Below are 46,374 nucleotides of genomic sequence, written 5' to 3'. Positions count from 1 at the left end.
GCCGCTCTGATGGTCGATCAAAAGCATAACGGCATCGTTGGGATCAATAACCGGACGCTGGCCATTAAAGTTAGCTGAACTGCTCATTTTAAGTCTCCTGTCAGTCTTGTCTAACAGAAGCCCTCCACTTTTGACGGGGAAGTCCGGAGTTCATCGCCAAGGCGGTGCGGGAGTGGATCAGGGCCGTCGGCGCAAAGACCGCATTCATCGAACCGGGAAGCCCATGGGAGAACGGCTACTGCGAGAGCTTCAACTCGAAGCTGCGTGACGAACTGCTCAACGGGGAGATCTTCTATAGCCTCGCCGAGGCAAAGGTCATCATCGAGGCATGGCGGCGCTACTATAATACCGAGCGGCCACACTCATCGCTCGGATACCCCCCCGGCACCGGAGGCCATCATCTGGCCTGCGCCGCCGCGTGGATCGGCACCGTCATCCGCACAGCCCATGGCAGAAAAGCCGATCATGCATTAAAACTGAAACCGGACCACCCTATGGGGCAGGCCACGACGGCCGCTTCGTCCGCTCCAACCCAGTTGGAAATTCGACTCCAAACCGGTCCGACGTTAAGGCGGCTGCTCTCCAGATTCTCCCATATCTCCTTGCGGAGCAGGTCTTTATCCACATTGCGACCGGCCCGTCGGCCTGCTCGTTCCTGTTCTGTCGATTCCAGCGCCGAATTTAACGTTGAATGCATTTTTGAGGCGTCTTTATCTCACTAGCGTCACTTGTTCGATCTGCTTCCGATCGGAACAGCGTAAGTTTTCTCTACGCAACGGAGAGTAAGGTGGAACCTATATTATGAATAGTTGAGCGCTGTATATGGACTCTATATCGAATTGCTTATAACCTACTTGTGGTCTGGAGCCGTTTTCCGACTTCGAGAATCTGATTTCGAAGCTAAACATTCCTGCCTGCGGCATGAGCTTGTTCATGCCAAAGCAAGTGGAAGCTCAACTCGCCGCACTGGGCGGGTGCTGGCACTCTTTTCAACATTTGCACAGTTGTATGCTCCTCGTCAGAAGCTCTCTCTGGCCAAATCGTTCCGGTCGGCGACTTGAATGCGAGCCGCACTACAAAGTAGCAGGGAAAGGAAGCCAATTCCGTCAGGTGGAGCTTAACAAAAAGCCGCCGCCAATATCTGGCGGCAGCTCTATTCAACAAACACTTACCACTTCACGCGGAAGCCAAGTGTGCCTTTGTAGCTATAGCTATCGGCGAAGTTTTTGAGACTGGTATTGACTGATCCTTCGCCATAAATCGAGTATTTGTCACCGTTCCAGTTATAGCTGCCACCCAGACCAATACCGCCCCAGAGACGTTCGTTCTTGCTAGCAAAACTCGTGCCTGAAACATCGACCTTGGTTCCATCGAGGAACTCGTAATAAACGTTCGCGATACCATAGAGATAGGTTCTGTCGATAAGGCCGCTGGCGTTATACCAGGAGTTCTGGTGCTCAACAGCCAATCCGATGCGGCCCTGCAGGCTCTCTCCACGATCAAGGCTGATCCGCGCACCGAAAGCATCGTTGAAGTTGTCAAAATCGACATTCGAGTAAGTCAACTGTGCCTGTGGCGTAACCGACCAGCTCTGATCGATTGCAATCCGCTTGCCACTTTCCCCAGAGAAGGCATAACCGAAACCGTTATTCCCGTCAGCCAGTCCCATATTGGCTAGATCAGACATAAGATCGCTGTCATACCAAGTGACCTGCGCCTGACCATCGAGGAAGAAACCGTTGTCGCCATACCAGGTCAGTGTACCGCCAAAACCGTAGCCATCGGTCGAAATTTCGCCGTCACCATAGAGAGAACGTGTTTTGGCCTTGCCGTGGGCATAATGGACCGTGACCCCGCCGATCAGCTTGCCATTTTCCGTTTCAGCCAACATGCCATCAAGCCCGGCCTGCAATTTGAGCGTGTTGAAGCTGTAATCCGTCCCAGACGTAGAGAAGCGTGGATCGGCCTTTGTGCGCGCGCCTTCAATACGCCCCCATACACCGTTGCCCTCGATCAGATTGCCAGCTTCTTCTGCTGGAGCATATGGAGAGCCGACTGGATCGGCGCCTTCTGCGAGCATGATATTACCTGCATTGCTCCAGTAGCGATTGCCGACACGCTGTTGCAACGTCGGCAAGCCGTTCAGCCCCAGCAGAAGCTGCGGATAGGCCTCGTAACCAGGAACACCCGGCTGGTAGAGGGGCACTTCCTCGCCGCCATCACCGCCACCATTTGTTCCGCCGCCATCGACGGGGTCCTTGATGGTCGAACGCAGATACCAGTCACCATCGTTCGGATTGGCCTTGCCATTTTTGTAGAGTTGATAAGCATAGGCACCGCCGACGACAGCTGGAGCGTCCTGAAATTCATAGTCACCAAGCAGCGTAAAAGTTGCATTGGACGCTCCTCCAATGTCGACAATCTTGATGCCTTCATTCGTCTGGGCGCCGCTGCCACCGACATTCCTGACCGCCAGAATGCCAGTTCCACTCGTGTTTCCATTGACGACCAGCCTATCCGTTACGGAACTGTCGTTGCCAAGCACAGTTCCGATCTGGACGGTCCCACCATTGCCGATATAGTCGCTGGTCACGGTCAGCGTCGTTCCTGCTTCCGGCCCAAGATCGACAATTCCTGAATTGTTCAATGATTTCAGCGACTGGTTGAAATCATTGAGCGCCAGAGTGCCGGCCTGGGCAACAGCGAAATCAGAATTGGAGCTGAAATAGTTTACACCGCCTGCCGCGAGCGTTCCAGCCTCGACGGATGTCATGCCCGTGTAGGCACTCTGCTTGTTGAGAACAGTGATGCCGGTTCCGATCTGACGAACATTTCCTGTTCCGGAGATCACGCCATCGAACACGAGTGCGTCAGACCTGTTGAATGCCAGAGTACCGTTGTTGGCGACATCGCCGACAATTGATCCCGATGTCCCGCCATCGCCAAGCTGAAGCAGCCCCGAGGCAATGGCGGTGCCGCCGGTGTAGGTTCCCGTACCCGTGAGGACCAATGCACCGTCACCGGTTTTGGTCAGTGCTCCGGCTCCGGCGATATTTCCCTGCTGGGCGAGGGTTGTTCCCGCATCTGTTTCAATAGTTGCATTGCCAGCTCCGATGGTCGTCACCCGATTCATCACGATATTACTGGTCGAGTGCAATGTGCCCCCGTCGACGCCAAGAGGCCCGGAAGCTGCCCCCAGATTAGCGTCAGAACTGATCTGGACAGTTCCACCATTGATCGCGATTCCGCCGGTATAGGTATTGACGCCATTCAGGACAAGCGTGCCTGTACCGATTTTCGTCAGTCCGCCATCGCCGTTCATCACACCGTCGTAACCGAGCGTCGTCGCGCCAACCGTCTCGATTGTACCACCCCCAGCCTCAAGCACCGTAGCGCGATCGATGGTAAAGTCGGCTGCCGTTCTCAGCGTGCCACCATTAAAAGACATGCCGCCCGTTGCATCACCGAGGTTCGCATTGCTTGTGACCTGAAGCACGCCGCCATTGATCGCCGTGCCGCCTGTATAGCTATTGTTCCCTTGGAGAACGAGCGTGCCGAGATCTGTCTTGATCAGCTGGGTGTTGCCGGTAAGTACCGAATTGATCGTCGCGGTATAACCCGCACCTGCAGCCGTACCATCACCCACACGGATAATCGACGACGGTGCGCCTACCAAGGTGATCGCATCCCCGGTGATGACATAACCATCGCTCGCAAACTGCATGCCTGCTGCACGAACAGCACCGACGTTATTGTCGACCGTTACAGTTCCGGCTGTAGCCATGAATATGGCGAAAGCATCGTCCTGATACGGCGCGTTGATAGCTCCCGTTGGTTCGGTCCAGTTGATGTTGGTACCACCTGAACCTGAGCTCTGCCAGGTACCGGTTCCACCATTGACCGCGCCGTTGCCAATAGCACCGTTTGATGCGGGCCAGACGTCCCAATAGTTCAAATTCAATCCGCTTGTATTGACCAGATTGACCTGATTGGCCACCGCCGTCTGAACGTAGTAACCGCTCGCGGGAATAGTTCCAACCGTCAAACCGTTATCGGTCAACGTGCCATCATAGCTGATGACACGGTAAACACCGGGATCAAACGATCCACCGGGCGTAGCGGTAACGTTGATTGTGCCGTCGAGGGTCAGATTTCCGTGAACCGTTGTCAGATCGTTGAGTGCCCCCCCAACGACATTGGCCTGTCCGAAACTGTATTCGAGTGTGGAGCCACCACTTAGGGCGAGATCTCCGTTGATTGTCAGCGCTCCGGGAACAGCTCCCGCGCGACCGGGCGCAAGCGTGCCGCCATCCTGTATCGTGACGTTGCCACCGATTGTGCCAACGCCGCCTATTGTTGCACCGGTTCCTACGCTTGTTGCACCTGTCGCAGCGCTTTGATCGCCATTCACATAAAGCGCTCCGCCCGTTACCGTCGTCGCACCGCCATACGCATTGGAGCCCTCAAGATTCAGCACACCACCACCTGCCTTGGTGAGGCCGCCCGATCCCGTGATTGCCTGCGTTACATTGGTTGTATTGCCATTCGTATCGAACGTGCCCCCACCGGCATCCAAAGTGATGGCGCGACTATTCGCGAGATCGAACGCGGTGTCGAAACGTAGCGCGCCACCATCGAAGGTAAGGCCGCCGCTCGCATTGCCGAGGGCCTTGTCGGCCGCGACAGCAATTGTACCTTCATTTATTCTCGTGCCACCGGAATATGTGTTTCCAGCTGGGGCATCTGGCGTCAAAGTCAGGATCCCAGCCCCTGTCTTCTCAACAGCGCCGATACCGACGATCTGGCCGGTATAACCGCCGTCATCGGGTTGGGTGAAGCGAACAAGACCATCGTTAAGAACATTGTTGATATTGTTGGTTGCGACGGTTTTAACCGGAAGACTTTGCGCACGTGCTTCGAGAGTGCCGTCGGGGCGAACGATCACATTGCCGGTGTAATCTTTATTATTACCCGTAAGGGCCAGCGTTCCATCATTCACTGTAACAGTAGTGAACCCCGTGAGGCTACCGCTCACCGTCCACAAACCGTCGCCGTTCTTCGTTAGGGTGGTGAAGTTTCTGAGCGCACCTGCGAGGGTATCCCTGGAACCCAGAATACCTTGCAGAACGAGGTCATTAACGCCGCCGCCACCGTTAATGTTACCCGTTACGACAGAATTTGGCTCAAAGGTGAGTGTATCGTTACCACCTGCAAAGCCCAGATCGCCGACGACCTGACCGCCAGTACGGTTGATGAAGTTGATACCGGCGCCGCCATTGGTACCGATGACGCTGCCGCCACCGAGCTTCTGGATGGTTCCGAAGTTGTCTACCGTATTCTTGGCGCCAGTTGCTTGGTCTTCGAACCAGATTGCGGCGCTGCTTTGTCCCTGAATAAGGCCATGATTGATAATCGTATTACCGAATCCATGGACGTTGACGGCCTCGGCACGCGTGTTGGTGCCGTTCGCAACAACCTGTCCGCCTTGTTCGATAGTCAGCCGTCCGTTGCTGCCGAACTCGATGGTATTCGGACCGGTCCCGAACGGGCCTGAACCGGATGGGGTGGAGTTGTTTGTGACGCTTGCGCCGTTACGAACATTGATCGTACCGCCATCACCAATGCTGATGGCAGGAACGTTATTCGTGTTGATCCCCGCTCCCGACTGCACATCGACGGACCGATTGTTATCCGTACGCCCCGTACCAACAGTCGTCGTCCACACTGCCGGCCCTGTTGTCGACGTACAAACGGTTGAACTGCCCGTTGTCGTGCAGGCGGCCAGCGCTTGTGACGGGACGAGATAAATAGCAGCCGGGACAAAAACAGTGAACGCAAACACTGAACATGTCGAAAGAAGGGCGAATTTTCGGTGCAGCATACGGTACTCCTGAGCTAACTAATTTAGTTTTAGCTAACATACCGGAGTGCAATTTATGATAGCATATTTGCAACTGCAGATAATTTTTGTTAATCATGCACACGGACGCGTGTCGTAGCCTGAGAAACATTCAAGATGTCTTCCAGCGCCATAGGGACGTTGAGATGGCTGATTTTCAAATGGTCCCGAATAAATTTTTAGCGATTGGCGCCATCTAAGCGGCTAATATATAACGATATAATTATAATATATTCGAACAAAATTATTATTTTTCATACGGGTAATCGCATTACGATATCGTCGGTCGGTGCCTTTCTTCTGGGTGGATTCTGGAAATGACCGCTACCGCCACATCGGACGTTCTGCAGGCTTTTGCCCTGCTTTGCATTTTCCTGCTCACTGATGTGTTACTGCCCGACTGTTAACGAGATGATTCCGGTTGCGATGCAGAAAAACGGCAACGTAATGAACAATGCCCTTTAAGCGAATACAGTCGCGCAAACTATTTTCCTTAGCAGAAAGCGGGCCAAGCCAAGAGCGAGATCGATAAATTCTGGGGGTGATACTTGTAAGGCTGCTCCACAGCGTCGATCCCCGATTGCACCTCAGGTGATTTCCTTTGCCGCCTTTGTACGTATCGTTCGCACATCTTGCATAAAGCCTTACACCGCTGCGTGGGCGGCGAGCAGTTTCTTCTGCGGCCCGGCCTGCAGGGTACCGGCGCACTTGATGACGGTATCGGCCGCGTTCAGTTCGGTTTGGGAACGAGCCACCTTCATCCATCATCAACACGCTCTTCCGCAGTTCTTACGCAGGAGCATCGGACGAATGCTCCTGCAGGTAATGTCTGACTGGTCTACCAAGACTTAACGATTGAAGTGCGTTTCCCTCAATGGGCTATCTGGAGGAGATCACAGCCGAACTCAGTTTCCTGATCTATCAGTTTACCAACGAATCTCCTCGCCGTTATAGGACATAAATACCCCACTCTGAGGAGCGCCGGCGATTACCTCCCTCAATCCACGGGCGCTGTCTTTTGCATTCACGACTGCCCCTTCCCCACCCATATCGGTCTTTACCCAGCCAGGGTGAAGTGCAATCACCTTTATGCAGTCGGCCTTAAGATCGGAGGCCAGCTGAGTGGTCGCCATGTTCAATCCAGCTTTGGAGCACCGATATGCATAATCGTCGTCGTCATCATCGAGCAGCCCCTCGGAGATCGAACCAGCACGACTGCTGATATTGGCAATCATTGGCTCCTTACCGCGCGCCAGATTTTTTCGTAATGCACGCGCTACCAGAACAGGGCCGAGCATATTTGTCTGGACGACTGCCATAAAATCATCCGGATTGAGCGGCGCAAGGCCAGCAATGCGACTGCGAACAGCCGCATTATTAATGACGAGGTCCAGAGGCCGCATGTTCAGACGATCCGCTAGCGCTGCCACGGAAGCCGGATCAGCCGTATCAAGTGTCTCAAACTCGACGCGATCGACGTATGGCGCGTTAGGCTGGCAGCGACCACAAGCGATTACATTCCAGCCCTCCACCGCATATTGCAGTGCCAGTTCGCGGCCAAGGCCACGCGTGGCTCCGGTAATCAGGACAGTCTTTTGCCCGCATTCAGCCAATCGCCGCGCTCCTCGTTTCAATGTTTCCGTCCTGTCGTGCGATGAGGGCATAGACTTCGCCGGAATATTTCACGCGCCGCTCCTGGGTTTTGAAATCGATATGTGTGATGCCGAACGGTGTCGTGTAACCAAAGGCCCATTCAAAATTGTCTGTCAGTGTCCAGGCGAAATAGCCCCTCACCGGCACGCCCTCATCAATGGCTTTGGCGACCTGCTCCAAATGATCGACATAATATTTTGCACGCAGATCGTCCCAGACATGCCCGTCCGGCCCCACATCTTCCGGCTGCGTTGCCACGCCGCTTTCGGAAATGTAGATTTCCTTTGGCGCATATCCGTCATTTACGTAATGCAGAATGTCATAGATGCAGCGCGGCCAGATTTCATAACCAACTGCAGAATAGATGCCTTCCGGCTGAACACGGCGATAGTTGAGTGGCGGCAATTCGTCACCTTCAGCGATCACAGACCGGCGATAGATGTTGATGCCCAGATAGTCGAGCGGCTCCGCAATCGTCTTGTTGTCTTCCGGATGGATGGGCGGCAGGAGATCGCCGTAAAGCTCCAGCATGTCCTGCGGATAAGCTCCCTTGAATACGGCATCAAGGAACCAGCGATTCTGTGCGCCATCGAAACGTTTCGCTGCCGCGACGTCACGCGGATCGCCGGTGGCCGGTTCCGCCACGTTGAGATCGAACACAATGCCCACCGATACATCCGCGCGTTCTGCACGAATGGCCTGAACAGCCTTGCCGTGGCCAAGCAGTGCATGATGGCTTGACGTGACCCCACCCTTCACACCATCAGCCAACCCCGGCGCATCTTCGGCGCTGGCATGGCCTGACCAGCAGAAGGTCCATGGTTCATTGAGAGTCGTCCATTTCTTGACACGATCACCGAAACTGCGAACGGCAACCGCGGCATATTCGGCCAGGGCATCCGCAGTCTCCCGGACATACCAGCCGCCCTTGTCCTGCAAAACCTGCGGCAGATCCCAATGATAAAGCGTCGCATAGGGTTCGATACCCACCTCCAACAGATCGTCTATGAGGCGGTCGTAAAAGCTTATCCCCTTGGTATTGACTGCACCGTACCCCCCCGGCAAAATCCGAGTCCAAGCGAGGGAAAAGCGATAGGCTTTGAGGTCCATCGCTTTCAGCACCGCAATGTCCTCGAGCCAGCGATGGTAATGGTCGCAAGCAACGTCGCCGCTGGACTGGTCTATGATGGCACCCGGCTTTTTGCAGAAACGGTCCCATATGCTCTCACTCTTGCCGTCTTCATAAGGGGCGCCTTCGATCTGATAGGCCGAGGTCGCGGCACCAAAGGCAAATTCGTGTGGAAAGACCAGTCCGGAGGCGCGCTTCTGTAGGTCTTGGCGGGCTTTAACGATGTTTGGCATCATATTTTCTCTCGATTGTGCTGACGAGACTGGCCGCAGCCAGCGTGAGGAGGATGTAGAAGATCGCAGCCGAATTATACGGCGCAAACGGCAGGAAACTTGCTGACTGGAACTCGCGCATGCGCTGCGTGATATCCCGAATGGACAGGATTGACAGAAGCGATGTGTCCTTGAGAATAGCGATCAGCTCGTTGCCGAGCGGCGGAATGATGATACGAAAAGCCTGCGGCAGGATCACCAGACGGGCGGTCTGCCAGCCGTTGAGACCAAGGCTGCGTGCCGCCTCGATTTGTCCCCTCGGAATGGCGTTGATGCCGGATCGGAAAATTTCTGCCAGATAGGCCGAGTAGGCCAACGCCATCGCCGCCACACCGCGAGCCATGTTCGGCGGATCGATCACGCCCTGCGTGGCGTCCTTCAGCGCGCCACTCAAGGGCAGACCGACATAGAGCACGATGACAAGCATGGGAATGCCCCGGATCGTATCCACGATGAATTCAGCGCCGATGGAAAGGGGATGACGGCGATGGATATGACCGCAAGCCGTCAGCAATCCGAGCGCAATGGCCAAAACGACGAAGGCAATGCCCGTCGACTTGTCGCGGTCGTTCAACGCTTCCGTCTGCCACAGGACAGGCATGTTCGCCGGGACTGAAGCCGCCGGAAGCAGAACCGCGCTGACATCGGCCTTTTTGCCAAGGGCGGCGAGCGCTTCAGGCGGACCGCGAAATGTGCGCAATGGCACTTCGTTTTCGGGACCACCGGGAAACTGGCCGTATCGCACCGTGCCGATCATGCTTGATGGAGTGCCGGTCACCACGCCGATCTTGCCATCGAGCGTGCCTGCGAGCGTATAGGCCTGACGCGGCTGAAACAGAAACCAGGCCGCCATGCAGGCCATCAGCAACGTCAGGCCGATGAAGGTGAAGTCTCCCCGGCTGCTATATTGAAGCTTTTGCAGGCCAACCCAAAGCAGAGCCAGAAGCGCCGCAATGATATAAGCCGAAATGGCAGCCCGAATGGTTGTTGCAACCCCGGCGGCAAATGCCACATGCGCTGCAAAGAGGACGAGAAATAATCCAAGCCCGTTGATCGCTGCAAGCAGGATGAAACCCACCTTGCGCGATCGCGACAACCCGTTCCCGGATCTGCCCGCCAGGCACAGGAGCAGGCCCAGAACGGTCGCACCGAGATAGCTCAACAGGATGATGAACCCGTACCGATCAGTCGCCAGTGCCGCGGCCTCGGTAAGTCGCCGTGGTGTGACGCCTTTCATCACGAGATCGGACGTGAACGGATCGACCCCATTCGCCACAACCGAGTGCAGGTAGGGGTACACGACAGGTGTTGCCACGAGTGCGGCAGCCGACAGGAGATTGAGCGCCGAACAAGGAACTACCCAGCGAATATAGTTCCTGCGCATGAACAGAATCGTGGCGGGACCGGAAACAAAGGCTACGCAAAGCAGCACAAAACCCGGCACGAAAGCTGATGATCCCGGCTCGACTCCCAGGATCGCCAGAAGCGAACGTTGGTAATCGTTCGAACTGGCGAAGAGATAGACGACAAATGGCAGTGCGGCGAGCACGATCATGTTGCTCGGACGCAAGCGCATCAAAAAATACATTTGAATCGTCTCCCGACCCTCTGGACACGACGTTCCAGAGGCGTTGCGTGTGGGCCAAGGCCAACGGAGTTAGAGTCGTTGGAACTGCTCTATCTATTTTGGCTATCCCGAAAACCGCTCTGCGTTCTTCGGGATAAGCTCTCTTCTTGGTTTTGCGCATCATCTCGGCAGCACGTGCTTCACTTTCGCAGGTTCGCCGCCAGAAATGTTCCAGTCTATTTTGCGCCCCAATATTTGCTGATGAGAGCATCGAGCGTGCCATCTTCCTTGATAGCCCTGATACCTTCATTGAAGGCGGCAGCCGTTTCGTCGCCCTTGCGGAAAACCAACCCCAGCGGATCGGATTGCAGGTCGCGAATTGGAACAACGAGTTCGCCTGCGAATTCCTTTTCATAGGCGGGTGCATTGGCACCGTTGATCACCACGCCGTCGACATCCTTATTCTTAAGCGCGATGACAGAGGCGCTGAAACTGTCGTAGGCAACAACATTATCCTTGCCGACAATGCCTTCGGCCACCTGAGCGTCGGTCGTATTCGCCTGGGCCGACAGCTTTTTGCCTTTCGACTTGAAGTCATCAAGTGTCAGACCATCATCTTCGGCGCGCATCAAAACGGCCTGACTGTTGATGATGTAAGGCTCGGAGAAATCCATCGCCTTCTTGCGTTCATCGGTAATCGAAACTCCAGATGCAACGAGATCGAAGTTTCCCTGCTCCAGAGCTGCGAAAATGCCATCCCAGCCCGTAGTCACGAATTCCGCCTTGCAATTGATCTTGGCGCAGATTGCGTTCACCACGTCAACATCGAAGCCGACGATCTGCCCGGTGGCGGGATCGACGCTTTCCATCGGCGGCGAGGTCGTGTCGGAACCGACCTTGAGCATTTTTCCCTCAAGATCGGCCGCTTGGGCAGCGACAGTGGACACCAGCGCGAGCGCCAAAGTCAGAATTGTCTTTTTCATGTGTACTCCTCCCATTAGAACACTTTCAGCGAATGCATGAAGCGGCTGTGTCTCTGAAACAGCATTGAGAGCTGCTCGCCGGAGCGGTTCCCGCCACTCCGGAAAAAAGGCCAAACCGCTCTAGGAATTAAACTTCCCGCCCATATCGTCGGGCTGACGCGCAACGAGCTCCGGACGAAAAACCTCCCTCAATTGCGCAGGGGCTTCCCCTCCCATACGCCGCAACAGAAATTCCCCCAGCCGTTGCCCCAACACTTCGATCGGCTGGTAGAGAGTCGTGACCGGCGGAGTGAAATAGGCACTGACATTGATGTCGTCATAGGCGATGACATCAATGTCCTGCCCCACTTCCAGCCCCAGCGACCGCAATGCGGACAACACACCGAGCGTTGTCGATTCATTGACACAGACCAACGCAGTCGGTGGATCGCGCTCTTCCCGGAGAGCCAGCGCAGAATCGCGTCCGAAGCGTGTGGACAAGTCGCCGCCGATAACCAGATCGGCACATGGCGCAGCACCTGCCTCTGTGAAGGCACGCGTAAAACCATCGATCCTGTCGAGAGCATAGGAAAAACGCACATCCGCATTCACCAGACCGATGCGCCGGTGCCCGCCAGCGATCAGTCGTGCAGTTGCGGCATGTGCAGCCCATTCATTATCCACATCGACATGGGCATAAACGAGCGATTTGCGACACCTCCCCAGCGACACGAAAGGGAAGTCAGCCTCTACCAGCATGTCGATGCGCGCATCATCAGCCAGAACGCCTGAAAAAATCAGACCGTCGGCGAGGCTTTGATCGACAATACGGCGCGTGATGGCACAGGCATCGTCAAAACTGCGATAGCCATAGACGGAAAGCTGATAATCGCTATCATCAAGGACTTGGCTAAGGCCGCTGAGAATCTGCGTATATTCGACGCCGTCCCATTCATAACCTGCCACCGAATTCATCGGCATTAATACGGCGGCTTGATAGGTCTTGCCCGTACGCAACGCCATGCCACGAGCATTGGCCTGATAGCCAAGTTCGTCCGCAGCAGAAAGAATAATCTTGCGCGTCTCTTCCGTTACGACCGGTGAACCGCGCAACGCCTTCGAAATCGTTGCAATCGAATACCCCGTGTATTCCGCGAGCGTTTTGATCGTCGGTCGCACGTTCGTTTTCATTTAGTGGATCAACCTCGACATCTCCAGCTCCCACGACCATGATGACAAAACGATAGCAGCCAATAAAAACGTTTTCAAGAAAAATAAAAACGTTTTTATTGGCGCGTCTTAACAAACATCTTCGAGGCGGACCAAAGTGCATGGTTGTTTCGAGGAGGGAATTATCTGGCGCTTACATTTCAAGCGCGAGGCATAGGTGCTTTCGCCTGATCAAGATCTTTTTCAGCCATATCTAGCACCATTTCAATGGCTTCGATTGCCTTGGCTTCATCTCTTATGCGTAACGCTTCCACGAGATTGCCGTGAGCGGTTATGGCATCATCTCGTGTATCTGCAATTTCATTGGATGTTTGCAATGAATATTTGAGAGCTGCACTGATCGTGTGGGAGAGCTGACGGAAAATCTGGTTGTGGCTGGCCTTGAGCAAACAGGAGTGAAAAAGCACGTCGGCTTCCGTGAAGCTCACAATATCATTCTCAGCATCCCTCATCATTTGCCAGGCCTTTTCGATATCCGCAATTTCCTGCGTGGTGGCCTTTCTTGCAGCGAGAACGACGGCGGCCGGTTCTATGGAGCGCCTTGCTTCCAGCACACAATCAAGCAGGTTGAACTCTACAACCCGATCACCGAGCCATTCGATGACCTGCGGGTCCAGAATATTCCATTCATCATGTTCGCACACGACGGTACCGACGCGGGAACGCCCGCGAACCAGCCCTTTAGATTCCAACACTTTAAGCGCTTCGCGAATGACTGTCCGGCTTACATTGTAGCGTGCACAAAGATCATTTTCGCGCGGCAAAAAACTGCCCGGTGAGAAGGTGTCGGAGCAGATATCGAGAGCAAGTGCTGAAATGACATTGTTCTTCACGCGCGGGCGCGTCGACACAGATGAGGATTCCTGTATCGCTTCGTTCGACGATATTATTGTCACTCTCAACCTCCACTCAGCAAAGTTACGGCAAATCAACGGTTCGATCCACCATGACGGTGCATCCCTATCAATCAGGTCTGATTATACAGATATCTAAATATTACAACAGGATTAATTCATCATACTAGGCAGTTGACGAATACGATCATTGAAGTTACGAATCTGCGACCGTCGAGGAGGCGGGATGAGTTTTATGGGAGGTCATCATGAGTTTGTTTAAGGCCGCGCTTGTGGCCGGAAGTGTTGCATTTGCCACCCTAACCTCGGCAATGGCCGCGGACGTGAAGATCGGCTTCGTCGTGAAGCAACCGGAAGAACCCTGGTTCCAGGACGAATGGAAATTCGCCGATATCGCGGCCAAGGAAAAGGGCTTCACCCTCGTCAAAATCGCTGCGCAGGATGGCGAAAAAGTGCAGGCTGCGCTCGATAATCTCGGTGCGCAGGGTGCGCAGGGCGTGATTATTTGCACGCCGGACGTTAAGCTTGGCCCTGGCATCGTGGCGAAGGCTGCAGCCAATGATCTAAAGTTGATGACGGTCGATGATCGTCTTGTCGGTGCCGATGGCCAACCGCTGGAAGACGTGCCACACATGGGCATTTCCGCCACCAAGATCGGTGAAGCTGTCGGTCAGGCCATCAGCGATGAAGTAAAGAAGCGTGGCTGGGATTGGAAGGATGTCGGTGCGGTCCGTGTTTCCTACGATCAGTTGCCAACTGCAGTTGACCGGGTCGAGGGCGCACTGTCGGCGATGAAAGCCGCAGGCTTGCCTGGAAGCAATATTTTTGATGCGCCGCAGGCGAAGACCGATACGGAAGCCGCTCTGAATGCATCTACAGTAGTGCTGAACAAGAACCCGAAAATTAAATACTGGGTTGCCGTCGGCCTTAACGATGAAGCGGTTCTGGGTGCCGTGCGCGCCACTGAAAGCGTCGGCATTTCATCGGACAATGTCATTGCCGTTGGCATTGGTGGATCGGATTCGGCCATTAACGAATTCAAGAAGCCCAATCCTACTGGTTTCTATGGCACGGTTATTATCTCGCCGAAGCGTCATGGTTATGAAACCGCCCTCAACATGTATGAGTGGGTTGCCAATGACAAGGAACCGGAAAAGCTGATCCTCACCACAGGTGAGCTTGCCCTGCGCGATAATTACGAGCAGGTCAGAAAAGATCTAGGCATCGAGTAAGTCGAGCAGCTTCTTTCCGACGCGGTCGTTGAAAACTTCATGCGGCCGCGTCCCTTCTTCACTATATGCGATACCAATCTCCGGAGATGTCATGGATAGCTTTCTGGCGTTCAGTCATATCTCGAAATCTTATCCGGGTGTGCACGCGCTTTCCAATGTTTCCTTCACGGTGGCTAAAGGCAGTGTCCACGGCCTGATGGGGGAAAATGGCGCGGGAAAATCCACGCTGATCCGTATCCTCTCCGGCGATCAGGCCGCAAATAGTGGTACGATATCCATTGATGGGATCGAGCAGAAATACGCGTCCGTTCGCGATGCCTTCCAGGCAGGCGTGGTGGTCGTCCATCAGGAACTGCAGCTCGTGCCTGAGCTGACGGTCGCCGAAAATCTCTGGCTTGGCCGTTTTCCCAATCAGGGTGGCGTTATCAATTCCCGCCAGTTGACCGATGAGGTTACTAGAAAGCTTGCCGACATCGGCCTGGACATTGATCCTTCGATCAAGGTGGCGCGGCTTTCCATCGGCGAACGCCAGATGGTGGAGATAGCAAAGGCAATCATGGTCGATGCACGCGTGATTGCACTGGACGAGCCAACTTCATCACTGTCTTCGCGGGAAAGTGAAATTCTGTTCAAGCTGATCCGTCGGCTCAAGGCCGAAGGTAAAGTGATCCTTTATGTCTCTCACCGGCTGGATGAGGTCTTCGATCTCTGCAACAGTCTCACCGTATTGCGAGATGGCAAGCTTGCGGCCCATCACAGCAGTCTTGAGGGTGTCACACGCGATCAGGTGATCGCGGAAATGGTGGGACGAGAAATTTCCGATATATGGGGCTGGCGGGGGCGACCGATCAAGAATCAAGTTCGACTGCGGGTCGAAAATCTGAGTGGACCCGAATTGCCCGATCCGGCCAGCTTTGAAGTGCGCAGTGGTGAGATCCTCGGCCTGTTCGGCCTTATTGGCGCCGGGCGTTCAGAAATGCTGCGGCTGCTTTACGGTGCTGACAGCCGCAAGAGCGGCAGTGTTGAAGTTGACGGCATAAAGGTTTCAGCCGACAGTCCGCGCAAGTCGATCGAGGCGGGCATTATGCTGTGCCCGGAAGATCGCAAGGCAGATGGCATCCTGCAGGGGCGATCTATCGAAGAAAATATCGCCATTTCAACACGCCGGCATTTTTCCCCCATGGGACTAATTTCCCCCCGCAAAGAAGCAGATATCGCCGAAAAGAGCATCAAGCAGCTGCGCGTGCGCACGCCGTCGCGCAAACAGGACATAGTCCATCTGTCGGGCGGCAACCAACAGAAGGTTATTCTCGGACGCTGGCTTTCTGAGCAGAACGTCAAGGTTCTAATGATCGATGAGCCAACACGCGGCATCGATGTTGGCGCTAAAGCCGAGATTTATGAAATTCTCTACGGTCTTGCCGAGAGCGGCATGGCAATTGTCGTTGTTTCGAGCGAACTGCCCGAAGTGATGGGCATTTCGGACCGCATCCTTGTCATGTGCGAAGGCCGCATTGCCGCTTCCGTTGACCGCCCCGGTTTTGACGAGCGCACCATTCTAGCCGCTGCCCTGCCGGACCGCACGGCATCCATTCAATTTGACAGTCAGAAAGTTGCATCACGATGACCGCTTTGAAAAAACTCCTTCTCGGCGAACAGGGGCTAGTGGTGATTTTTGCCATCGCTTTTGCAGTCGTGGCGCTGACGGTTCCCAACTTTCTCACCGAGCGCAACATGCTGGGGCTGCTGCAATCAGTCGTAACCATCGGTATCGTGGCCTGCACGATGATGCTCTGTCTGGCTTCGCGGGACTTCGACCTTTCGGTCGGTTCGAACGTGGCATTTACTGGCATGATTGCTGTGATGGTTTCCAATGTCAGCGGCTCCATCCTTATCGGCCTGCTGGCCGCTTTGGCGGCCGGCTTTATTGTCGGGCTCTTCAACGGCGTCGTTATCGCGCGGTTCAAGGTCAATGCTTTGATCGCCACACTCGCCACCATGCAGATCGTCCGCGGCTTGGCGTTGATTTCCTCGGACGGTCGCGCCGTAGGTATCAACGATCCTTCATTCTATCAGCTCGCGCTTTCGAAGTTTTTCGGTGTGCCTACCCCGATCTGGGTGATGATCGCTCTATTCGTCGTGTTCGGCTTTGTCCTGAACCGCACCGTCTTCGGCAAGAATACGCTGGCTATCGGCGGCAATCCGGAAGCGTCGCGTCTGGCAGGTGTCAATGTTGTCGGGATGCGAATCTGGATCTTCGCGCTGCAAGGACTGATTTGCGCTATTGCAGGCATTTTGCTGGCGTCACGCATCACTTCGGGTCAGCCCAATGCAGCGACCGGTCTCGAACTTTCCGTCATTTCGGCGTGCGTACTGGGTGGTGTGTCGCTGGCCGGAGGACGTGCTGCCATGACGGGCGTGATCGTGGGTGTGCTCATCATGGGTATCGCAGAAAACGTAATGAATCTGCTGAACATCCAGGCGTTTTACCAGTATGTCGTGCGTGGTTTCATTCTTTTGCTGGCGGTGCTCCTTGACAATCTACGCTCCTCCACCATTGCGTTTAGAAGCTGATGGCGACAGATAATGGGGAATGAAATGTTCTATGCTTTGGTCGATTGGGGCACCTCCAGCTTTCGGCTTTGGGTCGTCAATCAGGACGGCGCGGTGCTGGGCGAAAGCAAGAGCGACGAAGGCATGATGAAGGCGGCGGATACCGGCTTCGCCACTGTTCTGGAGCGACATCTCCACCGCCTTGGCGCTCCTGCCGATCTGCCGGTCCTCATAAGTGGCATGGCAGGCGCACGCCAGGGCTGGGTGGAAGCACCCTATTTGCCTGTTCCTGCGCAGTTGGACCGTCTGGCCGAGGAAGCAGTTCATGTACCGAAAACTGGACGCGATATCCGCATCATCCCCGGCGTCGCGCAAATTCGAAGCGACGCCGCCAACGTGATGCGCGGCGAGGAAACGCAACTTGCGGGTGTCGTTGAAACCTTGCCCGACGGGCTTGTGTGTATGCCGGGTACCCATTGCAAATGGGTCAGTATTGCCGACCGGCAGGTGACGGGCTTCACCAGTTTCATGACCGGTGAACTATTTGCCGTGCTGTCGCAACATTCGATCCTCAAGCACGCTGTCGATCCAGCGAGCAATTTTGAGGCCCAAACACCAGCTTTCGCACGAGCTGTCGAGCATAGCCTGAAAGCGCCGGAACAGGCTCTCGCCATGCTGTTCCAGATTCGAGCCAGTCAGCTTTTGAACTTTGAAGAACACGCCGATGGCGCTGCCCATTTGTCGGGCGTGCTGATCGGCGCAGAAATCGGTACGGCGTTACGCATTTACGGTGGCGGCGAAGCGGGGCTGGTCGCATCCGAGCGGTTGAACCGGCTTTACCGGCCCGTAATGGAGCAGGCAGGCTTCAGCGTTCAACTCTTCGATGGCGAGAAAGTCGTGAGAGCAGGGTTGCTGGCGGCGGCCCGCTTAATCCATTCCCAGTCTGGAGCATAAGATGAATACCAAACCTGTCTGGCCATCGCTGCAACGCTCGCTTGTGGCGATTATCCGCGGCATTCGCAACGAAGAAGTCGAAGCCATTCTCACGGTTCTGCTGGAAGAAGGTTTTGAGGTGATCGAAATCCCGCTGAACTCTCCACAGCCGTGGGTTTCTATCGGGCAGGCTGTGAAACTGTTCGGCGACAAGGCGCTGATCGGCGCCGGTACGGTCTTGACTGTGGACGATGTCGCAAAACTGGCCGATCTCGGCGGCCGCATCATGGTCAGTCCCAACACAGACCCAGAGATCATCAAGGCCGCAGCGGCACGTGGGCTCTATTCCATGCCCGGATGCTACACAGCCTCGGAAGCGCTTCTCGCACTCAAAAGCGGCGCATCTGCGTTGAAGTTCTTTCCTGCTGGAGCGCTCGGACCATCCGGCGTCGCAGCGATCAAGACTATCCTCCCGACAGATGCGGTAGTGGGTGCCGTCGGCGGTGTTTCTGATGCGAGTTTTGCCGATTATGCCAAGATAGGCGTTCGGACCTTCGGTCTCGGCACCAGTCTCTATAGACCCGGAGACACGGGCACAACTGTTCGGGACAACGCACGACGTACTATCGCGGCCTATGATCGGGTTTTCGGAACGGCTTGATCTGCTTCCCAAAGTACGGAGCGGTTCCGTCTGAATTCGGAATGCTCCAGCTCTATGCGTTGACAAAGAGGCTCCCATGGCTTTGCATGTCAGTTCGAACAAGCTATCGGCCAGCATCTCCGCGCAGGGTGGTGTCATGCAGGGGCTATGGTGGCGACACAAGGACGGCTCGCAGACTGCGTTATTACGGTCTGCGACGGATGATCAAGCTGGCCCGGGAGATAGCGCAGGGTTTCCGCTGGTCCCGTTCGGAAACCGGCTTGGCGGCAACAGTTTCACATTCGAAGGCCGCATTTATCATCTTGCGGCCAACAGCGCGCGTGACCCCCTTTATCTGCATGGGGACGGCTGGCTGGCACTCTGGAATGTGGTCGAACGGTCGGAAAACGAGCTGACCCTGAGCTACCGTCATGATAGCGACGGGACTAATCCTTATGATTATACGGCCCGTCAGGTTTTTCGCATTGACGAGTATGGCTTCAGCCTGCAGCTGTCCGTCGTTAACGAGGGCGCGCATGCCCTGCCTTTCGGTCTTGGCTGGCATCCTTATTTCCCACTGCGACCCGATACTTTGCTCGAGTTTCAGGCGAAAAGTTTTCATGAAGAAGCAGAAGGTTCACTGCCGGGTAACGAGCTGGAATTGAGCGATCCTCTCGATTTTCGAAAGCCGCGTTCGCTACCTGTTCGCTGGATCAATAACGGTTTTTCGGGCCTGGAAGGACCAGCGCGCATTCTTTGGCCAGAAACAGGTCTTGCGCTGGAGATGAGTTACAATCCGATCTTCGCCCATGCGTTTCTGTATTTGCCTTATGCCGCAAATTCAGCAGCGGCCATGCCGGATTTTTTCTGTCTTGAACCGATGACCCACAAGGCCAACGGGCACCATCGCACCGATCTTGGCGGTTTGCATATCCTTGCTCCGGGCGAAACCCTGGCCGGAACAATCCACCTCACCGTCAACACCCTCCCGAAATCCTCCAGAAGTGAGCGATCCAGATGAAGATAACAAAACTGACGACCTATATCGTTCCGCCACGCTGGCTGTTTCTGAAGATTGAGACCGATGAAGGGATTTCCGGTTGGGGTGAGCCGGTTATCGAAGGCCGCGCGCGGACGGTTGAAGCCGCTGTACACGAATTGTCCGAATATCTCGTCGGCAAGGACCCGCGGCTGATCGAAGATCATTGGAACGTCATGTATCGCGGGGGCTTCTACCGTGGCGGCCCCATTTTGATGAGCGCTATTGCTGGCGTTGATCAGGCACTGTGGGACATCAAGGGCAAGGCGCTCGGCGTGCCGGTGCACGAACTGTTGGGAGGCCAGTGTCGGGATCGTATCAAAGTCTATTCCTGGGTTGGAGGCGATCGTCCATCCGATGTAGCGGCTAATGCGCGGGAGATGGTGGACCGTGGGTTTACCGCGCTGAAGATGAATGGCGCTCAGGAACTCCAGATTGTCGACAGCCACGCCAAGATCGACGCCATTGTTGAAACGATTGGTGCTGTGCGTGCGGCCGTCGGCCCGCATGTGGGTATCGGGGCCGATTTCCACGGGCGCGTCCACCGCCCGATGGCAAAGGTTTTGGCCCGTGAACTGGACCAGTTCAAGCTGATGTTTATCGAAGAGCCGGTGCTGTCTGAAAATGTCGAGGCATTGGTCGAAATTGCCAATCACACATCGACCCCGATTGCTCTGGGCGAACGGCTTTATTCGCGCTGGGATTTCAAGTCGATTCTGTCGCGCGGTTATGTCGATATTATCCAGCCGGATCTGTCCCATGCAGGCGGTATTACCGAATGTCGTAAAATTGCGGCGATGGCGGAAGCTTATGACGTGGCGCTGGCACCACATTGTCCATTAGGACCGATCGCACTCGCCTCCTGTTTGCAAGTGGATGCTGTGAGTTACAACGCCTTCATTCAGGAGCAGAGCCTGAACATTCACTACAACGAAAGCAATGACATACTCGACTACATTACCAACCGCGAGGTTTTCGAGTATTGCGACGGTTATGTCGCTATCCCGCAAGGACCGGGTCTGGGCATTGAGATCGACGAGGATTATGTCAGGGAACGGGCCAAGATCGGCCATGACTGGCGCAATCCCGTCTGGCGTCATGCCGATGGCAGCGTGGCGGAATGGTAATGCCAAAACTCGATGAGCTTGACACATTGGGTTTTGATTGAGCCCGTGCGGCGATTGAACATTTTCAAGGCGTGATGCATTAGCATCTCAGCGCCTCGGTATAAGAGGGAAATAGAGATATGGCTGACCGACTTGTCGGAAAACGGATATTTGTCACAGGCGCAGCACAGGGTATCGGCCTTGCCATCGCACAGGCTTTTGCAAAGGAAGGCGCGCGACTATTTCTCATCGACATGGATTTGGAGCGACTTGAGCGTGAAGCCATTGCTTTGCGCGAGCAGGGAGCAATCTTGGGTTTCGCAAAGGCTGATATTTCAGATGCTTCCGCTATCTCTGCAGCCGTTGCACAGGCAAACGACGAGATCGGAGCCGTCAATGCGCTTGTGAATAATGCCGGCATCAATGTTTTTGCGAAACCGCTGGAAACGAGCGACGATCAATGGAACCGTTGTTTTGACGTCAATCTTAAGGGCGCGTGGAATTGCAGCAAGGCTGTTCTGCCGGGTCTGATAGAACAGGGCGGCGGCGTTATTCTCAACATTGCCTCCACCCACGCTTTCACCATCATCCCGCACACATTTCCGTATCCGCTGGCAAAACATGCACTGATGGGCATGACCAAGGCACTGGGTCTGGAATATGCACCACAGCAGATCCGCGTGAACGCAATTGCGCCGGGCTATGTCGAGACCCAGAAAAATGTCGACTACTGGAACAGTTTTCCTGATCCTGTGGCAGCGCGAGCGGAAACAATGGCACTACATCCGGGCGGGCGGATCGCTTCACCCCATGAAATTGCTATGGCGGCGGTATTCATGATTTCGGACGAATGTCCCTTCATGAACGCGACCTGTCTCACTGTCGATGGCGGGCTGAGTGTTCAGCAACACCCTGCATAGGGATTTGCCGGAGACACAGCAGCATCTAGTTCTACGTCGCCGGTATCAGTGACTACGCTGCCTGGACGAAATTGCCGCGATCCTCAGGTATTTTTTTCGATGTAGCGTCCCGTCTCCGCAAGCAGTTCCTTCATGTTCTGTCTCGCGGCGGCGGCATCTCCACGATAGATCGCTTCCGCGACCTGATGGTGGTTCTCGATATTATCGGCGAATGCCTTCGTTGTATAAGGAAACAATGTATCGAAGATGGCTTCGATGACTTTCTGAAAGCTGAGCAAGACCGGGTTGCCTGTAGCAGCGAGAATCGCCAGGTGAAATGCCTTGTCGGCCGCAACAGCCTTGCTCTCCTCTTCCTGATTGTGTGCCATTCGGCGGTAAGCCTCGACTATTCGTTGTTTTTGGCTCTCGTCGCCGCGTAAGGCAGCAAGCGCTGCGGCCTCCGGTTCTATGATTTGGCGGATTTCGGAAAAGGCTAGCAATTCCTGCTTGGCCAAGGTGCTGGTTGAAAGCCACCTTATCAGATCGGCATCGAGCCAGCTCCAGTATTCCCTGCTGTTGACATGTGTGCCATGCCTTTGCCGCACGGTGACGAGCCCCTTTGCAGACAATATTTTTATCGCCTCGCGAATGACCGTCCGGCTGACCTGATATTCTCGCTCCAGCTCAGGCTCCGAAGGGAACACAACATTGATGGCGAATTCGCCCGATACGATGCGTCTCCCCAGCGCATCAACCACCGTCTGTGTCCGGTTCGGCTTCTTCTGATTCATATGGCCTTCTCCGCTCGTCTGCTTCTGCGTTGGCACGGGTGAAAGGGATTGGCAACAGGCTAATAGCTTAATCCTGTTTGTCGGATGTCCAGATCCCAAGCTTCCGCTTCAACTCTAGCAAATTTCGATCTTGATAATCAAACATCATATGTTAAACGTATGATGTTTGAATCAGCCATCAAATGTCGACTGGGGAGGAGACGATGAGTAAGGAACACCAAGCCACAATGCGGAAGATAAATCTCCGCATCTTGCCTTTCTTGATGCTTCTGTACCTGATAGCCTATATCGACAGATCCAATATCTCTGTCGCAGCGTTGGGTATGAATGCCGATCTGGGACTGACCAGTCGAATGTACGGGTTGGCTGCAGGTCTGTTCTTCCTTACCTACATCATCTTTGAGGTGCCCAGTAATGTTGCGCTGACCAAGTTTGGAGCGCGACGCTGGATTGCGCGCATCATGATTAGCTGGGGCCTGGTAGCCATGGGTATGGCCTTTATTACCAGCGCGTATCAGCTATACGGGATGCGGTTGCTATTGGGAGCTGCAGAAGCCGGTTTCACGCCCGGCATCATCTATTATCTGGCGCGCTGGTATCCTTCGCAGGAGCGCGCGCATGCAATGTCCTTTTTCTACATCGGCGCAGCTCTCGCCTCTGTCATAGGCCTCCCACTTTCGGGTCTGCTGCTTCATGCTGACGGCGCTTTGGGCGTGGCAGGCTGGCGCTGGGTGTTTTTCGTGGAAGGCCTGCCAGCGGTCCTACTCGGATTCGTCGTCTTGTGGTTCCTGCCAGATCGACCGTCGGATGCCAGCTGGCTCTCGCAGGCGGAAGCCTATGAACTGGAGCGAAAGATCGACGCTGAACAGGGCACGGGTCAATCTGAGCATAAGACAGGCTGGCAAACAGCATTCCGAAACGGAAATGTCTGGCTGCTTGCTGCCTTCTGGTTGTTGCAGGCATTTGGGACGATTGGAATTACGCTTTTCATGCCCTTGATCGTGCGAAGCATTTCAAGCGGCGACGATCTGGCCATCAGCCTGCTATCCGCGGTGCCTTTCATAGCAGCGTGCATCTTCATGTTCTTTAATGGACGTCATTCTGATAGCACGCGTGAACGCGCCTATCATCTGGGTGTGCCGCTGACACTTGCAGGACTGCTGTTGCTGGCCGCCGTATATATTGGCAATGCCCATCTTTCCTACGTTCTGATCGTTTTGTCGGTCGGCTTGAACTGGGCGGTTATCCCCATCTTCTGGGCTGTGACAACGGAATATGTTTCCGGGCTGACGGCTGCCGTCTCGATTGCGCTCATCAATGCACTGGCCAACGTGGCTGGACTGGTGTTGCCTCCGGCGATCGGCTGGATCAAGGATACAACAAATAGCTATGACCTTGCACTGACACTTGTTTCGGCTGCGCTGATAATGGGCGGCTTATTAGGCATTTCTCTTGCAAAGAAGCTGGCAGCGCCAAAAGGCCATCAAACGATTATCGATATCCGCAACTCCGCTGATCCTGTCGGCTCCAGCAAAAGACATTGAGATTGATGTATGTCCCGTTTTTCTCCTAGCACCCTTCACGGCATCCACGCCATTCTCTATGCACTTTTCGATCGGGATGAAAATCTCGATCGGGAGGCGATGCGCCGGCAGACCAAACTGTGTCTTGCACAAGGCGTGCATGGCGTTGCTGCGCTGGGGTTAGCTACAGAAGCATCCAAGATGAGCGAAGCCGAACGGTGCCAGATCATGCAATGGCTCGTTGAGGACACCAAGGGACAGGTGCCTGTCGCAATCACCATTTATGGTTCATCTGTTGCAGAGCAAGTACGTCAGGTGCGTGAAGCAGAAAGATTGGGCGTTGATTGGCTCATTCTCCAGCCGCCCATGATCGGGCAGTTTCAGGCCCGCGAATATATGAGCTTTTTCGGCCGCGTTGCAGATAGTACGTCTCTTCCGGTTGCTATCCAGAATGCCCCTGCCCTGATGGGCCGCGGCCTGAATGCAGAAGATATTCGTGAGCTCGGTGAGCAGCATCCCAACATTAAGCTGATCAAAGGCGAAGGGCCGGTTGTTGATATTGCCAATCTGATACAGGTTACCGCCGGGCGTATGCCGGTATTCAACGGACGTGCCGGGCTTGAGTTGCCGGACAATCTACGTGCAGGTTGCAAAGGACTTATTCTCGCACCCGATTGTATAGATTTTGCCGTCAAAACCTACGAGTTCTTCATAGATGGGTGGGAAAACGAGGCACAAAACTCATACGAGAAAATGCTTCCAGCAGTTGTTAACACAATGCAGGGCATCGAACATTTGATGTGCTATGGCAAACGCCTGTTTGGGTTGCGAGCAGGCATTGAGATCTTTGACCGCGCACCTGCTCTCAGACCATCCGAGGCTGGCTTGGAAATGGTTTCACGCTTTGCGGGGTTACTGGGACCATTGACGGATCACAGCGACTGAACGCGGGCAAACGTCCATGTCACGATCTGGATAAGCGAATGGCAGCGCATCTTGACGTGCGGTTCAGGCGATCGGCCTCTGACGCTCGGAGCCATGCCGAGGCCTGACCATTCTCCACACACTCGTCTGGAGCGGTTGTCACCCAGATCGGGTGTTCGATTCGGACGGTGGTATTGGCTAAAACGCTTCGGCCGTTCGTATGATGGCGTCAAGCAGCGGGAATATTCCGCGCGGAATGTTTGTTATTATACGTCAGCAAATAACAATCAAAGCGCAGCGATAATCGCCACGAACCTGATCCGCAAAATTCTACGAAACAAATATTTCAACCTTCCACCATTCAACATCAATCCAGTCACAATTTACTTTTGAAGTATTGCAAATATCGAAATACATATTGTAAAATCCAATTATTTTTTTGTATATCATCCAAAAATTACAGGTTTAAATATTTTTTATTCAGAATAGGTCAAGCATATTCAGAATACAATCTAACGGAGAATGATAAATTCGGTTTTTGATCGTGTTGCTTCAGACTCAAACAAAAATTGAACGCGGCATTGTTCCAGAGAAAATGCCACGTTCTGACTGTTCGCCATTCGGCAGTACTCAATCCTATTTCAGTCCTTCTGAGCGATCGAGCGGCTGACAATGATTGAAAGGACCGCCGTAACAGATAGGCAGGCCGCCAGAAAGAACATCGGTGTCAGTGTACTTCCAGTCACGTCCCTGATCCAGGGGACTACGTTCTGAGCAATAAATCCACCCAGATTACCGACCGAATTGATCGCCGCCAAACCCGCCGCAGCCCCCGCCCCCGTCAGGAAACGCGACGGCAGACTCCAGAATACGGGCTGGCCCGCAAAAATGCCGCCAGCGGCCAGACAGAGGAAAATGAACTGAACAGTCTGGTTCGGTATCACTGCCGAAAGCACGAGACACACAGCTCCCAAAATAGCCGGTATGACGATGTAAGGGGTTGATGACTTGGCCTTGGCCGCTTTTGCAGGCACGACATAGAGACCAATACCGACAATCACCCAGGGAATAATGTTGAGGAAACCGTTGGCCACATTACCGATACCAAAGCTCTTGAGAACCGTTGGCAGCCAGTAGCTCAGACCATAGGCTGACAGCGGAAAGCCAATAAAGCAAACTGACATAAGCAGAACGCGCGGATCGATCATCGCCTTGAACGGGTTGCTACTACTCGGCGCGAGCGCTTCCTTTTCCTGAAGCAGCCTCTGTTTCAGCCATTCTTTTTCTTCGGATGACAGGAACTTGGCATGCTCAGGTTTATCATCGAGATAGAACCAGGTGACAATACCCGCAATGACCGCGGGAGCGCCAGTAACAAGGAAAACCCACTCCCACCCCGCCAGGCCGAAAACGCCATCCAGCGCAAGCAGCGAACCACCGAGTGGAGCCCCTATAGCGTTCGCTATCGCGCTAAAGATCATGAAAAGTCCAACCATTGAGCCACGATATTGCGAAGGAAACCAGAGCGTAAGCAGATAAAGAACACCTGGAAAGAAACCCGCCTCACATGCACCGAGCAGAAAGCGTAGCACATAAAACATCGTCGGACTCTGAGTGAAAGCAAGCGCGATGGTCACCAGCCCCCACGAGACCAGAATGCGGGCGAACCACTTGCTCGCTCCGAACCTTTCGAGCAGCAGATTACTCGGAACCTCGAAAAAGAAGTACCCAACAAAGAATAGCGATGCGCCAAGACCATAAGCATATTCGCTCATGTTCAGTGCATCGACCATCTGTAGCTTCGCAAAGCTTACATTCTGACGATCTATGTACGCAATAAGGTACAATACTCCCAGAAACGGCATCATTCGCCATGTTATTTTTTTGATTATTTTTTCTTCCAAGATCATGAGACTCCTCCTGTTCTCACGGAATACTGGGCATAGCCCTTATCGGTTTACGGCCGCACGATGAATACGATCGCGGAAGTCATATAATTGGGATGCTGGGTGATCTTCCCGGAAGATTAGCCAGCTTATAGCCAGCGTGCTCAAGGTCGGATAGCCTGTTGAGGTGCTGCGGGAAAACCCGAAACCATGCCGCGAATTACCACTCCGCAATCGAGCCGTCGGCGTGCCGCCAGACGGGCGCGCGCCAAGCGTGACCCTCGACGGCGCGGGCGCGGACGATATTCTCGTCCACCTCGATGCCAAGCCCCGGACCACTGGGGATGGCAAGAAAACCGTCCTCAACCTTAAAGCGGCTTTCGGGGACGAGATAATCGTTGAGATCGCCGCCTTTGTTGTAGTGGATACCAAGCGACTGTTCCTGGATGACGGCATTATAGCAGATCGCATCGACCTGAAGGCTGGCAGCCAGTGCAATCGGGCCAAGCGGACAATGCGGCGCCAGTGCGACGTCATAGGCTTCGGCCATATGACCAATGCGAACCATTTCAGAAATACCGCCGACATGCGCTGTGTCAGGATTAATGATACTGGCGGCACGCTTTTCAAAGACCGAACGGAATTCGTAACGGCTGTGCATCCGTTCGCCAATGACAAGCGGAATTGAAGTGGAACGGGCCAGATCTGCCATATGATCGACTTGGGCCGACACGACCGCATCCTCGATAAACATTGGACGCAGCGGCTCGATTTCCTTTAGCAATATCTTTGCCATCGGCGCATGCAGACGTCCGTGAAAGTCGAAAGCCAGGTCCATACGGGACCCGACCGCATCGCGCAGCTCACTGAGCTTTGCGACAATCTTGTCGATCTTTGCATAGGAATCGAGAAACTGAACTTCCTCGGTAGCATTCAGCTTGCACGCATCGTAGCCAGCTTCAAGTAAGGCTTTGGCATCAGCGACAAGATTGCCGGGCCGATCGCCCCCGATCCAGCGATATGTACGAACCCTGTCGCGCACTTTACCGCCCATAAGCGCATGGACCGGCTGGCCATAAGCCTTGCCTTTGATATCCCACAACGCCATGTCAACGCCAGACATCGCACTCATCAACACAGGCCCGCCACGATAGCAGCCATTGCGATAAATCATCTGCCACGTGTCTTCAATGAGCAGCGGATCGCACCCGATCAACAGGGTTTCAAGCTCGCGAATCTTCGCAGCAAGCGTTTCCGCATGCCCCTCCAGAACTGGCTCGCCCCAGCCGGAGATACCCTCATCCGTCGAGACCTTGAGGAATAGCCAGCGTGGCGCGACAATGAAAGTTTCGAGTTTGGTTATTTTCATTTTGGATCCTCAAAGGCCGCTCCCGCGCCCTGGAATTTGCTGGTTCGGCAGCGCCTGCCTGCACTGTTTGCTGCAATGCAATGCGCCGTCTCCCATTGTCGAGGCAGCTTAATTGTATTACCATTAATGTCAAGTGTAGTATTATTAAATTTCAAATAGGCTTGTTTGAACTTTTCCCGGGATTCAGCTATGCATTCTACGAGAGAAACATCGGAGATTGGGCTTGAAGCAGCGACACGGTCACGCAGGGGAAAGCGAGAGTTCCACGGTCGGAGTTCACGACACTATCGTGACGACCATGGGTATGCGAATTGTGTCGGGTATCTATCCGCCTAAAACAGTCATCGGCAGCGAAACTGACATCGGACAGATTTTCAATGCTTCCCGAACTGCTACGCGCGAAGCGCTGAAAATCTTGAGTTCCAAAGGGCTGGTGGAAGGAAGGCCGAAAATCGGAGTTGTTGTTCGCCCCAGCGACTGCTGGAATATGATGGATCCGATGATACTGGACTGGGCAATGCAAGACCCTGCCCAGACAGAGAAGATGATCCTTGATCTTTATGAATTACGCATGATGATCGAGCCGGAAGCTGCGAGGCTGGCGGCGCGGCACCATACCAGCGAAAACGAAGCTGCAATCCGGCGAGCCTTGCGGGGTATGGCGACATATCTGGATACTGATGATCGCGTGGAGCAAGACATTGCCTTTCATATTGCAATCCTCGCCGCATCGGGAAATCGCTTGTTCGTCTCCCTTGGCCAACTCATTTCCGTTGGCTTGCGCTATCTCTTCCATTCAGGGTTAGAGGCCACAAGTGAAGAGGATGACCGGTGGATCACACGTCATAAACGTGTTGCGGATGCTGTGTTCACACGTGATGAAGATTTGGCATCGCTTGAGATGACAACCCTGCTCAAAGAAGCAAAGGAACTGCGTGGTTCGGCATAGCAAACTGCAAAATTGTTTTAGAGCGTTTCCCTTTCTGAATGAATCGGAATGGCTTTGCAAATCAGGTCATTTCTGATTCAAACTATCTGGCGATGGAGATCGGCAGATATGTCAAAGGCCCTTTCTGTTGATCTTCGCGCCCGTATCACGTAGCCGCATCATCACTGGTGTCTCACCAAACAGGGGATAGTCCTGCTCGGCATCTACCGCCGCCCGGCGAAGACGGCGATTTTCAAGCACCAGACGGCGCATCTCCAGCGCGCGACGCACGCTCGATATCAGATGATCCGCAGCAAATGGTTTGGCGATGAAATCGAACGCTCCTTTTTTGAGCGATCCCACAGCCATTCCGATATCGCCATGGCCCGTCATCAAAATGACGGCAGCTCCGGGACACGCGCCAGCAGTGCTTCCATCATAGCATGCCCGACCACACGGGGCATACGAATATCCGTGCACTCGGCGTAGCGCTGCTCTACGCACTAGCCAACACTCTCTTCGGTGGTACTGCCGAATATGTTGCATTGAGCTTCAATACCGGCGGATGGGAACGCGGCTTCTACTGGTATGTCACTATCATGGTCGGCATTTTCCCTGATCGTTTATCTGCGCATGCGAGATACGAGCAAGGACAGCATGATCAAGGAAGACTGAACCGCGTCCCAAGCAACAAAATGCCAGGCGCAAAGCCCGGCATTTTTTATTCTTGCTGCTGTACAGTCCGAAACCGCCCCGGGCTTTGCCCCATCCATTTATGAAATGCGCGATAAAAGGCGCTCGGTTCACTATAGCCAAGTTCGGCAGCCACTTCGGCTACACTCAGCCTGTTTCCCTGCAAGAGCCTTTCGGCAATCACGAAACGCAGTTCATCCTTGATCGTCCCGAAGCTTTGCCCCTCTCCGCGCAGCCTGCGCCGCACAGTTGGTGCCGACATGCCAAGCCTGCCTGCCAGTTCTTCGAAAGATGGCCAGTCGGCGGGCGACTGGGCGCTGAGTTGCGCGCGCACCCTCGCGGAAAGATCGTTATCATGACGGTAGCGGATCAGAATATTGGCTGGAGCTTCGCGCAGAAAACTTTCCAGTGCCACATCGCTGCGGATGATCGGCAGCGATAGATAGGATGAGGAAAAAACCAGCCGCGTCACCGGCTGATCGAACAGGACGGGTGCACCGAAAAACTTGTGATAATCCTGCCGGTGAACGGGTGCCGGACATGCGAAGTCGAGCGTGCGCAACGGAATACGTCGCCCGATCAGCCAGCAGGCAACCCCCATCAGGATCAGCCAATAGGCACGATAGGCAAAGGCAGGTCTTGGAGGTCCGGCGTCGGTCAGAACGATATAGGCCATGCCATCGCGGACCCGCAATCCACCTTGCGGATCATCCAGTACCACATTGAGAAACTGCAATGCCCGTCGCAAAGCCCGTTCCAGCGTGCCGGCATGCAGCACAGCATGGCAAAGCAGATTAAAGCTGCCGGGGCGCATCGGTCTTGCAGCCAGCCCGAAGAATTCGTCATTGATCGTTTCAGCAATCAGCCACCACAAACGACCATATTCCACGTTCGTGATGGGTTCCGTCACTGTTTCCGGCAGGCCGATCTTCGCCATCAGGGGAGCCGTAGCCATCCCCCGGATACGCACGCTTTCGAGCGCATCCTCAACAAAGCCCGGTGCGATATTATGGCGTTCCATGATTTCTCTACATTGTAAAATCGATCACGCATTAATGCATCTCATGTCATTGTTTGCAATGCATGACCGGTTAACCTTGAAGCATGGTTGGCCACGAGGAGGTGGCTGTCTGGGAGGTTATACTGGATGACTGAAACACCCGTTTCGGCGCAGCTGGCGCGTTATGATGATGCCGTTGCGCAATTTCGCATCGAAGATGCCATTGCAAAGCTTCACGGCAATCCTGAAACCGGCATCAACGCCTGTATTGAGTGCTGCGACCGGCATACCGGCGATAATCGCGTGGCCCTGCGCGCAATAGCGGCCAATGGCGAACTTTCCGAATTCACCTTCGAGAACCTGCGCAATATGGCCGCTCGTGTCGGCAATCTACTGAAAGATGCAGGCGTCGGCCCCGGCGATGTCGTCGCGGGCCTGTTGCCGCGCACGCCGGAACTCATTGCAACCATTCTCGGCACATGGCGTATCGGCGCTATCTATCAGCCGCTTTTCACCGCCTTTGGCCCGAAAGCAATCGAACATCGGCTGAAAACCAGCAGCGCAAAACTGGTCGTCACCAATACGGCCAATCGCACCAAACTCGCTGAAATTGAAAACTGTCCCAAAGTCGCAACCGTTCTGGCATCCGGTGAAGGCCTGCCGACCGGTGACATCGATTATCGCGCAGCGACTGCTGCTGCGTCAGTTGATTGCTCGCCGGTGCTTCGCAGGGGCAGCGACCTGTTCATGATGATGTCGACGTCCGGCACGGCTGGCCTGCCCAAAGGTGTGCCGGTTCCTCTTTACGCCCTTCTGGCATTCGGCGCCTATATGCGCGAAGCCATCGGCCTGCAGCCTGACGATGTTTTCTGGAATATTGCCGATCCGGGCTGGGCATATGGTCTTTATTATGCCGTGACCGGTCCATTGCAACTTGGCATGGCGACAACGCTTTATGAAGGCGGTTTCACCGCTGAAAGCACCTACGACATCATCGAGCGCCTTGGCGTCACCAGCCTCGCCGGTTCTCCGACCGCCTTCCGCCTGCTGATGGCAGAGGGGGGTGAAGCGGCAAAGCGCGTCAAAGGTCGCCTGCGTGTAGTATCAAGTGCCGGAGAGCCGCTTAACCCGGAAGTCATTCGCTGGTTCGACGCATATCTTGGTACACCAATCTACGATCACTACGGCCAGACTGAACTTGGCATGGTGGTGAATAACCATCATGGTCTTGAGCATTCTGTTCGGCATGGTTCGGCTGGCTATGCAATGCCCGGCTATCGTGTCGCGGTTCTGGATGAAGAGAGCAATGAACTTGGCCCTAACCAACCTGGCATTCTCGCTGTCGATATAGCAAAATCGCCGCATCTCTGGTTTTCCGGCTATTACCGCCAAGAAACGCCAGCCATTGCGGGCGGTTACTATCGCACCGGAGACACCGTGGAGTTCGAGCAGGATGGTTCAATCAGCTTCATTGGTCGCGCTGACGACGTTATAACATCATCCGGTTATCGCATCGGACCATTCGACGTCGAAAGTGCCCTTCTTGAGCACGCCGCCGTCAACGAAGCGGCGGTTGTCGGCGTACCGGACCCGCAGCGAACGGAAATTGTGAAGGCATTCGTTATCCTTGCGCCTGGTTTCGAAGGTACGCAGGAACTGAAGGATGAGCTGGTACTGCATGTGAAGAAAAGGCTCTCCGCGCATTCCTACCCGCGTGAAATTGGCTTCCTGAGCGAACTTCCCAAGACGCCAAGTGGAAAAATCCAGCGTTTCCTCCTTCGCAAGGCGGAAATCGACAAACAGCAACAGACGAAGGCCTGAGGACAAGCATATGCAGATTAAAGATCGGGTATTTCTTATTACCGGTGCAAGCTCTGGCCTTGGTGCTGCGGTTGCAAAAATGGCCATTGATGCCGGCGGCAAAGTCGTGCTTCTCGATGTGAATGCTGAAGCCGGTGAAGCACAGGCCAGGGCACTTGGCGCGGCGGCAAGGTTTCACCGCACCGACGTCACCAGCGATGCGGATGGCAAGACTGCCATCGCTGCCGCACTGGAGGCTTTCGGGCACATTGACGTGCTCGTCAACTGCGCCGGTGTTGCGCCGGGCGAAAAGGTTCTCGGCCGCGACGGCGCGCATAAGCTCGAAAGCTTCGCAAGTACGATCTCGATCAATCTGATCGGCACTTTCAACATGCTGCGTCTGGCCGCCGAAGCCATGGCAAAGAACGAACCCGGCGATGGCAGAGAGCGCGGCGTCATCATCAATACGGCGTCGGTTGCAGCCTTCGATGGCCAAATCGGCCAGGCGGCCTATTCCGCTTCCAAGGGCGGCGTCGCCGCCATGACCTTGCCCGTGGCGCGCGAACTTGCCCGGCATGGCATCCGCGTCATGACGATCGCGCCTGGAATTTTCGCCACGCCGATGATGGCAGGCATGCCGCAGGAAGTGCAGGATGCCCTCGGCGCTTCCGTGCCATTTCCGCCCCGCCTCGGTCGACCGGACGAATATGCAGCTCTTGCCCGCCACATCGTGGAAAACCAGATGCTCAACGGTGAAGTCATCCGTCTGGACGGCGCACTTCGCATGGCAGCAAAGTAACGAGGAACAATCATGTCCAACAGCGATCCTATTGTCATTGTCGGCGCTTCCCGTACTCCCATGGGCGGCTTTCAGGGCGACTTCACCAATGCTCAAGCGACCGATCTCGGCGCTGCCGCCATTCGCGGCGCACTTGCAGGCGCGGGTCTTGCACCGGAAGCGGTCGAAGATGTCTATATGGGCTGCGTCCTGTCTGCCGGTCAGGGGCAGGCTCCAGCGCGTCAAGCTTCGATCAAGGCCGGAATACCAGTTTCCACCGGCGCAACAACGGTCAACAAGATGTGCGGCTCAGGCATGAAGGCAACCATGCTGGCGCATGATCTGTTGCTGGCGGGCTCTGCCAATGTCATCGTTTCCGGCGGCATGGAAAGCATGACCAACTCTCCCTATTTGCTGCCAAAAGCACGTGGTGGGTATCGTATGGGACACGGCCAGATTATCGACCATATGTTCCTCGATGGGCTTGAAGATGCTTACGACAAAGGTCGCCTGATGGGCACCTTTGCCGAAGACTGCGCGGAGGCCTATCAGTTCACTCGCGAAGCTCAGGATGAATTCGCCATAGCCTCCCTGACGCGTGCGCAGAATGCCATCAAGGACGGCCTTTTTGCTGCCGAGATCACCCCCGTTACCGTGAAGAGCGGGCGTAACGAGGTTGAAATTTCCATCGATGAGCAGCCCGGCAAAGCGAAACTGGACAAAATTCCGACCCTTCGTCCGGCATTTCGTGATGGCGGCACCGTGACGGCAGCCAACTCCTCCTCGATTTCGGATGGCGCTGCCGCTCTTGTGCTCATGCGCGCATCCGAAGCAGAAAAACGCGGGCTTACGCCGCGTGCGATACTGGTCGGTCATGCCACCCATGCCGACAAGCCAAATCTTTACCCGACCGCCCCCATCGGCGCCATAAGCAAGCTTTCGGCGAAAATCGGCTGGGATTTGAAGGACGTCGATCTCTTCGAGATCAACGAGGCTTTTGCGGTCGTTACGATGGCGGCGATGCGCGATCTCGATCTCCCGCACGACAAGGTCAATATTCACGGTGGCGCCTGCGCCCTTGGTCATCCTATCGGCGCATCGGGCGCGCGTATCCTCGTCACCCTGCTTTCGGCCCTCGAAACCCATGGCCTGAAGCGCGGCGTGGCTGGAATCTGCCTTGGCGGCGGCGAAGCAACCGCTGTCGGCATCGAGAGGATCGTCTGATGATCCTGACCGATACGCAGGAGCAGATTCGCGACGCCGCCCGGCAGTTTGCGCAGGAGCGGCTTGCGCCGGGAGCTGCCGCACGCGACAGGGAACATGCTTTTCCACGCGCGGAGCTTGCCGAAATGGGCGAGCTTGGCTTTCTGGGAATGCTGGTGCCGGAAGAATGGGGCGGATCCGATCTCGGCACGATCGCCTACGCGCTGGCATTGGAAGAAATTGCCGCTGGCGATGGTGCATGCTCGACCATCGTCTCAGTCCATTCATCCGTCGGCTGCGCTCCGATCCTGCGTTTCGGCACCGAAGCGCAGAAGCAGCGATTCCTGCCCAGGATGGCTTCCGGCGAATGGATCGGCGGGTTTGCATTGACGGAACCGCAGGCGGGCTCGGATGCTTCCGCGCTCAAAACCCGCGCACGCCGCGATGGTGACCATTATGTGATCGACGGCTCCAAGCAATTCATCACATCGGGCAAGAACGGCAGGATCGTGATTGTGTTCGCCGTTACCGATCCGTCGGCAGGCAAGAAAGGCATTTCGGCCTTCATCGTACCGACCGATACGCCAGGCTACGAGGTTGTGTCGGTCGAACACAAGCTTGGCCAGCATTCGTCGGACACCTGTGCACTCGCCTTTACCGGAATGCGCATTCCAGCGGAAAACCGGCTGGGCGAAGAGGGGGAAGGCTACAAGATCGCTCTTGCAAATCTGGAAGGCGGGCGGATCGGCATTGCGGCGCAATCGGTCGGCATGGCGCGCGCGGCATTTGAAGCTGCATGTGCTTACGCCAAAGAGCGCATTACTTTCGGCAAGCCCATCATCGAACATCAGGCAGTCGCATTCAGGCTTGCCGACATGGCAACAAGGATTGAGACGGCCCGCCAGATGGTGCTTCATGCAGCCGCATTGCGCGAGGCGGGCAAGCCCTGCCTGACAGAAGCCTCAATGGCCAAACTCGTCGCTTCCGAAATGGCCGAGCAGGTCTGCTCGGCGGCAATCCAGATTCATGGCGGCTATGGATATCTGGCGGATTATCCCGTCGAGCGCATTTACCGCGATGTTCGCGTCTGCCAGATTTACGAAGGCACCAGCGACGTGCAGCGTCTCGTCATAGCGCGAGGATTGTGACAGTCACCTGCGATAGTGTTTGCAAGTCACGGTGAAAATCAGCCAAAGATTGCACATGGATACCAGACGTATCCACGTGCACATTGTGAGGCCAAATGACTATTCGCCCGATCGTAACCTATCCGGATAAACGACTGCATGCAGTTGCGGAGCGTGTCACGCTGTTTGATAGTGCCTTGCAGGAACTGGCAAACGATCTTCTTGATACGATGCGTGCAGCACCCGGTATCGGCATCACCGCACCTCATATAGGTATATCGAAGCGTTTGGTCGTGCTTGAATTATCGGCGCAAACGGGGCCGACATTTTATGTAAATCCCGTGATTGTTTCCGCCTCAGAAGATAAGATCCGCCATCAGGAGGGCAGCGTCTCGATGCCGGGCGTGGTCGACGATGTCGAGCGTCATGCCCGCATTAAAATCCGCTATCAAGACCTCAAGGGCAACGAACAAACCGAGGAATCGGAAGGCTTGCTCGCTGTCTGCCATCAGCACGAAATAGACCAGCTTGACGGGATTTTCTGGCTTCAGCGTCTTTCGCGATTGCGCCGAGACCGCCTCATCAAGCGCTATGAGAAATCGCAGCGCCAGAGATAATTGGCGCTGCGCAATACGCTCAATAGAGTAGACGGGCACGGATAGTGCCGGGAATTTCACGAATGGCCTGCAACACCGTTTCGCTGGCCTCACCGACGCCGTCCGCTTCCATCACAAGATAACCCACCTCGCCGTCGGTTTGCAGAAACTGACTGGCGATGTTGATGTTATGCGTCGAAAAAACATTCACGAGGCTGTTGAGGATGCCGGGTCGGTTTTCATGCACGTGCATGAAGCGCGTGCCCGTGGGACGCGGCGGCAGTTGGACTTGCGGGAAGTTCACAGCGCCCAGCGTGGAACCGACATCGGAATATTCGACCAGCTTTCTGGTGACTTCCAAACCGATACGTTCCTGTGCTTCTTCCGTCGACCCACCGATATGTGGGGTGAGGATTACATTTTCCAGCCCCTGAATCGGCGAGATGAACTTGTCATTGTTGGAAGCTGGCTCAACCGGGAACACGTCGATGGCAGCACCTGCAAGATGCCCTTCTTGCAAAACCTTCGCCAGAGCTTCCAGATCGACAACAGTACCGCGCGCATTGTTGATGAGGAAGGCTCCCTTCTTCATCTTGCGCAGTTTCGCTTCGGTGATCAGCTTCGAAGTCGATTTATTTGACGGCACGTGCAGGCTGACAACGTCTGAAATCTTCAACAGTTCGTCGAGGCTCACAGTTGGTTTGACATTGCCATATTGCAGCTTGTCGGACGTATCGAAATAACGCACGGTCATACCAAGGCTTTCGGCCAGATTACCGACTTGCGAACCGATATTGCCATAACCGATGATACCAAGCGTCTTGCCACGCACTTCACGACTGCCGGTTGCCGTTTTGTCCCAACCGCCTGCATGTGCGGAGACGGAGCGTGGGAAAATCCGGCGCATCAGCATGATGATTTCGCCAATAACCAGTTCCGCAACGGAACGGGTGTTCGAAAATGGTGCATTGAAGACCGGAATGCCGCGCTTGCGTGCAGCTTTCAGCTCAACCTGATTAGTCCCAACCGAGAAGCAACCGACTGCGATCAGGCGGTTAGCCGCAGTAAAAATCTCTTCAGTCAGTTGCGTTCGGGAACGAATGCCAACGATATGCGCTGACGAAATCGCTTCAATCAAATCGGCTTTATCCAGTGCCTTCGGCAGATGCGTGACATTGGTGTAACCGGAAGCTTTGAAGTAATCGACGGCCGTTTGATTGATGCCCTCCAGTAGAAGAACATTGATGCGGTCGCGTGCGAGTGAGAGACGTTCAGTCATTTTGGGGATTTCCAGGCTGTAACAGCAGATAGTCGGTTTACGACATGAATGAACGCAAAGCCGTCGTCAACAGGATGTGTTGAAAGATTTTACCCCAATTGCAGATTCACGGAGAAAGTGAATAGAGCTGCGCCTTTTCAGAAACCCCGGCGGACCTATCTGATTACTATGGCAAATAACAAAAGCTTCCATTTGGCTCACCTGCCAACCGAGCCAAAAATGTCCTTAATGACAGCAACCGGAGGAATACCCCCGATGAGTGAAACTATCACCCTCGATACGCATGAAGCCATTCGGGACTGGGTGGCCGCTCGCAACGGAAACCCGGCATTTATCAGCGCTTCCATAGATCCCGATGCTGCGCCGGTATTACGAATTGTTTTCGAGCCGGAATTCGTTGCCGATGTCGAACGGCCCTTGGATGCAGGCGGACTTGAAGTCGTGGAATGGGAAGACTGGTTTCGCGTTTTCGACCAGGAAAAACTGGTCATACTGGTAGCTCACTCGAAGCCGGGAAAACTTGATAATTTCTATCAAATCCTCCCGGCCTAATTGCTAATCAAATAATTACCTTTTGCCGGTCAGGGACTGGCTCCAAGCCAGTTTCCCTAATCGGCTATCAGTTCTTAAGCTTCTTGCCGATGGTTTCCGCGACCAGCGCCAGCGAAATGGCCCCGGCATCGGGATGACCGATGCTCTTTTCCGCCAGCGGTCTTGCCCGACCGAGTTTCGGAGCAAGCGGCGCTGTCGCTTCGGCTGCTGCCTTTGCTGTCTCCGCAGCTTTATTCCAAGCATCGGCCAGAGACTTGCCAGATGCAAATGCGTTTTCGAGCGTTTCCACGAAAGGAACAAACGCATCCACCAATGTCTTGTCACCGGGTTTTGCCCTACCAAGGCTTGTCACGGCATCAAGCGCGCGCCTACCGCCGCGAACCACTGCACGATCATCAATGTTGCCATTGTCGGACAGCTCTGCGCTCCATGAGCGCAGCAGAAGTCCCCATAGCGCTCCGGATGTTCCTCCAGCCCGGTCTGCCCAAGCGTCGCCTGCAACAGCCAATACGCTTGCGGTCCCCGCCCCGGCCTTGACGGCCTGATCAGCTGCATCTTTTGCAGCCGTAGAGCCACGTCGCATGCCTTGCCCATGATCGCCGTCGCCTGCGAAGGCATCGATGCGACCCAGTTCTTCTTCGGCCTCGATCAGCACGTCGGCGACGGCGTGCAAAATATCTTGGATGCAAACGCCACCGGCACGTCCGGCCTCATCGGCCTGAGCAAAATCGGGGGCGGCATCCTCTTTGGCAATGATATCGTCCGCAGGCTCGACCGCAATCGCCTCGCCCCGACGCAGAACGGGGGTATCGCAAGCTGCCGTCCAGTAGCGCTCGAGTTCGTCATCGAGCCAGAGAAGGGTCAGCGAACAACCCTGCATGTCGAGGCTGGTAACAAATTCACCCGCTTCTGGCGCCACAACATCAAGACCAGCATTCTCCAAAAGCGACGCAATCGCTGTCCACAGGACAAATAGCTCTTCGTATTTGGTTGCTCCAAGACCGTTCAGAATAACGCCAACCCGTTGCGTTCCTTTTGGACGCTCCGCCAAAAGCTTCTCCACCAGCAGGCTTGCCAGACCAGAGGCAGGCAAGATCGCCTCTTCCTTGATTCCTGGTTCGCCATGAATGCCGAGACCAAGCGCCATCTGGCCTTCCGGTACGGTAAAGAGCGGCTGTGGAGCGCCGGGCAAGGTGCAGCCTTTGAAGGCAACGCCGAAAGACACGGTGTTGGCATTCGCATGACGTGACAGCCGTTCGACTTCGTCCAGCGACAGACCGGCCTCGGCAGCGGCACCTGCAATCTTGAACACAACCAGATCACCAGCAATGCCGCGTCGCTTTTCATGCATATCTGCCGGAGCGCTGGCCACATCGTCTGTTACGGGCACGATACGGACGTCGATACCTTCGGCACGCAGACGTTCGGCGGCAACACCGAAATTAAGAACGTCTCCGGCGTAATTGCCAAAGCCCAACAGAATACCGCCGCCCTTATGCGCCTGTCGGCAGACACGTGCCACCGCTGCCGTGGAAGGTGAAGCAAATACGTCACCAGCAACGGCCGCATCCGCAAGGCCTGGCCCCACATACCCGGCAAATGCCGGGTAATGACCCGAGCCGCCTCCAACGACTACAGCGACCTTACCTTGAGGCACCTTGGTGGAACGAACAACGCCGCCACGCACATGGCGAACATAGCGGTTATAGATACTGGCGAACCCGGCAAGAGCGGTCGAGGCAAACTCCTCCGGCGCATCGAAAATCGTCGTCATTAAAACAGTCCTTGATCTGGGTCTTAGCCGCGAGGCAGGATGCGGCGCAGATAGTCACGATTTGTAGCCGAAACGGAAAGCCCGTCGCCACCATAATGTTCACATAAAAACGGGCTGGCAAATCCGTGATCCAGCGCCATTCTGATCGCTGCACGATAATTGATGATCCCGCTTTCGAGGGGAGCAGGATGTGTGACGATGACACCGGAGGCTGGATCTTCTGTACGGGTGTAGTTCTTGACGTGCCAGAACTTTGCGTAAGGCGCGACCTTCTCCATCATCTGCTGCCAATGCTCGACCGGACGATGCAGACGAATGAGATTGCCCAGATCGGCATTGATCCCGACATTATCGAGGCCGACTTCCTCGACAAAACGAACCGAACTGTCCGCAGTACCGAGATAAGTATCCTCATACATTTCAAGCGACAGCTCTATATCGAGTTCCTCTGCATGGCGGCCAAGTTCACGAATTCGTTCAACAGCCTTGTTCCAGATAGCAGGATCGTCCGGATTCTTCGCTCCATTAACCGTCCAGAACCATAATGCCTGTTTCTGCACGTCTGTCAGCGGTTCGAAAAGCCCGAAGGAAACGCAGCTTGCACCGATTTCCTTTGCCGTGTCGATGACCCTGTGCCCATAGGCCAGATATTCGTCTCCATATCGTGCGTCAATCACGCTGCGCCGCGAGGTCGAAATCGCAGGAATAGTGAAGCCGAGCGATTTGACGACCGCCATAAATTCACCAAGACGGGCGGGTGACAAATCCGCCAGCCGCAACCAGCTGTCAGTCGGATCGAGTTCGGTAAACCCTGCATCCGCAACGTCGGACAAAGTGCGAGCCCAATCTTCCGCTGACTGATCCTGCACCGAACTGCCATCCGGCAACATATTGGGATACTGGATCATCGCTGCTGCAATTGGCCAGGTTTCGCGTGTCCATTTCGAAGTCGTCTGTTTCAACTTACATTCCCGTTCTTTTGCATAATCCATCGAAATCAGGCCACGTTACCGTTACCGGAGGGAACTTCGGGTTTCCGGCTACGCAGTTTGCCGATACCCCAGAAGATGGCGGGTGAAACAAGCAGGAAGACGCCAAGCGTCATCAGCGACGCAACCAGGCCATTCGACCAGAATATCGAAAGCTCACCGCCAGACATCATCATCGACTGACGGAAGGCATCTTCTGCCTTATCGCCCAGAACCATGGCGAGAACCAATGGTGCCAGCGGATAATCAAGCTTCTTGAAGATATAGCCCAGCACACCAAATGCGATCACCAGCCAGACGTCGGTTATCGAGTTGGCGACCTGATAAGCACCGGAGAAAATGACCGCTACGATGATCGGTCCGATAATCGAGAACGGCACGCGCAGGATAGATGCATAGAGCGGCACAGTCGCAATCACCAGAATGACGGCAACGATATTGCCGAGATACATGGATGCTATCAGGCCCCATACGAAATCCGGACGATCCGTGAACAATGTCGGGCCAGGAGTGAGGCCCCAGATCATCAGGCCGCCCATCATGACGGCAGCGGTAGCCGAACCCGGAACGCCAAGCGCCAGCATGGGGAGAAGCGCGGAGGTGCCAGCAGAGTGGTCTGCAGTTTCCGGAGCAACGATACCACGGGGATCGCCCTTGCCGAATTTCGATTTATCGCGTGCGGAACGACGAGCCACCCCGTAGCTCATAAAGGATGCAGCAGTTGGCCCTGCTGGCGTTATGCCCATCCAGATACCGATAAGCGTGGAGCGCGCAAGTGTGAACCAGTAACGCGGCATTTCCAGTAGTGTGCGCCCGATCTCTCCGAGGCGCACCCGTGCCTTGATGCCATCAAAGCGCAACCCCTCTTCCGTTGTCAGCAACAGTTCACCGATCCCGAACAGGCCCATCACTGCGATCAGAAAGGAAATACCCTTGATGAGTTCCGGTATTTCGAATGTCAGGCGCAAATTGCCAGAGATCGTGTCCATACCCACCGAAGCGAAGGCAAAACCGATCATCATGGAAACGAGCGTCTTGAAGGGCGATTGAGCGCCCATGGATATGAAGCTGGCAAAAGCCAGAAAATAAACAGCGAAATATTCTGGCGATGAAAACCGCAGGGCGAAATTGGCAACCCAGCTCGAGAGCAAAGTAATCATCACCACGCCAGCCAGCGCGCCGATGCCAGCCGAAACGAAAGCAAGGGTCAGGGCGCGGCTCGCATGTCCGTCCTTCGCCATCGGATAACCATCGAAAGTGGTGGCAACGGACGAAGGCTCACCTGGAATATTGAACAGAATGGACGTGGTCGATCCGCCGAACAATGCCCCCCAATACATACAGGAAAGCAGAATAATCGCGGAGATAGGGTCCATCGTGAATGTCAGCGGCAAAAGCAGGGAAACGCCGTTAGGCGCGCCCAATCCCGGCAGGACACCAACCAGAATTCCTAGCGTCACCCCCAGCATCATCAGTAGAACGTGATTGAAACTGAGTATGTGGGCAAAGCCATCCATCAGGAGACTGAAGTTTTCCATGTCTTTCCTCCAAAGACATCGGACTTTCCGGTATCAATAAATGCCGAAGAAAGCCTCGACCGGGCCTTTAAGGAGCGGAACCTTGAAGCCGATTTCAAAAATGACGAAAAAGAAGAGGGAAACGGCAATACCAGCTGGCACGGAAGCCCACCACTTGTAGCGTCCCTGAAACATCATCGCTCCAGCGATGTAGAGTGCCGTGCCTACATAAAGTCCGAGAACCGTCGATATGGTAGCGAAGGCGACCAGCGGTAAGGCGAAACCGAGAACAGGTTTCAGCCGCGGGAGTTCGACGAATATCTCCCCGCTACCGCGGTGTTTTACAAATGCCACAACGAGATTGACGGCACTTCCGAACATGATCAGCAGCCCGATGTAGAACGGAAAATAACCCGCATCCGGCCCCATTTCCGTCCAGCCTATACCAGCCTGCTGTGAGCCGTAACAGACCGCCGCCCCCAGCGCGCCCGTCAAAAGAGCGACGCCCGCCTCAACGATGAAACGGGAAACACCGTCTCCACCTTTCTCACTCATGGGATGAGCTCCTTCGATGAATGGTGCAGACGCCATTGGCGTCTGCACAAATGCACAAAACGTCAGTTGGCGAGCCAGCCTTCACGCTTCAACACAGCCGTTACCGCTGTTTCATCGTTCTTGATAAAGGATGAGAGATCATTACCGCTCATATAGGCGGCAGACTGCGAACTATCGGCAAGATACTTCGCCCAATCCGGTGTCTCGGCAACCTTTTTAAGTACGCCTGCATAGTAATCGACGACTTCCTGATCGACACCAGCGGGCAGCCATACGGTTCGCGGCATCGAGTAATTTTCGATTGCAATCCCTGCTTCCTTGCAGGTAGGGATGTCGCTCCACCCCATATCACCGGAAATCTTGCCGTCACCCTTGAGCTTTTCTCCCTTGAAGACGCAAAGCGGCTTCACCATGCCTGCCTGCCACTGACCGAGATTCTCGCTCGGATTATTGACATTGGCCGCGATGTGCTCGCCCGCAAGCTGCACAGCTGCTTCACCACCGCTTTTGAACGGGATATAGCCGAGTTTGGAGCCCGTGGCATCGTTGATCATGGATGTCAGGATCTGATCAACGTCCTTGGACTGGCTGCCGCCAACCTTCATGCTCGCGTCGTCCTTGGCCTTGGCGACAAACTCCGCAGCGGTCTTGAAATCGGACTTTCCGTTGACCCAAAGGATGAATTCGTCCGAGGCAAGCGCTGAAACAGGAACCAAGTCTGCCGACTTATAAGGCACCTTGGCCCGCACCGGTAAGAGATATGCGTTGTTGGTGCCGAAAGCGAGCTTGTAGGGATCACCCTTGTAGCCGGCAGTATAGACAAAGCCTTCCGCTCCGCCTGCGCTGCCCTTGTTTGTGACGACGATTGGCGCACTCATCAGGTCATACTTACCGATGATCGCCTGAATTGTACGCGCGAAAATATCCGTGCCACCACCCGGCCCGGCAGTCACAACAAACTCCACGGGCCGTGTCGGCTCGAATGCCAGAGCAGATGATGCGATCACTGCCACTCCTGCTGCCAGGCCCGCAATATACAAAGACTTCTTCATGATCTATCCTCCCAGATGAGCGGCACGGGCCTCCCCCTATGCCGATGGTGTTAAAATGTCGAAAATCAGGCAGCGTCTGAAAGTGTTGCCGCTCTTTTCGCCATTCGTGCCGCGAGCAGGATCGCTTCGCGCGTGGCCCCCACGTCAGCGACACCCTTCCCGGCAATATCGTAGGCAGTACCATGGGCGGGAGTACAAAGCGGGAACGGCAACCCGCCCATCATCGTCACGCCTTTATCGAAGCCCATCAACTTCATCGCGATCTGACCTTGATCGTGGTACATGGTCAGCACCGCTTGAAAGCCATCTTTCAAAGCACGCAAGAACACTGTATCAGCCGGCAACGGACCATCGACATCAAACCCCTTAGCTTTTGCTGCCCTTACAGCAGGCTCAATGATGTCGATTTCCTCCATCCCGAAACTGCCTCCATCTCCGGCATGCGGATTGAGACCGGCCACCGCAATCTTCGGGTTGTCGTATCCCGCATTCTTCAGGCATGTCCAAGCCAGTTCCAGTTCCGCTAGAATTCCTTCGACGGTCAGGGTTGAGGCCACATCCTTGAGTGGAATATGCGACGTCACACGCGCGTTCCAGACTCTCTCCAAAACGTTGAACTCACGAACCTTGCCCGTAAAGCTCAGCACGTCGGCAACAAAGCGAATTTCGTCGTCGTAACCGGGATAAGCAAACCGCATGGCTTGTTTGTTGAACGGCGTAAAGCAAACAGCCTGCGCATGTCCAGCATCGGCAAATTTCAATGCAGTGCGAAAATTATGGGTTGCGAAAGTTCCACCGATCAGCGTGGCTTCACCACGCACAACATCTTTCGGATCGAGGTTCTTCAAGTCAACGAAAACGTGTTTACCGACCGGCATGTTCGGCGCGTTTTCGATACTGGCATCCTGCAGTTCCAGTTCGACACCCGCGATACGTGCACCATCGTCCAGAATGCGACGATCACCAAAGACGATGAGATGCGCTTCTTCTTTGACATCCGGCAAAGCGAGCAGATGCGCTGTCAGCTCGGGACTGACACCGGCTGGATCCCCCATTGCAAGCGCAATCACGCTCGGTTCAGCGCCAGTAACGGTCATTAGCATCCTCCTCATCTGCATTCTGTATGCAGTATACATATGACAGCCCCCCTGCCCCACGCAAGCATTTTGTATTCTGTATGCAGCATTTTATATTGACGGTCGGGAGCAGCCCAGCCATCCTCACCTCAAATAATGAGGTGAGGATTCGAGCCCACTCTTTGAGAAAAAGGTCGATGGACGAAATTCAGAAAATCGAACAAGCCGACAACGGCTCACAAGCATTCCGCCGCACTGCTTTGCATGATATGCTTGTTAATCATCTGCGCGACATGATTATCGAAGGGCAATTGGAACCCGGTACGCGTCTGCATGAAGGCCAGCTCGGTGAGCAACTCGGCGTGTCACGAACGCCGTTGCGCGAGGCTATCAAATATTTGGCAAGCGAAGGTCTGGTCGAGCTTGTTCCAAGCCGCGGTGCCGTTGTTAAGCGTTTTAGTCCAGCCGACGTAAAGGACATGCTCACTGTTCTGCGCACTTTGGAAGAGCTTGCTGGGAAGCTCGCCTGCGAGCTTGCGACCGGCAAGGAAATTGCCGAGATTAGGGCGCTGCACGATGAAATGATCAAGCGCTATAAGCATTCTGACCGCCTGCAATATTACAAACTCAACCAGCAGATTCATCTGGCTATCGTTCGTCTCGCCAAAAACCCCACGCTGGCGGACATTCACCAGATGCTCCAGACACGGTTGAAGCGCATCCGCTTTGTAGGGCATGAAGGTGCGGAGAAATGGGCGGCGGCTGTAGCCGAGCACGAAGAGATGATTAAGGCCCTGGAAGCCCGTGACGCAACCCGGCTTTCCGAAGTGCTGGGGCGCCATTTGACCAAAGCATGGGAACGCGTACGCGACACGATGTAAGGGCACCGAACGTTTTATTTTGTCTATTTTCCCAGTGTAAGCGGTCAGCCGATGGCGTTAGACTTGAAGTTCCAAGGCATAAGAGCTTCGATTTCGGTTACAGGCCAGCCTTG

Annotated in this window: 36 protein-coding genes and 3 pseudogenes; 20 read left to right on the top strand and 19 right to left on the bottom strand. The window is 54.9% G+C overall.

Annotated features, from left to right (window positions below):
- Nucleotides 1–143: 143 nt before the first annotated feature.
- Nucleotides 144–474, top strand: a pseudogene (locus JNC70_RS20630) (integrase core domain-containing protein); the annotation flags it as partial.
- Between the two features lie 694 nt (nt 475–1,168).
- Here JNC70_RS20630 and JNC70_RS20625 read toward each other — a convergent pair.
- The 7 genes from JNC70_RS20625 to JNC70_RS20595 all read right to left on the bottom strand — a co-directional run bounded on the left by JNC70_RS20625 (nt 1,169) and on the right by JNC70_RS20595 (nt 13,614).
- The gene (locus JNC70_RS20625; RefSeq protein WP_374788911.1) at nt 1,169–5,725 is read right to left on the bottom strand and encodes an autotransporter outer membrane beta-barrel domain-containing protein; all 4,557 of its coding nucleotides are present in this window, start codon (nt 5,723–5,725) and stop codon (nt 1,169–1,171) included.
- Between the two features lie 1,100 nt (nt 5,726–6,825).
- Entirely contained in the window at nt 6,826–7,512 is a 687-nt protein-coding gene (locus JNC70_RS20620) for an SDR family oxidoreductase (protein WP_104755816.1), read from the bottom strand.
- Nucleotides 7,505–8,914 carry a GH1 family beta-glucosidase gene (locus JNC70_RS20615; protein WP_245414762.1) on the bottom strand — a complete coding sequence of 470 codons (1,410 nt, stop codon included), beginning with the start codon at nt 8,912–8,914 and terminating at the stop codon, nt 7,505–7,507. Before JNC70_RS20615 ends, JNC70_RS20620 begins: the two co-directional genes overlap by 8 nt.
- Nucleotides 8,898–10,541, bottom strand: coding sequence for an amino acid ABC transporter permease (locus JNC70_RS20610; RefSeq protein WP_104755814.1), 1,644 nt, complete (start codon nt 10,539–10,541; stop codon nt 8,898–8,900). Before JNC70_RS20610 ends, JNC70_RS20615 begins: the two co-directional genes overlap by 17 nt.
- Before the next feature lie 215 nt (nt 10,542–10,756).
- Nucleotides 10,757–11,503, bottom strand: a complete 747-nt coding sequence (locus tag JNC70_RS20605; protein WP_104755813.1) for a transporter substrate-binding domain-containing protein — start codon at nt 11,501–11,503, stop codon at nt 10,757–10,759.
- 120 nt (nt 11,504–11,623) lie between these two features.
- Nucleotides 11,624–12,673, bottom strand: a complete 1,050-nt coding sequence (locus JNC70_RS20600) for a LacI family DNA-binding transcriptional regulator (RefSeq protein ID WP_104755812.1) — start codon at nt 12,671–12,673, stop codon at nt 11,624–11,626.
- Nucleotides 12,674–12,852: 179 nt separating this feature from the next.
- Entirely contained in the window at nt 12,853–13,614 is a 762-nt protein-coding gene (locus JNC70_RS20595; protein WP_249127085.1) for a FadR/GntR family transcriptional regulator, read from the bottom strand.
- A 200-nt stretch (nt 13,615–13,814) separates the two neighbouring features.
- On the opposite strand from JNC70_RS20595, the gene JNC70_RS20590 reads away from it, so the two are divergent.
- The 8 genes from JNC70_RS20590 (at nt 13,815) to JNC70_RS20555 (ending at nt 21,989) form a co-directional block, all read left to right on the top strand.
- Nucleotides 13,815–14,798, top strand: coding sequence for an arabinose ABC transporter substrate-binding protein (locus tag JNC70_RS20590; RefSeq protein ID WP_104755811.1), 984 nt, complete (start codon nt 13,815–13,817; stop codon nt 14,796–14,798).
- Between the two features lie 91 nt (nt 14,799–14,889).
- Nucleotides 14,890–16,425 carry an L-arabinose ABC transporter ATP-binding protein AraG gene (gene araG, locus JNC70_RS20585; RefSeq protein WP_104755810.1) on the top strand — a complete coding sequence of 512 codons (1,536 nt, stop codon included), beginning with the start codon at nt 14,890–14,892 and terminating at the stop codon, nt 16,423–16,425.
- Entirely contained in the window at nt 16,422–17,372 is a 951-nt protein-coding gene (gene araH / locus JNC70_RS20580) for an L-arabinose ABC transporter permease AraH (protein WP_104755809.1), read from the top strand. The genes araG and araH overlap by 4 nt, the downstream gene beginning before the upstream one ends.
- Before the next feature lie 24 nt (nt 17,373–17,396).
- Complete coding sequence (locus tag JNC70_RS20575; RefSeq protein ID WP_245414761.1) at nt 17,397–18,305, top strand: 2-dehydro-3-deoxygalactonokinase; 909 nt, start codon at nt 17,397–17,399, stop codon at nt 18,303–18,305.
- Nucleotide 18,306: 1 nt separating this feature from the next.
- On the top strand, nt 18,307–18,945 hold the full coding sequence (locus JNC70_RS20570) for a 2-dehydro-3-deoxy-6-phosphogalactonate aldolase (RefSeq protein WP_104755807.1): 639 nt from the start codon (nt 18,307–18,309) through the stop codon (nt 18,943–18,945).
- Nucleotides 18,946–19,021: 76 nt separating this feature from the next.
- Complete coding sequence (locus JNC70_RS20565) at nt 19,022–19,945, top strand: aldose 1-epimerase (protein ID WP_104755806.1); 924 nt, start codon at nt 19,022–19,024, stop codon at nt 19,943–19,945.
- Nucleotides 19,942–21,090 (top strand): galactonate dehydratase, encoded by a 1,149-nt coding sequence (gene dgoD, locus JNC70_RS20560; RefSeq protein ID WP_104755805.1) that lies wholly within the window; start codon nt 19,942–19,944, stop codon nt 21,088–21,090. Before JNC70_RS20565 ends, dgoD (JNC70_RS20560) begins: the two co-directional genes overlap by 4 nt.
- Before the next feature lie 119 nt (nt 21,091–21,209).
- On the top strand, nt 21,210–21,989 hold the full coding sequence (locus JNC70_RS20555; RefSeq protein WP_104755804.1) for an SDR family oxidoreductase: 780 nt from the start codon (nt 21,210–21,212) through the stop codon (nt 21,987–21,989).
- An 83-nt stretch (nt 21,990–22,072) separates the two neighbouring features.
- Here the strand turns inward: JNC70_RS20555 and JNC70_RS20550 are convergent, their stop codons facing one another.
- Nucleotides 22,073–22,759, bottom strand: a complete 687-nt coding sequence (locus JNC70_RS20550) for a FadR/GntR family transcriptional regulator (protein WP_104755803.1) — start codon at nt 22,757–22,759, stop codon at nt 22,073–22,075.
- A 203-nt stretch (nt 22,760–22,962) separates the two neighbouring features.
- Between JNC70_RS20550 and JNC70_RS20545 the strand changes: the two genes are divergently transcribed.
- Nucleotides 22,963–24,303: an MFS transporter gene (locus tag JNC70_RS20545; RefSeq protein ID WP_208623453.1), complete on the top strand. Its 1,341-nt coding sequence runs from the start codon at nt 22,963–22,965 to the stop codon at nt 24,301–24,303.
- Nucleotides 24,304–24,312: 9 nt separating this feature from the next.
- Nucleotides 24,313–25,227: a dihydrodipicolinate synthase family protein gene (locus JNC70_RS20540; protein WP_104755801.1), complete on the top strand. Its 915-nt coding sequence runs from the start codon at nt 24,313–24,315 to the stop codon at nt 25,225–25,227.
- Nucleotides 25,228–25,847: 620 nt separating this feature from the next.
- On the opposite strand, the gene JNC70_RS20535 is transcribed toward JNC70_RS20540, so the two are convergent.
- Entirely contained in the window at nt 25,848–27,116 is a 1,269-nt protein-coding gene (locus JNC70_RS20535) for an MFS transporter (RefSeq protein WP_104755800.1), read from the bottom strand.
- 196 nt (nt 27,117–27,312) lie between these two features.
- A complete protein-coding gene (dgoD, locus tag JNC70_RS20530) occupies nt 27,313–28,461 on the bottom strand; it encodes a galactonate dehydratase (RefSeq protein WP_104755799.1) in 1,149 nt (382 codons plus the stop codon).
- 223 nt (nt 28,462–28,684) lie between these two features.
- On the opposite strand from dgoD (JNC70_RS20530), the gene JNC70_RS20525 reads away from it, so the two are divergent.
- Nucleotides 28,685–29,410: a FadR/GntR family transcriptional regulator gene (locus tag JNC70_RS20525; RefSeq protein ID WP_146097107.1), complete on the top strand. Its 726-nt coding sequence runs from the start codon at nt 28,685–28,687 to the stop codon at nt 29,408–29,410.
- A 141-nt stretch (nt 29,411–29,551) separates the two neighbouring features.
- Here JNC70_RS20525 and JNC70_RS20520 read toward each other — a convergent pair.
- Nucleotides 29,552–29,865: pseudogene (locus JNC70_RS20520) on the bottom strand (response regulator); the annotation flags it as partial.
- On the opposite strand from JNC70_RS20520, the pseudogene JNC70_RS20515 reads away from it, so the two are divergent.
- Nucleotides 29,857–30,064 (top strand): annotated as a pseudogene (locus JNC70_RS20515) (alpha-ketoglutarate permease); the annotation flags it as partial. The pseudogenes JNC70_RS20520 and JNC70_RS20515 overlap by 9 nt on opposite strands.
- Nucleotides 30,065–30,110: 46 nt before the next feature.
- Here the strand turns inward: JNC70_RS20515 and JNC70_RS20510 are convergent.
- Nucleotides 30,111–31,103: an AraC family transcriptional regulator gene (locus tag JNC70_RS20510; protein ID WP_104755797.1), complete on the bottom strand. Its 993-nt coding sequence runs from the start codon at nt 31,101–31,103 to the stop codon at nt 30,111–30,113.
- A 126-nt stretch (nt 31,104–31,229) separates the two neighbouring features.
- Between JNC70_RS20510 and JNC70_RS20505 the strand changes: the two genes are divergently transcribed.
- The 5 genes from JNC70_RS20505 to JNC70_RS20485 all read left to right on the top strand — a co-directional run bounded on the left by JNC70_RS20505 (nt 31,230) and on the right by JNC70_RS20485 (nt 36,607).
- On the top strand, nt 31,230–32,903 hold the full coding sequence (locus JNC70_RS20505) for an acyl-CoA synthetase (RefSeq protein ID WP_104755796.1): 1,674 nt from the start codon (nt 31,230–31,232) through the stop codon (nt 32,901–32,903).
- 10 nt (nt 32,904–32,913) lie between these two features.
- Nucleotides 32,914–33,681: a 3-hydroxyacyl-CoA dehydrogenase gene (locus JNC70_RS20500; RefSeq protein ID WP_104755795.1), complete on the top strand. Its 768-nt coding sequence runs from the start codon at nt 32,914–32,916 to the stop codon at nt 33,679–33,681.
- A 12-nt stretch (nt 33,682–33,693) separates the two neighbouring features.
- Nucleotides 33,694–34,884: an acetyl-CoA C-acyltransferase gene (locus tag JNC70_RS20495; protein WP_104755794.1), complete on the top strand. Its 1,191-nt coding sequence runs from the start codon at nt 33,694–33,696 to the stop codon at nt 34,882–34,884.
- Nucleotides 34,884–36,011, top strand: coding sequence for an acyl-CoA dehydrogenase family protein (locus JNC70_RS20490; RefSeq protein WP_104755793.1), 1,128 nt, complete (start codon nt 34,884–34,886; stop codon nt 36,009–36,011). Before JNC70_RS20495 ends, JNC70_RS20490 begins: the two co-directional genes overlap by 1 nt.
- Before the next feature lie 95 nt (nt 36,012–36,106).
- Complete coding sequence (locus tag JNC70_RS20485; protein ID WP_104755792.1) at nt 36,107–36,607, top strand: peptide deformylase; 501 nt, start codon at nt 36,107–36,109, stop codon at nt 36,605–36,607.
- 19 nt (nt 36,608–36,626) lie between these two features.
- Here the strand turns inward: JNC70_RS20485 and serA are convergent, their stop codons facing one another.
- Nucleotides 36,627–37,865: a phosphoglycerate dehydrogenase gene (gene serA / locus JNC70_RS20480; protein ID WP_104755791.1), complete on the bottom strand. Its 1,239-nt coding sequence runs from the start codon at nt 37,863–37,865 to the stop codon at nt 36,627–36,629.
- Between the two features lie 255 nt (nt 37,866–38,120).
- On the opposite strand from serA, the gene JNC70_RS20475 reads away from it, so the two are divergent.
- Nucleotides 38,121–38,417, top strand: coding sequence for a hypothetical protein (locus JNC70_RS20475; protein ID WP_104755790.1), 297 nt, complete (start codon nt 38,121–38,123; stop codon nt 38,415–38,417).
- Nucleotides 38,418–38,484: 67 nt separating this feature from the next.
- Here JNC70_RS20475 and JNC70_RS20470 read toward each other — a convergent pair whose 3' ends face one another.
- From JNC70_RS20470 to JNC70_RS20445, 6 genes are all read right to left on the bottom strand, one after another.
- Nucleotides 38,485–40,191: a dihydroxyacetone kinase family protein gene (locus JNC70_RS20470; RefSeq protein WP_104755789.1), complete on the bottom strand. Its 1,707-nt coding sequence runs from the start codon at nt 40,189–40,191 to the stop codon at nt 38,485–38,487.
- A 23-nt stretch (nt 40,192–40,214) separates the two neighbouring features.
- Nucleotides 40,215–41,183 (bottom strand): sugar phosphate isomerase/epimerase family protein, encoded by a 969-nt coding sequence (locus JNC70_RS20465; protein ID WP_104755788.1) that lies wholly within the window; start codon nt 41,181–41,183, stop codon nt 40,215–40,217.
- A 5-nt stretch (nt 41,184–41,188) separates the two neighbouring features.
- The gene (locus tag JNC70_RS20460) at nt 41,189–42,718 is read right to left on the bottom strand and encodes a tripartite tricarboxylate transporter permease (protein WP_104755787.1); all 1,530 of its coding nucleotides are present in this window, start codon (nt 42,716–42,718) and stop codon (nt 41,189–41,191) included.
- Between the two features lie 33 nt (nt 42,719–42,751).
- Nucleotides 42,752–43,252, bottom strand: a complete 501-nt coding sequence (locus tag JNC70_RS20455; protein WP_104755786.1) for a tripartite tricarboxylate transporter TctB family protein — start codon at nt 43,250–43,252, stop codon at nt 42,752–42,754.
- 62 nt (nt 43,253–43,314) lie between these two features.
- Nucleotides 43,315–44,304: a Bug family tripartite tricarboxylate transporter substrate binding protein gene (locus tag JNC70_RS20450; protein ID WP_104755785.1), complete on the bottom strand. Its 990-nt coding sequence runs from the start codon at nt 44,302–44,304 to the stop codon at nt 43,315–43,317.
- A 65-nt stretch (nt 44,305–44,369) separates the two neighbouring features.
- Nucleotides 44,370–45,401 carry a 4-hydroxythreonine-4-phosphate dehydrogenase PdxA gene (locus JNC70_RS20445; RefSeq protein WP_104755784.1) on the bottom strand — a complete coding sequence of 344 codons (1,032 nt, stop codon included), beginning with the start codon at nt 45,399–45,401 and terminating at the stop codon, nt 44,370–44,372.
- Nucleotides 45,402–45,577: 176 nt separating this feature from the next.
- On the opposite strand from JNC70_RS20445, the gene JNC70_RS20440 reads away from it, so the two are divergent.
- Nucleotides 45,578–46,261 carry a GntR family transcriptional regulator gene (locus JNC70_RS20440; RefSeq protein WP_104755783.1) on the top strand — a complete coding sequence of 228 codons (684 nt, stop codon included), beginning with the start codon at nt 45,578–45,580 and terminating at the stop codon, nt 46,259–46,261.
- Nucleotides 46,262–46,374 lie beyond the last annotated feature (113 nt).

It is taken from the genome of Brucella oryzae (assembly GCF_041929965.1).
Lineage (GTDB): Bacteria > Pseudomonadota > Alphaproteobacteria > Rhizobiales > Rhizobiaceae > Brucella > Brucella oryzae.
This window is presented reverse-complemented; position numbering and strand designations above follow the sequence as displayed.

Bases quoted from the DNA above. Each gene is read 5' to 3' on its own strand.
- JNC70_RS20475 (WP_104755790.1), top strand. From the start codon at position 38,121: ATGAGTGAAACTATCACCCTCGATACGCATGAAGCCATTCGGGACTGG.
- JNC70_RS20455 (WP_104755786.1), bottom strand. From the start codon at position 43,252: ATGAGTGAGAAAGGTGGAGACGGTGTTTCCCGTTTCATCGTTGAGGCG.
- JNC70_RS20465 (WP_104755788.1), bottom strand. From the start codon at position 41,183: ATGGATTATGCAAAAGAACGGGAATGTAAGTTGAAACAGACGACTTCG.
- dgoD (WP_104755805.1), top strand. From the start codon at position 19,942: ATGAAGATAACAAAACTGACGACCTATATCGTTCCGCCACGCTGGCTG.
- JNC70_RS20485 (WP_104755792.1), top strand. From the start codon at position 36,107: ATGACTATTCGCCCGATCGTAACCTATCCGGATAAACGACTGCATGCA.
- JNC70_RS20565 (WP_104755806.1), top strand. From the start codon at position 19,022: ATGGCTTTGCATGTCAGTTCGAACAAGCTATCGGCCAGCATCTCCGCG.
- JNC70_RS20590 (WP_104755811.1), top strand. From the start codon at position 13,815: ATGAGTTTGTTTAAGGCCGCGCTTGTGGCCGGAAGTGTTGCATTTGCC.
- JNC70_RS20450 (WP_104755785.1), bottom strand. From the start codon at position 44,304: ATGAAGAAGTCTTTGTATATTGCGGGCCTGGCAGCAGGAGTGGCAGTG.
- JNC70_RS20550 (WP_104755803.1), bottom strand. From the start codon at position 22,759: ATGAATCAGAAGAAGCCGAACCGGACACAGACGGTGGTTGATGCGCTG.
- araG (WP_104755810.1), top strand. From the start codon at position 14,890: ATGGATAGCTTTCTGGCGTTCAGTCATATCTCGAAATCTTATCCGGGT.
- JNC70_RS20555 (WP_104755804.1), top strand. From the start codon at position 21,210: ATGGCTGACCGACTTGTCGGAAAACGGATATTTGTCACAGGCGCAGCA.
- araH (WP_104755809.1), top strand. From the start codon at position 16,422: ATGACCGCTTTGAAAAAACTCCTTCTCGGCGAACAGGGGCTAGTGGTG.
- JNC70_RS20495 (WP_104755794.1), top strand. From the start codon at position 33,694: ATGTCCAACAGCGATCCTATTGTCATTGTCGGCGCTTCCCGTACTCCC.
- JNC70_RS20575 (WP_245414761.1), top strand. From the start codon at position 17,397: ATGTTCTATGCTTTGGTCGATTGGGGCACCTCCAGCTTTCGGCTTTGG.
- JNC70_RS20505 (WP_104755796.1), top strand. From the start codon at position 31,230: ATGACTGAAACACCCGTTTCGGCGCAGCTGGCGCGTTATGATGATGCC.
- JNC70_RS20440 (WP_104755783.1), top strand. From the start codon at position 45,578: ATGGACGAAATTCAGAAAATCGAACAAGCCGACAACGGCTCACAAGCA.
- JNC70_RS20540 (WP_104755801.1), top strand. From the start codon at position 24,313: ATGTCCCGTTTTTCTCCTAGCACCCTTCACGGCATCCACGCCATTCTC.
- JNC70_RS20600 (WP_104755812.1), bottom strand. From the start codon at position 12,673: ATGAAAACGAACGTGCGACCGACGATCAAAACGCTCGCGGAATACACG.
- serA (WP_104755791.1), bottom strand. From the start codon at position 37,865: ATGACTGAACGTCTCTCACTCGCACGCGACCGCATCAATGTTCTTCTA.
- JNC70_RS20490 (WP_104755793.1), top strand. From the start codon at position 34,884: ATGATCCTGACCGATACGCAGGAGCAGATTCGCGACGCCGCCCGGCAG.
- JNC70_RS20605 (WP_104755813.1), bottom strand. From the start codon at position 11,503: ATGAAAAAGACAATTCTGACTTTGGCGCTCGCGCTGGTGTCCACTGTC.
- JNC70_RS20510 (WP_104755797.1), bottom strand. From the start codon at position 31,103: ATGGAACGCCATAATATCGCACCGGGCTTTGTTGAGGATGCGCTCGAA.
- JNC70_RS20610 (WP_104755814.1), bottom strand. From the start codon at position 10,541: ATGTATTTTTTGATGCGCTTGCGTCCGAGCAACATGATCGTGCTCGCC.
- JNC70_RS20615 (WP_245414762.1), bottom strand. From the start codon at position 8,914: ATGCCAAACATCGTTAAAGCCCGCCAAGACCTACAGAAGCGCGCCTCC.
- JNC70_RS20460 (WP_104755787.1), bottom strand. From the start codon at position 42,718: ATGGAAAACTTCAGTCTCCTGATGGATGGCTTTGCCCACATACTCAGT.
- JNC70_RS20470 (WP_104755789.1), bottom strand. From the start codon at position 40,191: ATGACGACGATTTTCGATGCGCCGGAGGAGTTTGCCTCGACCGCTCTT.
- JNC70_RS20535 (WP_104755800.1), bottom strand. From the start codon at position 27,116: ATGATCTTGGAAGAAAAAATAATCAAAAAAATAACATGGCGAATGATG.
- dgoD (WP_104755799.1), bottom strand. From the start codon at position 28,461: ATGAAAATAACCAAACTCGAAACTTTCATTGTCGCGCCACGCTGGCTA.
- JNC70_RS20570 (WP_104755807.1), top strand. From the start codon at position 18,307: ATGAATACCAAACCTGTCTGGCCATCGCTGCAACGCTCGCTTGTGGCG.
- JNC70_RS20545 (WP_208623453.1), top strand. From the start codon at position 22,963: ATGAGTAAGGAACACCAAGCCACAATGCGGAAGATAAATCTCCGCATC.
- JNC70_RS20445 (WP_104755784.1), bottom strand. From the start codon at position 45,401: ATGACCGTTACTGGCGCTGAACCGAGCGTGATTGCGCTTGCAATGGGG.
- JNC70_RS20500 (WP_104755795.1), top strand. From the start codon at position 32,914: ATGCAGATTAAAGATCGGGTATTTCTTATTACCGGTGCAAGCTCTGGC.